The sequence below is a fragment of the Frateuria sp. sgz306004 genome (assembly GCF_057750885.1).
In genome coordinates this window covers 172,363-227,334 of the sequence record NZ_JBYLFE010000007.1, presented here as the reverse complement: position 1 = coordinate 227,334, position 54,972 = coordinate 172,363, and the positions used below count along the sequence as shown (strand labels likewise).

General features: G+C 65.4%; 60 protein-coding genes and 1 tRNA gene (2 of these 61 cut by a window edge). 27 read left to right on the top strand and 34 right to left on the bottom strand.

Annotation, left to right across the window (positions count from 1 at the left end):
• From AC3G2C_RS16260 to AC3G2C_RS16240, 5 genes are all read right to left on the bottom strand, one after another.
• A protein-coding gene (locus AC3G2C_RS16260; protein WP_488385676.1) for a LolA-related protein crosses the window boundary here: on the bottom strand, positions 1 to 105 show its 5' portion. The gene continues 501 nt to the left of window position 1, outside the view; the window shows 105 of its 606 coding nt (coding positions 1-105); the start codon lies at positions 103 to 105; its stop codon lies off the left edge, out of view.
• Positions 71 to 1,024, bottom strand: coding sequence for a lysophospholipid acyltransferase family protein (locus tag AC3G2C_RS16255; RefSeq protein WP_488385675.1), 954 nt, complete (start codon positions 1,022 to 1,024; stop codon positions 71 to 73). The genes AC3G2C_RS16260 and AC3G2C_RS16255 overlap by 35 nt, the downstream gene beginning before the upstream one ends.
• On the bottom strand, positions 1,021 to 1,320 hold the full coding sequence (locus tag AC3G2C_RS16250; RefSeq protein ID WP_488385674.1) for an ApeI family dehydratase: 300 nt from the start codon (positions 1,318 to 1,320) through the stop codon (positions 1,021 to 1,023). The genes AC3G2C_RS16255 and AC3G2C_RS16250 overlap by 4 nt, the downstream gene beginning before the upstream one ends.
• A complete protein-coding gene (locus tag AC3G2C_RS16245; protein ID WP_488385673.1) occupies positions 1,317 to 1,469 on the bottom strand; it encodes a hypothetical protein in 153 nt (50 codons plus the stop codon). The genes AC3G2C_RS16250 and AC3G2C_RS16245 overlap by 4 nt, the downstream gene beginning before the upstream one ends.
• 75 nt (positions 1,470 to 1,544) lie before the next feature.
• A complete protein-coding gene (locus AC3G2C_RS16240) occupies positions 1,545 to 1,814 on the bottom strand; it encodes a phosphopantetheine-binding protein (protein WP_488385672.1) in 270 nt (89 codons plus the stop codon).
• 141 nt (positions 1,815 to 1,955) lie between these two features.
• Between AC3G2C_RS16240 and AC3G2C_RS16235 the strand changes: the two genes are divergently transcribed.
• On the top strand, positions 1,956 to 2,891 hold the full coding sequence (locus AC3G2C_RS16235; protein ID WP_488385671.1) for a chorismate transformation FkbO/Hyg5 family protein: 936 nt from the start codon (positions 1,956 to 1,958) through the stop codon (positions 2,889 to 2,891).
• Positions 2,892 to 2,975: 84 nt separating this feature from the next.
• Here AC3G2C_RS16235 and AC3G2C_RS16230 read toward each other — a convergent pair whose 3' ends face one another.
• From AC3G2C_RS16230 to AC3G2C_RS16160, 15 genes are all read right to left on the bottom strand, one after another.
• Positions 2,976 to 3,776 (bottom strand): DUF4850 domain-containing protein, encoded by an 801-nt coding sequence (locus AC3G2C_RS16230; protein WP_488385670.1) that lies wholly within the window; start codon positions 3,774 to 3,776, stop codon positions 2,976 to 2,978.
• A 115-nt stretch (positions 3,777 to 3,891) separates the two neighbouring features.
• Positions 3,892 to 5,265 (bottom strand): bifunctional UDP-N-acetylglucosamine diphosphorylase/glucosamine-1-phosphate N-acetyltransferase GlmU, encoded by a 1,374-nt coding sequence (gene glmU, locus AC3G2C_RS16225; RefSeq protein WP_488385669.1) that lies wholly within the window; start codon positions 5,263 to 5,265, stop codon positions 3,892 to 3,894.
• A gap of 341 nt (positions 5,266 to 5,606) precedes the next feature.
• Positions 5,607 to 6,113, bottom strand: a complete 507-nt coding sequence (locus AC3G2C_RS16220) for a hypothetical protein (RefSeq protein WP_488385668.1) — start codon at positions 6,111 to 6,113, stop codon at positions 5,607 to 5,609.
• 159 nt (positions 6,114 to 6,272) lie between these two features.
• Positions 6,273 to 6,698: a F0F1 ATP synthase subunit epsilon gene (locus AC3G2C_RS16215; RefSeq protein WP_488385667.1), complete on the bottom strand. Its 426-nt coding sequence runs from the start codon at positions 6,696 to 6,698 to the stop codon at positions 6,273 to 6,275.
• 133 nt (positions 6,699 to 6,831) lie between these two features.
• Positions 6,832 to 8,244: a F0F1 ATP synthase subunit beta gene (gene atpD / locus AC3G2C_RS16210; RefSeq protein WP_109126951.1), complete on the bottom strand. Its 1,413-nt coding sequence runs from the start codon at positions 8,242 to 8,244 to the stop codon at positions 6,832 to 6,834.
• Positions 8,245 to 8,430: 186 nt separating this feature from the next.
• Positions 8,431 to 9,357 carry a F0F1 ATP synthase subunit gamma gene (atpG, locus tag AC3G2C_RS16205; RefSeq protein WP_488385666.1) on the bottom strand — a complete coding sequence of 309 codons (927 nt, stop codon included), beginning with the start codon at positions 9,355 to 9,357 and terminating at the stop codon, positions 8,431 to 8,433.
• Between the two features lie 88 nt (positions 9,358 to 9,445).
• Positions 9,446 to 10,996 carry a F0F1 ATP synthase subunit alpha gene (gene atpA, locus AC3G2C_RS16200; protein ID WP_488385665.1) on the bottom strand — a complete coding sequence of 517 codons (1,551 nt, stop codon included), beginning with the start codon at positions 10,994 to 10,996 and terminating at the stop codon, positions 9,446 to 9,448.
• Between the two features lie 92 nt (positions 10,997 to 11,088).
• A complete protein-coding gene (locus tag AC3G2C_RS16195) occupies positions 11,089 to 11,622 on the bottom strand; it encodes a F0F1 ATP synthase subunit delta (RefSeq protein WP_488385664.1) in 534 nt (177 codons plus the stop codon).
• A gap of 3 nt (positions 11,623 to 11,625) precedes the next feature.
• On the bottom strand, positions 11,626 to 12,096 hold the full coding sequence (locus AC3G2C_RS16190; protein WP_488385663.1) for a F0F1 ATP synthase subunit B: 471 nt from the start codon (positions 12,094 to 12,096) through the stop codon (positions 11,626 to 11,628).
• A gap of 111 nt (positions 12,097 to 12,207) precedes the next feature.
• Positions 12,208 to 12,474, bottom strand: coding sequence for a F0F1 ATP synthase subunit C (gene atpE / locus AC3G2C_RS16185; protein WP_488385662.1), 267 nt, complete (start codon positions 12,472 to 12,474; stop codon positions 12,208 to 12,210).
• A gap of 78 nt (positions 12,475 to 12,552) precedes the next feature.
• Complete coding sequence (atpB, locus tag AC3G2C_RS16180; protein ID WP_488385661.1) at positions 12,553 to 13,386, bottom strand: F0F1 ATP synthase subunit A; 834 nt, start codon at positions 13,384 to 13,386, stop codon at positions 12,553 to 12,555.
• A 3-nt stretch (positions 13,387 to 13,389) separates the two neighbouring features.
• A complete protein-coding gene (locus AC3G2C_RS16175) occupies positions 13,390 to 13,782 on the bottom strand; it encodes a hypothetical protein (protein ID WP_488385660.1) in 393 nt (130 codons plus the stop codon).
• A gap of 216 nt (positions 13,783 to 13,998) precedes the next feature.
• Positions 13,999 to 14,391, bottom strand: coding sequence for a phasin family protein (locus AC3G2C_RS16170; protein WP_488385659.1), 393 nt, complete (start codon positions 14,389 to 14,391; stop codon positions 13,999 to 14,001).
• A gap of 153 nt (positions 14,392 to 14,544) precedes the next feature.
• Entirely contained in the window at positions 14,545 to 14,907 is a 363-nt protein-coding gene (gene queD, locus AC3G2C_RS16165) for a 6-carboxytetrahydropterin synthase QueD (protein ID WP_488385658.1), read from the bottom strand.
• Between the two features lie 135 nt (positions 14,908 to 15,042).
• A tRNA-Met gene (locus AC3G2C_RS16160) sits at positions 15,043 to 15,119 on the bottom strand.
• A gap of 186 nt (positions 15,120 to 15,305) precedes the next feature.
• On the opposite strand from AC3G2C_RS16160, the gene AC3G2C_RS16155 reads away from it, so the two are divergent.
• The 8 genes from AC3G2C_RS16155 (at position 15,306) to ampE (ending at position 20,403) form a co-directional block, all read left to right on the top strand.
• Entirely contained in the window at positions 15,306 to 15,863 is a 558-nt protein-coding gene (locus tag AC3G2C_RS16155) for an RNA pyrophosphohydrolase (protein WP_488385657.1), read from the top strand.
• An 89-nt stretch (positions 15,864 to 15,952) separates the two neighbouring features.
• A complete protein-coding gene (locus tag AC3G2C_RS16150) occupies positions 15,953 to 16,141 on the top strand; it encodes a (2Fe-2S)-binding protein (protein ID WP_488385656.1) in 189 nt (62 codons plus the stop codon).
• 173 nt (positions 16,142 to 16,314) lie between these two features.
• Positions 16,315 to 16,785 carry a bacterioferritin gene (gene bfr, locus AC3G2C_RS16145; RefSeq protein WP_488385655.1) on the top strand — a complete coding sequence of 157 codons (471 nt, stop codon included), beginning with the start codon at positions 16,315 to 16,317 and terminating at the stop codon, positions 16,783 to 16,785.
• Positions 16,786 to 16,879: 94 nt separating this feature from the next.
• A complete protein-coding gene (locus tag AC3G2C_RS16140; RefSeq protein ID WP_488385654.1) occupies positions 16,880 to 17,632 on the top strand; it encodes a DUF6776 family protein in 753 nt (250 codons plus the stop codon).
• Positions 17,619 to 18,038, top strand: coding sequence for a bactofilin family protein (locus AC3G2C_RS16135; RefSeq protein ID WP_488385653.1), 420 nt, complete (start codon positions 17,619 to 17,621; stop codon positions 18,036 to 18,038). The genes AC3G2C_RS16140 and AC3G2C_RS16135 overlap by 14 nt, the downstream gene beginning before the upstream one ends.
• 46 nt (positions 18,039 to 18,084) lie before the next feature.
• On the top strand, positions 18,085 to 18,462 hold the full coding sequence (gene erpA, locus AC3G2C_RS16130; protein ID WP_488385652.1) for an iron-sulfur cluster insertion protein ErpA: 378 nt from the start codon (positions 18,085 to 18,087) through the stop codon (positions 18,460 to 18,462).
• A gap of 13 nt (positions 18,463 to 18,475) precedes the next feature.
• Positions 18,476 to 19,447: an NAD(+) diphosphatase gene (nudC, locus tag AC3G2C_RS16125; RefSeq protein WP_488385651.1), complete on the top strand. Its 972-nt coding sequence runs from the start codon at positions 18,476 to 18,478 to the stop codon at positions 19,445 to 19,447.
• A gap of 86 nt (positions 19,448 to 19,533) precedes the next feature.
• Positions 19,534 to 20,403, top strand: a complete 870-nt coding sequence (ampE, locus tag AC3G2C_RS16120; protein ID WP_488385650.1) for a regulatory signaling modulator protein AmpE — start codon at positions 19,534 to 19,536, stop codon at positions 20,401 to 20,403.
• A gap of 53 nt (positions 20,404 to 20,456) precedes the next feature.
• On the opposite strand, the gene AC3G2C_RS16115 is transcribed toward ampE, so the two are convergent.
• Positions 20,457 to 22,331, bottom strand: coding sequence for an MFS transporter (locus AC3G2C_RS16115; RefSeq protein ID WP_488385649.1), 1,875 nt, complete (start codon positions 22,329 to 22,331; stop codon positions 20,457 to 20,459).
• A gap of 192 nt (positions 22,332 to 22,523) precedes the next feature.
• Here AC3G2C_RS16115 and AC3G2C_RS16110 point away from each other — a divergent pair, with 192 nt between their 5' ends.
• Together AC3G2C_RS16110 and AC3G2C_RS16105 are read left to right on the top strand one after the other, a co-directional pair.
• The gene (locus tag AC3G2C_RS16110) at positions 22,524 to 23,183 is read left to right on the top strand and encodes a dihydrofolate reductase family protein (protein ID WP_488385648.1); all 660 of its coding nucleotides are present in this window, start codon (positions 22,524 to 22,526) and stop codon (positions 23,181 to 23,183) included.
• Positions 23,184 to 23,276: 93 nt separating this feature from the next.
• A complete protein-coding gene (locus tag AC3G2C_RS16105) occupies positions 23,277 to 23,723 on the top strand; it encodes an SRPBCC family protein (protein ID WP_488385647.1) in 447 nt (148 codons plus the stop codon).
• A gap of 66 nt (positions 23,724 to 23,789) precedes the next feature.
• On the opposite strand, the gene purD is transcribed toward AC3G2C_RS16105, so the two are convergent.
• The 6 genes from purD to AC3G2C_RS16075 form a co-directional block, all read right to left on the bottom strand.
• Positions 23,790 to 25,073 carry a phosphoribosylamine--glycine ligase gene (gene purD, locus AC3G2C_RS16100; RefSeq protein ID WP_488385646.1) on the bottom strand — a complete coding sequence of 428 codons (1,284 nt, stop codon included), beginning with the start codon at positions 25,071 to 25,073 and terminating at the stop codon, positions 23,790 to 23,792.
• An 89-nt stretch (positions 25,074 to 25,162) separates the two neighbouring features.
• The gene (locus AC3G2C_RS16095) at positions 25,163 to 26,539 is read right to left on the bottom strand and encodes an AMP-binding protein (RefSeq protein WP_488385645.1); all 1,377 of its coding nucleotides are present in this window, start codon (positions 26,537 to 26,539) and stop codon (positions 25,163 to 25,165) included.
• 226 nt (positions 26,540 to 26,765) lie between these two features.
• Positions 26,766 to 27,338, bottom strand: a complete 573-nt coding sequence (gene tsaC, locus AC3G2C_RS16090; RefSeq protein WP_488385644.1) for an L-threonylcarbamoyladenylate synthase type 1 TsaC — start codon at positions 27,336 to 27,338, stop codon at positions 26,766 to 26,768.
• A complete protein-coding gene (locus AC3G2C_RS16085; RefSeq protein WP_488385643.1) occupies positions 27,339 to 29,861 on the bottom strand; it encodes a DNA topoisomerase I in 2,523 nt (840 codons plus the stop codon).
• A gap of 128 nt (positions 29,862 to 29,989) precedes the next feature.
• Entirely contained in the window at positions 29,990 to 31,114 is a 1,125-nt protein-coding gene (gene dprA / locus AC3G2C_RS16080) for a DNA-processing protein DprA (protein WP_488385642.1), read from the bottom strand.
• Between the two features lie 77 nt (positions 31,115 to 31,191).
• Positions 31,192 to 32,319 (bottom strand): LysM peptidoglycan-binding domain-containing protein, encoded by a 1,128-nt coding sequence (locus tag AC3G2C_RS16075; RefSeq protein WP_488385641.1) that lies wholly within the window; start codon positions 32,317 to 32,319, stop codon positions 31,192 to 31,194.
• Positions 32,320 to 32,506: 187 nt separating this feature from the next.
• On the opposite strand from AC3G2C_RS16075, the gene def reads away from it, so the two are divergent.
• The 6 genes from def (at position 32,507) to AC3G2C_RS16045 (ending at position 39,565) form a co-directional block, all read left to right on the top strand.
• Positions 32,507 to 33,016 (top strand): peptide deformylase, encoded by a 510-nt coding sequence (gene def / locus AC3G2C_RS16070; protein ID WP_488385640.1) that lies wholly within the window; start codon positions 32,507 to 32,509, stop codon positions 33,014 to 33,016.
• Positions 33,013 to 33,933 carry a methionyl-tRNA formyltransferase gene (gene fmt / locus AC3G2C_RS16065; protein WP_488385639.1) on the top strand — a complete coding sequence of 307 codons (921 nt, stop codon included), beginning with the start codon at positions 33,013 to 33,015 and terminating at the stop codon, positions 33,931 to 33,933. The genes def and fmt overlap by 4 nt, the downstream gene beginning before the upstream one ends.
• A gap of 69 nt (positions 33,934 to 34,002) precedes the next feature.
• Complete coding sequence (gene rsmB, locus AC3G2C_RS16060; protein WP_488385638.1) at positions 34,003 to 35,298, top strand: 16S rRNA (cytosine(967)-C(5))-methyltransferase RsmB; 1,296 nt, start codon at positions 34,003 to 34,005, stop codon at positions 35,296 to 35,298.
• 101 nt (positions 35,299 to 35,399) lie between these two features.
• Entirely contained in the window at positions 35,400 to 37,130 is a 1,731-nt protein-coding gene (locus AC3G2C_RS16055) for an ArnT family glycosyltransferase (protein WP_488385637.1), read from the top strand.
• A 152-nt stretch (positions 37,131 to 37,282) separates the two neighbouring features.
• Positions 37,283 to 38,554, top strand: coding sequence for an O-antigen ligase family protein (locus AC3G2C_RS16050; protein ID WP_488385636.1), 1,272 nt, complete (start codon positions 37,283 to 37,285; stop codon positions 38,552 to 38,554).
• A 3-nt stretch (positions 38,555 to 38,557) separates the two neighbouring features.
• A complete protein-coding gene (locus tag AC3G2C_RS16045) occupies positions 38,558 to 39,565 on the top strand; it encodes a glycosyltransferase (RefSeq protein WP_488385635.1) in 1,008 nt (335 codons plus the stop codon).
• Here AC3G2C_RS16045 and AC3G2C_RS16040 read toward each other — a convergent pair.
• The gene (locus AC3G2C_RS16040) at positions 39,544 to 40,398 is read right to left on the bottom strand and encodes a glycosyltransferase family 2 protein (protein ID WP_488385634.1); all 855 of its coding nucleotides are present in this window, start codon (positions 40,396 to 40,398) and stop codon (positions 39,544 to 39,546) included. The genes AC3G2C_RS16045 and AC3G2C_RS16040 overlap by 22 nt on opposite strands.
• Positions 40,395 to 41,240, bottom strand: coding sequence for a glycosyltransferase family 2 protein (locus tag AC3G2C_RS16035; RefSeq protein WP_488385633.1), 846 nt, complete (start codon positions 41,238 to 41,240; stop codon positions 40,395 to 40,397). The genes AC3G2C_RS16040 and AC3G2C_RS16035 overlap by 4 nt, the downstream gene beginning before the upstream one ends.
• Positions 41,241 to 41,361: 121 nt before the next feature.
• On the opposite strand from AC3G2C_RS16035, the gene AC3G2C_RS16030 reads away from it, so the two are divergent.
• From AC3G2C_RS16030 to AC3G2C_RS16015, 4 genes are all read left to right on the top strand, one after another.
• Complete coding sequence (locus tag AC3G2C_RS16030) at positions 41,362 to 42,177, top strand: glycosyltransferase family 2 protein (RefSeq protein ID WP_488385632.1); 816 nt, start codon at positions 41,362 to 41,364, stop codon at positions 42,175 to 42,177.
• Positions 42,174 to 43,208, top strand: a complete 1,035-nt coding sequence (locus AC3G2C_RS16025; protein WP_488385631.1) for a CDP-glycerol glycerophosphotransferase family protein — start codon at positions 42,174 to 42,176, stop codon at positions 43,206 to 43,208. Before AC3G2C_RS16030 ends, AC3G2C_RS16025 begins: the two co-directional genes overlap by 4 nt.
• A gap of 77 nt (positions 43,209 to 43,285) precedes the next feature.
• Positions 43,286 to 44,992, top strand: a complete 1,707-nt coding sequence (locus AC3G2C_RS16020) for an ArnT family glycosyltransferase (protein ID WP_488385630.1) — start codon at positions 43,286 to 43,288, stop codon at positions 44,990 to 44,992.
• Positions 44,989 to 45,315: a tetratricopeptide repeat protein gene (locus tag AC3G2C_RS16015; protein WP_488385629.1), complete on the top strand. Its 327-nt coding sequence runs from the start codon at positions 44,989 to 44,991 to the stop codon at positions 45,313 to 45,315. The genes AC3G2C_RS16020 and AC3G2C_RS16015 overlap by 4 nt, the downstream gene beginning before the upstream one ends.
• Positions 45,316 to 45,397: 82 nt before the next feature.
• Here AC3G2C_RS16015 and AC3G2C_RS16010 read toward each other — a convergent pair whose 3' ends face one another.
• Entirely contained in the window at positions 45,398 to 46,291 is an 894-nt protein-coding gene (locus AC3G2C_RS16010; protein WP_488385628.1) for an LpxL/LpxP family acyltransferase, read from the bottom strand.
• 107 nt (positions 46,292 to 46,398) lie between these two features.
• Between AC3G2C_RS16010 and dtd the strand changes: the two genes are divergently transcribed.
• A complete protein-coding gene (dtd, locus tag AC3G2C_RS16005) occupies positions 46,399 to 46,839 on the top strand; it encodes a D-aminoacyl-tRNA deacylase (RefSeq protein ID WP_488385627.1) in 441 nt (146 codons plus the stop codon).
• Between the two features lie 167 nt (positions 46,840 to 47,006).
• The gene (rpoD, locus tag AC3G2C_RS16000; protein ID WP_488385626.1) at positions 47,007 to 48,857 is read left to right on the top strand and encodes an RNA polymerase sigma factor RpoD; all 1,851 of its coding nucleotides are present in this window, start codon (positions 47,007 to 47,009) and stop codon (positions 48,855 to 48,857) included.
• A gap of 84 nt (positions 48,858 to 48,941) precedes the next feature.
• Here the strand turns inward: rpoD and AC3G2C_RS15995 are convergent, their stop codons facing one another.
• The 4 genes from AC3G2C_RS15995 to ftrA form a co-directional block, all read right to left on the bottom strand.
• Positions 48,942 to 49,313 carry a SnoaL-like domain-containing protein gene (locus AC3G2C_RS15995; protein WP_488385625.1) on the bottom strand — a complete coding sequence of 124 codons (372 nt, stop codon included), beginning with the start codon at positions 49,311 to 49,313 and terminating at the stop codon, positions 48,942 to 48,944.
• A 90-nt stretch (positions 49,314 to 49,403) separates the two neighbouring features.
• Positions 49,404 to 51,008 (bottom strand): S10 family peptidase, encoded by a 1,605-nt coding sequence (locus tag AC3G2C_RS15990; RefSeq protein WP_488385624.1) that lies wholly within the window; start codon positions 51,006 to 51,008, stop codon positions 49,404 to 49,406.
• Between the two features lie 81 nt (positions 51,009 to 51,089).
• Positions 51,090 to 51,953 (bottom strand): EamA/RhaT family transporter, encoded by an 864-nt coding sequence (locus AC3G2C_RS15985; RefSeq protein WP_488385623.1) that lies wholly within the window; start codon positions 51,951 to 51,953, stop codon positions 51,090 to 51,092.
• Between the two features lie 60 nt (positions 51,954 to 52,013).
• Entirely contained in the window at positions 52,014 to 53,003 is a 990-nt protein-coding gene (gene ftrA, locus AC3G2C_RS15980; protein ID WP_488385622.1) for a transcriptional regulator FtrA, read from the bottom strand.
• A gap of 78 nt (positions 53,004 to 53,081) precedes the next feature.
• Here ftrA and AC3G2C_RS15975 point away from each other — a divergent pair, with 78 nt between their 5' ends.
• The 4 genes from AC3G2C_RS15975 to AC3G2C_RS15960 all read left to right on the top strand — a co-directional run.
• The gene (locus AC3G2C_RS15975) at positions 53,082 to 53,477 is read left to right on the top strand and encodes a rhodanese-like domain-containing protein (RefSeq protein WP_488385621.1); all 396 of its coding nucleotides are present in this window, start codon (positions 53,082 to 53,084) and stop codon (positions 53,475 to 53,477) included.
• A 31-nt stretch (positions 53,478 to 53,508) separates the two neighbouring features.
• The gene (locus tag AC3G2C_RS15970; protein WP_488385620.1) at positions 53,509 to 53,958 is read left to right on the top strand and encodes a GNAT family N-acetyltransferase; all 450 of its coding nucleotides are present in this window, start codon (positions 53,509 to 53,511) and stop codon (positions 53,956 to 53,958) included.
• A gap of 8 nt (positions 53,959 to 53,966) precedes the next feature.
• On the top strand, positions 53,967 to 54,311 hold the full coding sequence (locus AC3G2C_RS15965) for a DUF1272 domain-containing protein (protein ID WP_488385619.1): 345 nt from the start codon (positions 53,967 to 53,969) through the stop codon (positions 54,309 to 54,311).
• Positions 54,312 to 54,533: 222 nt separating this feature from the next.
• A protein-coding gene (locus AC3G2C_RS15960) for a diguanylate cyclase domain-containing protein (RefSeq protein ID WP_488385618.1) crosses the window boundary here: on the top strand, positions 54,534 to 54,972 show its start. 1,763 nt of this gene lie beyond the right edge of the window; 439 of the gene's 2,202 nt are visible here — the first part of the coding sequence; the start codon lies at positions 54,534 to 54,536; its stop codon lies beyond the right edge, outside the window.

Genomic DNA, 54,972 nt, shown 5'->3' with positions numbered 1-54,972 from the left:
GGCAAACGCCGTGCGCGCCGGCGCGGGCCGCCCCAGCGAGCTCACCAGTTCACGCGCGGTGGCGGCGTCTTCAGGCGCCGACGCGTTCGCGCACAGCGACAACATCAGGCTGCACAGGAGCCACCACGTCTTGCTGCCAAAAGTCATAGAAGTTGAACCAGTTGAAGGGAGCAACGTGGACGTAGTGTTCCACGCGATGAGCGTAGCGGGCGAGCAGGGCATCCAGGGCTTGTGCGCGTTGATGGCGAGGCACTTCGATCCGGTCGGCAAAGGGCTCGAATATGAGGCGATAGCGATTACCACCCTCGTACAAACCAAAGCAGAGCAACACCGGTACGCGCAACGTATGCGCCAACAACCAGGGACCCACTGGAAACGGCGCAGGTTTGCCCAAAAACGGCGTGCGACGCAGCACTTCGTGCTCGCGACCGCGATCGGCGAGCAAGGCCACCATGGCGCCCTTGGCGCACGCCTCCGCCATGGCCAGCGTGATGGAAGCGCCTCCCTGCGATGCATCGATCACATGCGCACCGATGTCCGGCGCCAACGCCTCAAGCAAACGCGTCATAGCCGGTGTCTTCTGCTTATCGAGCACCACGTGCAGGGGGACGTCCGGACGGCGCGTACTGAGCGCACGCAGCGCCTCGAAACTGCCCTGGTGCGTGCCCAGCAGGAGCACGCCGCGGCCCTGCGCGATGGACGCTTCTAAGGCCTCCAGGCCCTCCACCTGAATGGCAAAATCACACTCGCCCCGCGCCAACAAGAAAATGCGGTCCAGTAACGTGGCAGCGAAGCAGTGGAGGTGTTTCATCACCTCCCAGGTGGACGCGGGCCGGCCCAACGCACGCTCTAGATAATGGCGCGACGCCTGGCGCTCGGGGGCGCGACGCAGGAAGAAATACAGGGTGATCGGGTACAGGCAGACCCGCCCCAGCCTGCGCCCACCATGCAGCGCAATGCTGCGAATCAGCCACAGGGCGAATTCGCCGCCGCCTTCGGGACGACGCTGCCAATGCTCGCTCATGCGGCACCCTCGATCGTGCCGCGCGCGAGCAACTCATCGCCCCGGCGAATATCGAAGCGCACGCGCTCGCGCGCCTCACTCAACACCACGTGCGCCTGCTGCCCGGGCAGCAGCGGGGCCATGAACTTCGCTTCCACCACCCGCACCAACCGCTCGTTGCGCCAGGCGCGCAGGGCTTGTGCCACATGATCGAGCAACAGCACGCCCGGCACCAATGGCGCGCCCGGGAAGTGCCCGGGCAAGCACGGATGATCGGCGGGCACGCACACGACCTGTTCGAACGTGGACGTCGTCACGGGGTCACCGTGTCCTTGCCGTGCATCCGCAGCGGCCAGCGTGCGGCCGTGCCCGACGCTGGCGCGATCAGCACATGGTCGCCCGATCGCAGCAGCAACGGCGGCAGCAAAAAGCGCGGCGTTCTATCGATGGCAGGGGAGTGCAGCATGGTTCAACCTGCGGGCCATTCGTCCAACGGTGGCCGGGATTGGCCACTCGTGGCACTCATCATGCCCGATGCAAGTTAAACGGCGCGGTGCTGTTCGACATGGTCCGACAGCGTGCGCAGGCTAGCGAAGATCTGGCGGTTTTCAGGGTTGTCCGAGCGCAGCTGGAAACCGTAGCGCTTGGATACGGCCAGCGCGATTTCCAGGGCATCGATGGAGTCCAGGCCCAGATCCCCGCCGAACAAGGGGGCATCGGGGTCGATCTGGTCCGCCGTGACCGTCTCCAGGTTGAGACTTTCCACGATCAACGCGGCCAGTTCATGTTGTGCGGTGGTCTGCTCGGCCATGCCTGATTCCGGACGGTTACGTGCGCCTCTCCCCCAGAGGCGGCGGTCAGCGAGTGTAACATAGGCCCCTCGTTTCCCCGGCTGGATCCCATGGTTCAGGGTTGTGAAATCGTCAGGCCCGCACGACCGCGGGCACCCAAGGTGAGCTATCGATCAACCGATCTGGCCGCCGTACTTGCCGAGCCGCAGACGCTGGCCGTGTTTGGTTTTGGCAGCGGGGTGGCCGCCAGCGATGATCCACGCTGGCTTACGGTGCCGCTGGAGAGCTTCGATGCGCCGGCACCCCTGGAGGTCTGGCAGGTGGATGCCTTCGTGAACCATGGGCGCGAGGGCGCCTTGCGCTGGGCCGCTGGCGACGGCTGGCTGTTCGTCGCCATCGAGCTGGACGAGGCCGCTCATGGCGGCCCTCGCGACACCGCAGCAGAGGCCTATCGGTCGTTGTGCGCCTTTCTGCGCGGACAGGCCGCTTGCCACGTGCAGCGCATCTGGAACTACCTGGGTGCGATCAATCAGGGCGAGGGCGATACCGAACGCTACAAGGCATTCTGCGAAGGGCGCGCCGAGGGGATGGGTGGGTTTTTCGCCGAGGGTTTCCCCGCAGCCACAGCCATTGGCCATCACTCCACCGAAAACCGCCTCCAGGTGTACCTGCTAGCTTGCACCGAACCAGGGCGGCGGGTAGAGAACCCCCGTCAGGTGAGCGCCTGGCACTACCCGCGGCAGTACGGCCGCACGCCGCCGAGTTTCGCCCGCGCTATGGCCCTGCCGAGCGAGGACGCACTGGCCATCTCCGGTACGGCTGCCGTGGTGGGTCACGCGTCAGCCCACGACGACGACCTGCTCGCTCAGCTCGAAGAGACGCTGACCAACCTGGAAGCCTTGCTGGCCAGCGCCGGCATGGCGGCCGGGTTCGATACCCAATCGCCGCTCAAGGCTTACGTGCGGCACCCGGCCGATGCGGCCAGCGTGCATGAGTTCCTGCAACGTCGCCTGCCCGGCGTACCGATATTGATGCTGCACGGGGACATCTGCCGGCAGGAGCTGCTGGTGGAGATCGACGGCTGGCGCTACGCCTGAGGGCCTGTTCACGATCTCCGCGCGATCCTTCGAGCCCAGGGGCGGGCTACGTAGCGATCGTCAATAAGCGCTGAGCGCCAAGGTTCAGCCAGACCAGCCTTGCGGCGAGTGGCACGCCGGAAACGCCTGGCGGAATTGGGTAAGGACATACTCCGTCAGGTCGGGCTTGGTTGCTGGCAACGCCGCGTACACGGCGGCAACCGACAGATCGCCCTTTTGGCTGTCCAGTGCATTGATGGGCTCGCTGCTGAGCATGGCCGCCTTGACCGTAAGCGCCGCCGCCCGATACCGAAACAGAACCGTGCAGTCGTCGGGTCGCGATTGCCAGCTCATCACAGGATTGGTCTGGCCCAAATTGGCTGCAGGGCTGCCGGTCATGGCGGCCAGGTGCTCGCCGGCGCCGGGGAGTAACCCATTGGCGGTTTCCAGCATGCAGCCCACGCACGCCGGTATCACCGTATAAGTGAGCCAGCCCGCGGAGGCACCGGCGGGTGCCGCAAAGGTGTACTTCGTGCCGCCATCCACACCGATCGTGGCGCGCTGCACGTGCCAGCCAACGGGTACCGGCATCCAGCCAACGATGTCGCCGTAGAACCATTGCAGCCGATCATGCAGTGCAGCAGGCACATCCATCGGCAAAGGTGGCAGTTTCGCGGGGTCGGGGCGTATCCAATCGCCCAACCCGGAGTTCACGTCCACCACCGAAACGCTTCGATCGCCCAGACGCAGCGAACGCACGGCGTAGTCTTTGCCGATCGTGGATAGGGAATCGGGCGTCGATGGCAACTCGCGCACACCCACTTCGGCGTGCAGCGGCGACAACGCAGCCAAACCCAACAGCACGGGAACCAGACGCAGCAGCCAGTGACGATTGCAGGCACGCATGGAAGACCTCCGGGCGATGACCACAGCAGAGCTTACACGCGGGCGATACACCTGGCTGCGGCATAGAACGTCAGGCGTAGCTGCCACCACCGTTCACTGCGAATGTCGTGGAAAATTACGGCTTCTTGGTCGGGCGCTTCCAGCCACCAAGCGTGAGCTGGCGCGCACGTGCGATGGTGAGTTCGCCTGGCGGCGCATCTTTGCCGATCACCGAGCCCGCGCCAATGGTGGCCTGTGCACCGATGGTCACCGGCGCCACCAAGGCGCTGTTGGAACCGATGAATGCACCATCCTCGATCACGGTGAGGTGCTTGTTCACGCCGTCGTAATTGCAGGTAATGGTGCCGGCACCGATGTTCACGCCGCTGCCAATCACGGTATCGCCGAGATAGCTCAGGTGATTGGCCTTGCTGCCTTCACCGATGCGTGCCTTCTTGGTCTCCACGAAGTTACCCACGTGCACACCCGCCGCCAGCTCGGTACCCGGACGCAGGCGCGCGAAAGGACCCACCGTGCACGGGCCGTGGGTCACCACGCCTTCCAGGTCGCAGTGCGCCTGCACTACGGTGCCGGCGGCCAGGTTTACATCCTTTAGGCGCACGAAGGGCCCAATGCGCACGTCGTCGCCCAAGGTCACCTCGCCCTCGAGCACCACGTCGATATCCAGCTCTACATCCATGCCGGCGCTCACCGTGCCGCGGACGTCAACACGCGCGGGGTCGGCCATGCGCACGCCCTCCAGCACAAGCGCCTTGGTGGCGCGCAGGCGGTACTGCTGTTCCAGTTCGGCGAGCTGCCACGGGTTGTTCGCGCCGGCCGCTTCGTACTCGTCCGCGCATTCCACGCAGGCTGCGGCGCGGTTCTCGCCAGCGGCCATCGCAAAGATATCGGTGAGGTAGTACTCACCTTGCACGTTGTTGCGGTCGAGCTTGGACGTCCATCGCTTGAGCGCCACCGCTTCGGCCGCCACGATGCCGGTATTGATCAGGTTGACCGCACGCTGTGCATCATCGGCGTCTTTCTCTTCCACCACCGCGCGAACGAAGCCGTTGCCGTCGCGCAATACGCGCCCATAGCCGAAGGGATTGGCGACGCGCGTGGCGAGCAGCGCCACCGTGCCTTCGGCGGATACGAGGCGCTGCAGGGTCTGGGCGCGCGTCAGCGGCACGTCGCCGTAAAGCACCAGCACCACGGCGTCGTCCGGCACTTCAAGCAGGGCCTCGCGCACCGCATGGCCCGTTCCCAGGCGTTGCGACTGCAGCACCCAGCGTATGTCCGCGTCACCCTCGAACGCCGCACGCACCTGATCGCCGCAGTGGCCATAGACCAGATGGATGGCCTGGGGCCGTAGCGCGCGGGCCGCCTCCAGCACATGCGCGAGTAGCGGCCGGCCAGCCAGGGGCATCAGCACCTTGGCCTTCTTCGACTTCATGCGCTTGCCTTCGCCGGCGGCGAGGACAATGACGTGCAGGGGGGCGGTGTGGTTCATGGGTCTGCCTGTGTGGAACTCGCGGCGAAGGATAACAGTCGCCGGTGGGCAGCCTTTAGTCATCTGAATGGCTTAGAACCTGCTCGCGGTCTCCGCGTAACCCGCGCTGCGTTGGTGTGCCCGCCAGGGATCAGGGCGTGGGGAAGCGCCTGAGTGGCCGTCAGGTCGAGCCGCGTCCCGCTCTCTGGCGGGCACATCTGCGCAACCCTTCGCGCAGTGTCGGTTTGCACCCTGCTCGGCGTCATCACTCGGTGGTGCACGGACGTACACGCCCTCCTTGTTCCTTGATCTGTGCACAAACCGCTCCCGACACGCGCCACGCGGAGATCGTGACTAGGCCTTTAGGGCTGGCGGCCGGAGGTTATGGGATTCACGTTCGTGACAGGCCGACCATCCTTGCAAGCAAAGCGAAATACATAGTCGAGGCTGAACGGGCGTGCCTCGCTGCTCACCACATGGCTGTTGCCATTGGCATCAGCGGCCCACTGCGTGACGACGAGCGGGTCGAAGATCCATGCCATGGCGGCGGCACGTACCGCTGCCTCGAACTGGCGCCGATTGGCGTCATCGCGTCCGCCGCTCGGGATGCGTACGTCAATGACCCTGCCCTGCGCATCCACGATCAGGTGTGCGCCCACCTCAATGGGCGGCAGGCGTGCCTGCAGCAAGGCGGCCGGATATGCGGGCGCAGGATGTTCGCGCGGCACGGCGCCGCTGGATACCTGCCCGAGGGCCAACTCGTAGTGGGCAAGGTCGCCACGCTCGGCGCGATACGACGTGTCACCCTGGGTTGCGGCACGCCCCGGCGCCGATGGCGGCACACCGGCACAAGCGGCGAGCAGCGACATGCCGACGGCCGCGCTCGCGCACGTGCCTGATAGACACGATGGGCGTCTGGTCCGCATGTCGCCTCACTTCTCCAAATGAGCGACTCAGCATAAACAAAACGCCGGCACGAGGCCGGCGTTCCGTTGCGCTGCCCTGCGCGAAGCAGGGGAGGGCTTGCGTCAGTGCTTGAGCGTCTTGCGCAGACGTTCCAGGGCCTGCAGCTGAGTGATGGCTTCGGCCAGCTTGGCCTGCGCCTCGGCGATTTCCACCGCGTCGGTGCGATTGGCCAGGGCGTCCTCGGCTTCCTGCTTGGCACGCTGGGCTGCCTGCTCGTCCAGGTCGGCGGCGCGGGCGGCCGTATCGGCCAGCACGGTGACTACCTGCGGCTGCACTTCCAGGATGCCACCGGACACCCAGAACTGCTGGCGTTCGCCGTTGCTCAGCACCACGTCCACATGGCCGGGCTTGAGGCGGGTGATCAGCGGCGCATGGCGGGGCGCGATGCCCAGCTCGCCCATCTCGCCGGTGGCGACCACCAGCTGCGCATCGCCCGAAAAGATCTCGGCTTCGGCGCTGACGATGTCGACACGGAGGGTATGACTCATGGTTTTCGCTCGCTTTGCTCGCTCTAGGGAATTGGGAATGGGATGAAAGGGAATCGGAAAGAGCGGCTGCGTGTGAGCGCTGAGCTTTTGCTGTTCCCTATTCCCGATTCACCATTCCCTCAAGAAGGCCGCCTTAGGCTGCCTTCTTCGCACCCATTTCTTCGGCCTTCTTGATCGCTTCGTCGATGCCGCCGACCATGTAGAACGCCTGCTCCGGCAGGTGGTCCACGTCGCCGTCGACGATCATCTTGAAGCCGCGGATGGTTTCCTTCAGCGGCACGTACTTGCCCGGCGAGCCGGTGAACACTTCGGCCACGTGGAACGGCTGCGAGAAGAAGCGCTCGATCTTGCGGGCGCGCGACACGGCCTGCTTGTCGTCTTCCGACAGTTCGTCCATGCCCAGGATCGCGATGATGTCCTTGAGCTCCTTGTAGCGCTGCAGCGTGCCTTGCACGCGGCGGGCCACGTCGTAGTGCTCGGCGCCCACGATGCCCGGATCGAGCTGACGGCTGGTGGAGTCCAGCGGGTCCACGGCCGGGTAGATACCCAGCGAGGCGATGTTACGCGACAGCGTAACGGTCGAATCCAAGTGGGCGAACGTGGTGGCCGGCGACGGATCGGTAAGGTCGTCCGCGGGCACGTACACGGCCTGGATGGAGGTGATCGAACCGGTCTTGGTCGAGGTGATGCGCTCCTGCAGGACGCCCATTTCCTCGGCCAGCGTCGGCTGGTAACCCACGGCGGACGGCATACGGCCAAGCAGCGCGGACACTTCGGTACCGGCCAGCGTGTAGCGGTAGATGTTGTCCACGAACAGCAGCACGTCCTTGCCCTTGCCGTGCTCGTCCTTCTCGTCGCGGAAGTACTCGGCCATGGTCAGGCCGGTCAGCGCCACGCGCAGACGGTTGCCCGGCGGCTCGTTCATCTGGCCGTACACCATGGCCACCTTATCGAGAACGTTGGAGTCCTTCATCTCGTGGTAGAAGTCGTTGCCCTCGCGGGTACGCTCGCCCACGCCAGCGAACACGGACAGACCCGAGTGCGCCTTGGCGATGTTGTTGATGAGCTCCATCATGTTCACGGTCTTGCCCACGCCGGCGCCGCCGAACAGGCCGACCTTGCCGCCCTTGGCGAACGGGCACACCAGATCGATGACCTTGATGCCGGTTTCCAGCAGGTCGTTCGAGGTGGCCTGGTCGGCATAGCTCGGGGCTTCACGGTGAATGACCCAGCTGTCTTCGGCGGCGATCGGGCCGGCTTCGTCGATGGGGCTGCCCAGCACGTCCATGATGCGGCCCAGGGTGGCCTTGCCGACCGGCACCTTGATGCCTTCGCCGGTGTTGCGGGCCACGAGGCCACGCTTCAGGCCGTCGGTGGAACCGAGGGCAATCGTACGGACAATGCCGTCACCCAGCACCTGCTGGACTTCCAGCGTGATGTCGGTGCCGTCGATCTTCAGTGCGTCGTAAACCTGCGGCACCTGATCGCGTGCGAATTCCACGTCGATAACCGCGCCGATGATCTGTACAACTTTGCCCTGACTCATGGATGTGCTCCGGATGGATCTTTTAGGTTCGTTACAAGCGCCGCTAATGCGTCGCTCTAATTAAGAGTGCAACCATGGATGGATGGTTGCTTTTTGACTTCTGGCGATCACGGATGATCGCTTTAATCATTCGCAACCATGGATGGTTGCTTTTTGATCTGCTCTTGCAGGCAGGGATGCCTGCACTTAAACCGCTGCCGCGCCGCCCACGATTTCCGAAATTTCCTGGGTAATCGCGGCCTGACGCGCCTTGTTGTAGATCAGCGTGAGTTCGCCGATCACCTTGTTGGCGTTGTCCGATGCAGCCTTCATGGCGACCATGCGCGCGGCATGCTCGCTGGCGAGGTTCTCCAGCACGCCCTGATACACCACCGACTCGATGTAGCGGCCCAGCACGTGCTCAAGCACCGTGGCCGGATCGGGTTCGTAGATGTAATCCCAGTCGTGCTTCTGCTCAAGCTTGAGGCCGGCCACCGGGAAATCCGGCGAGGTCGGCGCGCCCTCGGCGGCCACCATCTCCTGCGCCACCACCGGCAGCGGCAGCAGCGCGTGAATCGCCGGCTTCTGCGTCATGGTGTTGACGAAGTCATTGTGGGCCAGGAACACGCGATCGAGCTTGCCGTCCGAATAGGCGTCCAGCACGACCTTGATCACGCCGATCAGGCTTTCGAGCTTGGGCTTTTCACCCAGGTGGGTGGCGCTGCCGATCAGATTCACGCCCTTGAGGCGACGGAAGAACTGCACGGCCTTCTGGCCGACCGCCACCACGTCGATCTCGGCGCCCTTGTCCTGCCACTCGCGAATGACCGGCAGGAGGCGACGGAACAGGTTCGAGTTCAGGCCGCCGCACAGGCCGCGGTCGGTGCTGACGACCACGAAACCGACACGCTTGACCGCCTCGCGCTCCTGCAGGAACGGATGGCTGAAGTCGGTGCTGGCCTGCGCCACGTGCGCGATCACCTTGCGCATGGAACGCGCATAGGGACGCGAGGCCTTCATCAGATCCTGCGCCTTGCGGATCTTCGAGGCCGAGACCATTTCGAGCGCGCGCGTCACCTTGCGCATGTTCTGCGTGCTCTTGATCTTGGTTTTGATTTCGCGTCCGCTTGCCACGTTTGCCTCAACCTATTGGGTTAGTGCGATCCCGGCTCTTCACCGGAGTTCGGTACGGCCGTCTGGACGGCCGTACACCCTGTATTGCTTACCAGCTGCCGGTCTTCTTGTACTCGTCGAGCGAGGACTTGAAGGTGGCTTCGATGTCGTTGTTCCAGTCACCGGTGGCGACGATCTTCTTCATCAGCTCGTCGTGGTTCTGGTGCATGAAGGCATGCAGGCCCTTCTCGAACGGCAGCACCTTGTTGACCGGCAGGTCATCGAGGTAGCCCTTCTCGGCGGCGTACACCGACAGCGCCAGTTCGGCGATGGACAGCGGCGCGTACTGCGACTGCTTCATCAGCTCGGTCACGCGCTGGCCGCGGTCCAGCTGGGCGCGGGTGGCCGGGTCGAGGTCCGAAGCGAACTGCGCGAACGCAGCCAGCTCGCGGAACTGTGCCAGGGCCAGCTTCACGCCGCCGGACAGCTTCTTCACGATCTTGGTCTGGGCGGCACCGCCCACGCGCGACACCGAGATACCGGCGTTCACGGCCGGACGGATACCGGCGTTGAACAAGTCGGTTTCCAGGAAGATCTGGCCGTCGGTGATCGAGATCACGTTGGTCGGCACGAAGGCGGACACGTCGCCGGCCTGCGTTTCGATGATCGGCAGCGCAGTCAGCGAACCCGTCTTGCCCTTCACTTCACCGTTGGTGAACTTCTCGACGTACTCGGCGGACACGCGGGCTGCGCGCTCGAGCAGACGCGAGTGGAGATAGAACACGTCGCCCGGGTAGGCTTCGCGGCCCGGCGGGCGCTTCAGCAGCAGCGAGATCTGACGGTAGGCCACGGCCTGCTTGGACAGATCGTCATAAATGATCAGCGCGTCCTGACCGCGGTCGCGGAAGTACTCGCCCATGGCGCAGCCCGAATACGGCGCGATGTACTGCAGCGCGGCCGATTCGGAAGCCGAAGCCACCACCACGATAGTGTTGGCCAGCGCGCCGTTCTCTTCGAGCTTGCGCACCACGTTGGCGATCGACGAGCGCTTCTGGCCGATGGCGACGTAGATGCACTTAATGCCGGAATCTTTCTGGTTGATGATCGCGTCGATGGCCAGCGCGGTCTTGCCGGTCTGACGGTCGCCGATGATCAGCTCGCGCTGGCCACGGCCGATCGGGATCATCGAGTCGACCGACTTGTAGCCGGTCTGCACGGGCTCATCGACCGACTGGCGCCAGATCACGCCCGGCGCGACCTTTTCGATCGGCGAGCTGGTCTTGGCGTTGAGCGGGCCCTTGCCGTCGATGGGGTTACCCAGCGAGTCGACCACGCGACCGAGCAGTTCCGGACCGGTCGGCACTTCGAGAATGCGGCCGGTGGTCTTGGCGGTGTCGCCTTCGCGCAGGTGCTGGTATTCGCCCAGCACCACGGCGCCCACCGAGTCACGCTCGAGGTTCAGCGCCAGTGCGTAGGCATTGCCCGGCAGCTCGATCATTTCGCCCTGCATCACGTCGGCCAGGCCGTGGATGCGCACGATGCCGTCGGACACGCTGATCACGGTGCCTTCGTTGCGTGCTTCGGCGCCGAGCTTGAACTGCTCGATGCGGCTCTTGATCAGTTCGCTGATCTCGGACGGATTCAAGGTGGAGCTGGACATGGGTCGATATCCTGAAATTGGAGCCTTTGTTGAAGAGTCCAGCCATGCGAGGCTGGTTTTTGCTCTTCGCGAATGGACTTCGCGTAAAACCTTTAATGCGTCAGCGCGCGGGTCATGCGCGCCAGACGTCCACGGGCGGAGCCATCGATAACTTCACTACCGGTGTCGATCACCACGCCGCCAAGCAGCGACGCATCGACGCTGGTTTCCAGCTCGATCTCGCGCTTGAAGCGGCGCTTGAGCGACGCCTTGAGCTGTTCGGCCTGCGCGGCATCCAGCGCGAACGCGCTGGTCACCTTGACCAGCAGCTGCGACTCGGAATCGCGCTTGTACTGCTCATACAGCGCGGCGATTTCCGGCAACAAGGCCAGGCGACGATGCGCGGCCAGCTCGCCAAGGAACTTGGCGAACGGCGCGTCGGCGGCCGTGCCCTGCGGCAGGTGCAGCGCTACCAGCTGTTCCGGCTGCACGCGCGGATCGCTGACGAGGTCCACCACGCGGGCGTCCTTGGACACCTCGGCGGCGAACGCCAGCGCCTGCGACCACGCACCCAGAGAACCGGCCGCATGGGCCAGTTCGAAGGCAGCGCGCGCATAGGGGCGGGCGAGGGTGATTGCCTGGGCCATGGATTAGATCTCGGCCACGAGCTGGTCGAGCATGGCCTTGTGGGCCGAGGCGTCGACTTCGCGCTGGACGATCTTCTCCGCGCCCTGCACGGCCAGACGGCCCACCCAGCCGCGCAGCTCTTCACGAGCGCGCTGCTGCATGCTGACGATTTCCTCGGCAGCGGCGGCCTTCAGGCGGTTGGCCTCGTCGGTGGCTTCGGCGCGAGCCTTGTCCACGATCTGGTTAGCCTGGCTCTGGGCGCGCTCGATGATCTCGCTGGCCTGCTGACGGGCCTGCTTGATCTCCAAGGCAACCTTGGCATCGGCGTCCTTGAGCTCGGCGCGCGCCTTTTCGGCGGCGGCCAGGCCGTCGGCAACCTTCTTCTGGCGCTCCTCAATCGCGTGATTGAGCTGCGGCCAGATGAACTTGGTGGTGAACCAGACCAGGATGGCGAAAGAGACCATCTGGCCCAGGAAAGTCAGATTAATATCCATGAGCTTTCCAATTAACTCCCGAACGCGTTTAAGCTGATGTGAAGCCGCGGCGTTGATTCGCCGCGGCAACACTTAACCCGCCCCGATAGGCCTTTCGGCCCGGTCGAATGCTTAGTGCGACAGGACGCTGATCAGCGGGTTCGAGAAGGCGAACAGCAGCGCCACGGCCAGGCCGATAATGAACGCAGCGTCGATCAGACCAGCGAGCAGGAACATGCGACCCTGCAGCAGCGGCACCAGCTCCGGCTGACGAGCAGCGGACTCGAGGAACTTGGAACCCATGATGGCGATACCCAAGCAAGCGCCCAGAGCGCCGAGGCCGATGATGATGCCGATGGCAATGGCGGTCAGGCCCTGCACGTGTGCGATGAGTTCCATGGTGTTCTCCTGTGAATCGATAACGGGTTGGTTAGAACAAGAAAGAAAGGGTGAAGCGAAATCGGAGCGGATCAGAACTTAGTGATGCTCACGCGCGGTCGCGATGTACACGATAGTCAGCATCATGAAAATGAAGGCCTGCAGCAGGATGATCAGAATGTGGAAGATTGCCCATGCGGTGTTGAAGATCACACCCGGCAAGAAGCTGATCCAGCCCGCGAACAGGCCCGCGATCAGCATGAAGACGAGCTCACCGCCGTACATGTTGCCGAACAGTCGCATGGCGAGCGACACCGGCTTAGACAGGTATTCCACGACGTTGAGCAGGAAGTTGAACGGCACCAGGATGGCCACGACCACCGGATTGCTCGCATGGAACGGCGCGGTCATCAGCTCCTTGCCGAAACCCAACGCGCCCTTGGCCTTCATGCCGTGCGCCAGCACGATGAAGAACACGGCGAGGGCCAGGCCGACCGTGGTGTTGATGTCGGCGGTGGGCACCCAGCGGAAGAAGGTGTGATGCATCGCCTCGCTGCCGGCCACGGACTTCACGCCGAAGCTCGGTGCGTCCAGCGGCAGCAAGTCCATCGCATTCAGGAAGGCCACCCACATGAAGATCGACAACGCCAGCGGGGTCACCGTGCGACGGTCGCCGTGAAAGGTGTCCTTCACCTGGGTATCGACGAACTCGACGATCAGCTCGACCAGCGCCTGGCCCTTGGAGGGCACGCCGGAGGTCGCCTTGCGGGCTTTCAGCCAGAACCATAGGCAGAACAGGGCACCCAGCACGAAAGCCACCACGATCGAGTCGAGATGGATCTTCATGAAGGAGCCATCACCCAAGCTCACCGTGTTGTGGTGAAGGTGATGCTGGATGTATTCGGTTAGTCCGCCCTGCGGCTCGCTCGCCATGTCTTAGCCCTTGAATCTGAACGCCAGCAGATTTATTGCGTACGCAGCCACCAGCCCCGTAATGGCGGCTAGCGGCGGCAGCTTCCAATAACCCAAGATCGTGACCAACCCTCCGAAGATCACGATCCACTTCAAGACCACGCCAGACAACACGCGCCACATGGTCATGCCGCCTCCACTCATCCCGGCGAAGGTACGCCACGCCAGAAGCGCGGTACCCAGCGCCACCGAAGCGGCACCCGCAGCAGCCGCCCATGCATCACGGGGGCCCTGCGTCAGGAAGGCGAGGCCTACGATCACCGTCACGGCGAGCTGCAGCAAGATCATGCGCAACGCCAAACGACGACCGGAAGCAAGACTGTTGATCACGTGAAGTTCCCGCGCGGTTTCGCTCAAGGCGGCACCGAACCAGCTGCGGGCCACGGTCCAATCCGAAAAAGTATATCAGCGAGGCATTTACAGCGACAAGCCGCGATGACTGCGACATCTTGTCAAGCCGAGGCGCCATTCACGAAACGAAAGGGTATCGACGGCGCAAGAAAAAGGGGCCGGACATCCGTCCGGCCCCTTGACGCAACTGGGGGGAAGAAGCGCTGCGTCGGTAAAGCGGTGTTACTTAGCGGCAGCAGCCTTCTTGACCGCAGCGACCGGCGCAGCCACGGCATCGTTGGCGGCCTGCTGCTGCTCCTGCACGAGCGCGCTGAGCGACTCGGCGGTCTTCTGGGTCACGGCGATGATTTCCTGCGTGACGGCCACGGCGCGCTCGGCGTTCTCGCGGCTGGCGGAAGCGGCCTTTTCCCAAAGGGTGCGCAGGCCATCGATATCACGCGTTTCGAGAGCACCACTGATGAACTCGGCGGCGGACTCCGACTGCTTTTCGAGCGCCTTGATCTGCAGCTCAGCGACCTTCTCCAGACCCTTGAGGGCCATCGACTGGGCCTTGAACGCGCTTTCGGCCAGCTGCTTGGCGTAGGCAAAAACCTGGTTGTTCAGTTGCTGCGTCATGACTTGGTCCCTCGACGGGAATGGGGGTAGTGGCAGGCACTCTACCAAGTCATTTTGTGCGGTGCAATATATTTTCTTGTGAAGGGATTGCCTGTCATAAAAACTTCAAGAAATCCGACATCTTGCGTCGATACCATGAAATTTTGCGACGCATCAAAAACTGTCACGACTACAACTGGCGCCCGAGGTGCAGGTCTCATGGACAACCACCTTGTCCAGGCCAGGCAGGGCCGGCTGCAGGTGACGGAAAATCCAGCGCGCCAGCATTTCACTGGTGGGGTTTTCCAGGCCCTCTATATCGTTGAGATAGTGATGGTCGAGGCGATCGTAGAGCGGGGCGAAGGCCGCCTTCACGTCGGCGAAATCCATGACCCAGCCGTGATGCGGGTCGGGCTCGCCGGCTACGTGGATCTCAACCCGGAACGAATGGCCGTGCAGGCGCGAGCACTTGTGGCCCGGCGGGACGTTGGGCAGGCGGTGTGCCGCCTCAATGTTGAAGACTTTGAAGATATGCATGATGGCCATTCTACCGCCCGGCGCGTGCGCAACCGTCGACCACCCGCCAAGCGGCAGCAACCAACAAGCGCAGCAGCGCTGGAAACTAAAGGAAACAAGGGAGAAAAACCGGTCGCGCGAGGTATGCGCGACACATGGTGGCTATGGGTGGACTCGAACCACCGACCCCAGCATTATGAGTGCTGTGCTCTAACCGGCTGAGCTACATAGCCTTGGGTGCCGCCCGCCGCGGGGATCAACATGGCGTCGATCAGGCGGGGCGCGGCAGTGTAGTCGCCCTCGCGCCGGGGATCAAGCCCTTGGCTTGCTCACGCCTCACCCGCGTGCTTGAATCGTTTCGCGGGTTCCGGCATCTGCGACAGGCACAGCCTGTAGCCAGGCCGACCCAAGGAGGCGACATGATCGACGTTGATGGCTACCGTCCGAATGTGGGCATTGTGCTGCTGAATGCAGACGGCCAACTGTTCTGGGCGCGCCGCGTCAATCGTGACGGCTGGCAGTTCCCCCAGGGCGGCATGCGCAGCGACGAAACCCCGCTGGAAGCCATGTACCGCGAGTTGGAAGAGGAAACGGGCCTAGCACCTCATCACGTAGAGGTGATCGGCGCCACCCGGGGCTGGCTACGCTATCGCCTGCCCAGCCGCTATGTACGGCACCACCAGCGGCCCACCTGCATTGGTCAGAAACAGGTGTGGTTTCTGCTGCGACTGGTAGGCAGTGAAGACGCCCTGCGCCTGGATGCATGCGAGAAGCCCGAGTTCGATCATTGGCGCTGGGTGGATTTCTGGTACCCGGCCTCGCACGTGGTCAGCTTCAAGCGCCAGGTATACGAGCGCGCCCTTCGTCATTTCGCGCCCCTGGTGGAAGCCTTGCTAAGCGTGCAACTGGGTGAGTTGCCCCAGCACGACCCTAATGATCCGCACGGCCACCAGCGCAAGGGCAAGGCCGCTGCCTGAACGGGCAACTTACGCCGGCACAGGTTACCCGTGATTTCATTTGACAATCATTCGCATTTACGTTTCCATATGCAGCCATGTATATCTGCATGTGCAATGCCGTCACCGACAGCGACATCCGCCGCGCCGCGGCCGATGGTGTCCAGCATTTCAGCGAGCTGCAGGCCCGCACCGGCTGCTCGGACTGCTGCGGCTGCTGCGAACAGGAAGCCCGCGCCACCCTGGACAAAGCCGTGGCGCAACTGCAGATACAGCTTCCCATCGCCGCGATCGCCTGACAGGCGAGCCGCACTTTAGCTATTCCAACGCGCAGCCCAGGCTGCGCGTTTTCGTTTGGGTGAGCCGAATTCGCGCCACCCAACAGGCGCGATGCTCATAGTCATTCTCGTTTCGTCGCCCGCACGGGCAAGCACGTATAGTCGGCCGCTGCAGCTGCTTAAGGAGACTACCCATGAAGGGCGACGCCAAGGTCATCGAGTTCCTCAACAAGGTGCTCTACAACGAGCTCACCGCGATCAACCAGTACTTCCTGCATTACCGCATGTTCAAGGACTGGGGCTATGGCGAACTCGCCGCTCACGAGTACAAGGAATCGATCGAGGAAATGAAGCACGCCGATCACCTGATCGAGCGCATCCTGTTCCTCGATGGCCTGCCGAACCTGCAACACCTGGGCAAGCTGCGCATCGGCGAGAACCCGCTGGAATGCCTGCAGGGCGACCTGGACCTGGAGCTGGCCGCGGTGAAGGACCTGCGCGAAGCCATTGCCTACAGCGAAGGCATCGCCGACTACATCAGCCGCGACCTGTTCAAGACCATCCTCCACGACGAGGAAGAGCACATTGATTGGCTGGAGACCCAGTTCAGCCTTATCAAGGACATCAGCGCCGAACGCTACCTGCAGTCCAAGATCGAAAGCTGAGCCGCGCGGCGCCACCTCATCGAGACGTGGGGCCGTTCCTTGACGCTCTCGCTACGCCGCGGCTATACCTGCGTTTTCACCAGGACGGCCACGCATGGCTTCACGCCCACCACCGCGCTTCGTGGTTCGCTCGCACGACGCCGTCGGCGCACGGCGACGGCTGTGGTGGCTGGGTGCCGCATGGCTGGCCAGCCTGGTGCTCACCGCCGTTATCGTGGCCGCCGTTGTGCGCAACGCCACGCCGGCTGTCAGCGACAAGCGTCAACTTAAGGCGCTGAACAAAGAGAACGACGACCTGCAGCAGCAGGTCGCCAACCTGCAACGCGCCAGTCAAGTGGCTGATATCGCCACCCGCTCGCTGCGCCAGACGCTGACCGAACGCGAGGAAGAGATCAGCGGCCTGCGCGCCGACCTGGGCTTCTACGCGCGGCTTACCGGCGGCGACGCTCAGCGCGAAGGCCTCAAAGTGCAAGAGGTCCGCCTGCAGCCGGTCAGCGGCTCGCACGCCTGGGACTTGGCCCTCAGCCTCACCCAGAACGCCAAGCGCGGCGACGACGTGACCGGCAATGTCACCGTGAGCGTGGAAGGCTTGCGTGGCGACAAAGTGGCCCGCCTTGATTGGCAAGCACTGGGCGATAGCTCCCAGGCCGCTGGTCTGCCGTTTCGCTTCAAGTATTTCCAGCAACTGCACGCCACCATCGTGCTGCCCGCCGATTTTCGCCCCACCCGTCTGGTGATCACCGCCCAACCCGGTGGCGATGACGCCGTGAGCCGTACGGTGGCCTGGAGCGATGCGCTGGCCGGCCAGCTGACCCCGACCCAAGGAGAACAGGATGCTCAACCGTAAGCGCGTCGAGCGCACGCCTAGCAGCCACGACACCAGCCTGATCGCGCGCGGCACTGTCGTCCGCGGCGATATCCGCTTCAGCGGCAACCTGCACCTGGACGGCCGCATCGAGGGCACCGTGCAAGCCGAGGAGGAGGGCGCGGTGTTCACCCTCAGCGAGCACGGTATCGTCGAAGGCGAGATTCGGGTGCCGCACGCCATCATCAATGGCCACGTACTGGGCGACATCCACGCCGCCGACCGCCTGGAGCTGGCCGCCGAGGCACGCATTACAGGTAACGTGCACTACCGCACCATCGAGATTGCCGCTGGCGCCCAGGTCAATGGCCGCATGAGTCACCAGGGCGTGGAGCTCACCCGTGAGCTGCCGGCCAGCCTGGAAGCCGCGGAGGCCCTGCCGGCCTGATCGCGCTATCCTTGCGCACCTGCCGTTTCGCCCCCACCTGAGCATCATGGATACCGTCGTCCCCCTCCCCATCGTCCCCGACTACCGCAGCGCCGGCGCCCCGCTGGTGTTTACCGAGGCTGCCGCCCGCAAGGTGCGCGAGCTGATCGTGGAGGAGGGCAATCCGGAACTGAAGCTGCGCGTGTACATCACCGGCGGCGGCTGCTCGGGCTTCCAGTACGGCTTCACCTTCGATGAAGCCCAGGCCGAAGACGACTACGCGCTGGAGCGCGAAGGCGTGACCCTGCTGGTGGATCCGCTCTCGCTGCAGTACCTCACGGGCGCCGAGATCGATTATTCGGAAAGCCTCAGCGGCTCGCAGTTCGTCATCCGCAACCCCAACGCCAAAACCACTTGCGGCTGCGGCTCCTCCTTCTCCACCTGAGCGCCCTCACGGCATGGAACGCACCCCCTTGCCGCGCCTCAATACCTTCGCGGGACTGAGCCACATCCTCGACCGCAGCGCCGAACGGCGCGACGAGTCGGTATGGGTGAACGAACAGGCCGCCTCCGGCCAGGCGCGTTACCTGCTGTTGGACCCCAAGGGCCAGACCTACCTGCACCCCGAGCGCGATACACTGCGCTGGCTCGATGCGGTGGAACGCGAGCAATGGCTCGGTGAGCTGAAAGCCAGCTTCCTCGGCTTCGCCAACGACCAACCGCACTTTCTGCTGGCGCAGGATGACGACGTACGCGCCAACGAACTGGAAGGCCTGCTCGTTGCCCGTCGCGGCGGCTTGCGTGAAGTGGGCTTGCGCCTGCCTGCAGACGAGGCCGGCTTGTTCGCCTACGGCAAGGGCCTGGCGCACTGGCAGCGCGAAACCCGCTACTGCGCCTATTGCGGCTCGCCGCTGGTGCTGGTGGCTTCGGGTCATCGCGCGCAATGCACCAACGCCGATTGCGGCCGCATGCATTTCCCGCGCACCGATGCCGCCGTGATCGTGATCGTCGAATACCAGGGAGCCTGCCTGCTCGGGCGCCAGGCGGGCTGGCCGCCGGGCCGCTATTCCACCCTCGCAGGCTTTGTGGAACCGGGCGAAGCGCTAGAAGATGCCGTGCGCCGCGAAGTCGCCGAGGAGTCGGGTGTACAGGTGGGCGAGGTCAACTATCACTCCTCCCAGCCCTGGCCGCTGCCGCAATCGCTGATGGTGGGCTTCACTGCCAAGGCGATATCGCCCGACATCCGCCTGCGCGACCACGAGCTGGAAGAAGCGCGCTGGTTCACGCCGCAAGACATCGTCGATGGTCTTGCCGATGGCAGCTTCCTGCCGTCGCTGCCGCTCTCCGTGTCTTATCACCTGCTGGCCCACTGGTTGCGCGAACGCGCGGGGCTGGAGCTGGACGAACTGGTCGCGCAACACCGTCGTTGAGCATCGCCCGTCGATGACGGGCCGCACGCATCAACCGCCACGGAGCTTGGCCTACAATCGCGCCAACGACCGGGAGATTCGTTGTCATGGCTGTCAGCCTGCTTACTGCCCTCATTGCCCTTGGCCTGCTGCATGTGGCGCCGCAACTCGCCCATTGGCGTGGTGACGGCGGTTTCCGCCGCTGGGTGGCGCAACTGGGTGACACCGCCGGCCCCGCCCGCGTCGCCATCACGCTTGGCGTGCCGGTGGTGCTGTGCCTGCTGGTTCTCGGATTGATCGCCTGGCTGCCGGGCAGCGACCTGTTCCGCCTGATCTTCTCACTGGTGGTGTTGCTGTATTGCTTTGGTCCGCATGCGTTCGAAGCCGATCTGGAAGCCATCCTCAAGGCCGCCGACCAACCTTCGCGCGAAGCCGCTGCGCAGGCGCTGTCCGATGACGGTGAACCAGTGAGCTGGAACGCCATCGCGTTGGGCGAGGCCACCGCCTATGCCGCGCTGCGCCGCCGCTTCGGCGTACTGCTTTGGTTCTTCCTGCTCGGCCCCGCCGGCGCTTTGCTCTATCGCCTCGCGCAGACGCTCGGCCGCGACCCCAGCCTGCGCCTGGATGCGCAGGCGCGCAGCGCGGCCCACGCATTCGCCAATGTCGCCGATTGGCTGCCCGCGCAGTTGATGGTGTTCACGCTCGCCCTGGTGGGGCACTGGGATGCCGTCATCGGCGCGTGGAAGCGCTGGCACCAGCAGCAGTCGCCCAACAGCTGGTACGTGGAAGGCCCGGGCTTTCTCGGCGCCGCCGCGCGTGCCGACGTGGAAGTGGATATCGAGGCGGGTGACGGTTACGCGGAAGAACGCAGCGACCCCATCGCCGAGCTGATTCGCCTGCGCAGTACCTTGCTGCGCGCCCTGTTGGGCTGGCTCAGCCTGGTGGCAGTCATGGTGATTGCCGGCTGGATGGCCTGAGCGCCTGCGCCTGATCGCCACCCGGCTTGCCGGGTGACATCAGCATCGCCGCCTTAGGCAAAGTCGCCGCGCAGCTCGCGCACACGGCTCTCCAGCGTCGCCGTGGCCGCCTCCGCGGCGGCGATCGGCGCCCCCGCCACCAACTCCACGCGGGCACGGAAACGTCGCGGCAGGCGCGCGCGATGCAGCATCGAATCGCGCCGGCTCCACACACTGCCCCAGAGACCACGCAGCGCCAGCGGCACCACCGGTACCGGGCGACGCTCCAGGATGTTCGCCACGCCAGCGCGGAAGGGCGCAATGTCGCCATCTCGCGTGAGGCCGCCTTCCGGGAAGATGCACACCAGCTCGCCAGCGGCCAGGGCGGCGTCCACCTCGTCGTAGGCGCGCTGCAGCACGGCCGCGTCCTCCTTGTGCCCGGCGATGGGAATGGCCTTGGCGGTGTGGAACACGAACTTGAGCACCGGGATGTTGAAGATCTTGTAATACATCACGAAGCGCGCGGGCCGCCGCAGGTTCGCCATCAACACCAGCGGGTCCATGAAGCTCACGTGGTTGCACACGAGCAGGGCGGGGCCCTCCTCCGGAATCTGCTCCAGCCCATCCACGCGCACGCGGTACAAGGTGTTCACCAGCACCCAGGTGATGAAGCGCATCAGGAACTCGGGCACCAGGGTAAAGATGTACACCGCCACGGCCACGTTGAGCAGCGCCGCCACCAGGAAGATCTGCACGGCGCTCAACCCCAGCGTCGACAGCGCCAGACCAAAGCCCGAGGCGAGGCATATCCACAATGCGTTGAGGATGTTGTTGCCGGCGATCACGCGCGACAGGTGACTGCGCGCGGTGCGTGCCTGCACATAGGCAAACAGCGGCACCACGTAGAAACCCGCAAACACGCCGATCAAGGTGAGATCCAGCGCAACGCGCCAGTTGCCCGCGCCACGCAGGAAGCCGGCCCAATCCAGGCCGTGCACCGTGGCCAGGCCCGGGTGCGCAAAGTAAAGATCCACACCAAACGCGGTGAGGCCGAATGCGCCCAGGGGCACCAGGCCTACTTCCACGCGGCGCCCCGACATGCGCTCGCACAGCAGCGAACCCACGCCGGTACCCAGCGAGAACAAGGTGAGCACTAGCGTGTTCACCGTGCCATCGCCGCCAAGGTTCATGCGCGTGTAGTTGGGCAACTGCGCCACCAGCACGGTGCCGAAGAACCAGAACCAGGAGATGCCCAGCACCGCGTTGAACACCTTGGGATCGTGCCGGGTGATGCCGAGCACGCGCACGGTTTCAGTCAGCGGATTCCAGTTGAAGGCGAGGTCTGGCGCTGTGGCCGGCGCTGCCGGAATACGGCGGCTGGCGAGATAGCCCAGCACCGCTACCAGGATGGTGGCGCCCGACGCGGCCAGCGGCCCGAAACCGGCGATGAGCATGAGTGAGTTGCCGGCAATCATGCCGATCAGCATGGCCAGCTGCGTACCCATCTCCACCAGGCCGTTGCCGCCCACCAATTCTTCAGGCTTGAGCGTTTGCGGCAGGATGGCGTACTTGATCGGCCCGAAGGTAGTGGAGTGCACACCCATCAGAAACAGCACCACCAGCAACAAGGCCGTGTGATGCGTGTAGAAACCCACCGCGGCCACCACCATGGCAGCGATCTCGAACAGCTTCACGTAGCGGATGATGCGCGACTTTTCGTACTTCTCCGCCAACTGTCCCGCCGTGGCCGAGAACAGGAAGTAGGGTAGGATGAAAAGCGCCGGCGCGAGGTTGGTGTAGAGCGAGACGGTCTTGTCGTCCAACCCCATCTGGAACGCCACCAGCATCACCAGTGCGTTGCGGAAGGCGTTGTCGTTGAAGGCGCCCAATGCCTGCGTCCAGAAGAACGGGGCGAAGCGGCGACTGCCCAACAGATTGAATTGGCTCATGCGCAGCCTTAATCGAAGCTCCGCGCAAGCCTAGCGCGAATCCTGCGGGGCGACACGTCGCCCCAAGCCAGACATCACCCCGGCAACGCGCCAGCGCGTTCACCCACGCCGCGACGCAACCTGCTAGCGTTCGCGCGGAGCCGCCGGCAGCCCGCCGGCGTGCCATGCGAACACGCTTGCGTCGAGGCCACCATGACCCTGCTACGCGTTCATAGCTTCGCCCTGTCGCTGGACGGCTTCGGTGCCGGGCCCGCGCAGGATCTGGATCAACCGCTTGGGCGGCGCGGTCTCGAACTGATGTCGTGGTTTCTAGCCACGCGCGTGTGGCAACGCATGCATGGCCTGGGCGACGAGGGCGAAACCGGCGTGGACAACGCCATGGCCGAGCGCGGCTTTCAGGGCATCGGCGCGTGGATCCTGGGGCGCAACATGTTCGGCCCGGTACGCGGCCCGTGGCCGGATGAAAGCTGGCAGGGCTGGTGGGGTGACGAGCCGCCCTACCACGTGCCGGTGTTCGTGCTGACCCACCACGCCCGTCCGTCGCTGACCATGGCCGGTGGCACCGTGTTCCATTTCGTGACCGACGGCATCCATGCCGCGCTGGCCCGCGCGCGGGAAGCAGCCGGCGGACTCGACGTGCGACTGGGCGGCGGCGTGGCGACGGTGCGCCAATACCTGCAAGCTGGCCTGGTCGACGAACTGCATCTGGCGCAAAGCCCCGTACTGCTGGGCAGTGGCGAAGCGCTGTTCCAGGGCCTGGACTTGCCGGCACTCGGTTATGCCTGTGTCGACAGCGTCGCCGGCGAACGCGCCACGCATTTCACTCTCCGCAAGAACACGCCGCCAGCCTGACATTGCCCTGTCGAAATCACGCGGTGAGGTTCGTCGACTGAATGGGCACGGGGCTAACCCCTGCGCCATCAAGCCTTTCTAGGAGATGCACCGATGACCACCGGCACCGTCAAGCTGCACCGCGTACTGCGCAGCACGCCCGCGAAGATCTATCGCGCCTTTCTCGACGCAGATGCCATGGCCCGCTGGTTGCCGCCGCACGGCTTCACCGGCCGTGTACAGCAACTGGACGCCAAGGTCGGCGGCAGCTATCGCATGTCGTTCACCAACTTCACCAGCGGGCACACGCATGCGTTCGGCGGCACCTATCACGAGCTGGTGCCGCATGAGCGCATCCGCTACAGCGGCCATTTCGACGATGCGAACCTGCCGGGCGAAATGATCACCACGGTCACTCTGAAACCGGTCTCTTGTGGCACCGAGCTCAGCATCGTGCAGGAAGGCATTCCTGCGGTGATTCCCACCGAGCAGTGCTATCTCGGCTGGCAGGAATCGCTGGTGCACCTGGCTCAGCTGGTGGAGCCGGATATTCCTGGCTGAAGCCCGCGCGTGGAGGCGTCGCTCCCGGTGCCATGCACGCGGAAGCGACGAACCCGGCCTGATCGATCAGCGACGATGCAGCGCGCGATGCGCGATATCGCGGCGGCAGAACGCGCCGTCGTAGTGAATCTTGCCGACGGCGGCATAAGCGTTCTCGCGAGCCACCGCGATGTCCTTGCCCAGGGCGCATACGGTGAGCACGCGGCCACCGGCCGTGACGGCGCGCCCCTGCGCGTCCAGCGCCGTGCCGGCGTGGAACACCTTGGTGTCGGGGCCGAAATCGCTGTCCAGGCCGTTGATCACGTCACCGCTGCGCACCTTGCCCGGGTAGCCACCGGCTGCCATCACCACGCCCAGCGAGGGGCGCGCATCCCACTGCGCCTGGGTGTGGTGCAGTTCGCCGTCCAGCGCGGCCTCGATCAGGTCCACCAGGTCGGACTTCAGACGTAGCATGATGGGCTGCGTTTCCGGATCGCCGAAACGCACGTTGAATTCGATGACCTTGGGCGTGCCGCTCTTGTCGATCATCAAGCCGGCGTAGAGGAAGCCGATGAAGGGCGCGCCCTCCATCGCCATGCCGCGCAAGGTAGGTTCGATCACTTCCTTGAGGATGCGCTTTTCCACCTCGGGCGTGACCACCGGCGCGGGCGAGTACGCGCCCATGCCGCCCGTGTTGGGGCCCAGGTCACCTTCGTCACGGCGCTTGTGGTCCTGGCTGCTGGCCATCGGCAGTGCGTGCTGGCCGTCGCTCATCACGATGTAGCTGGCTTCCTCACCATCGAGGAACTCCTCAATCACCACGCGCGCGGAGGCATCGCCAAAGGCGTGCGCACCGAGCATGTCGTGCAGTGCCTGCTCGGCATCGGCCAACGTGAGCGCCACCACCACACCCTTGCCGGCAGCCAGGCCATCGGCCTTGATCACGATGGGCGCACCGTGCTCGCGCACATAGGCCAGTGCAGGTTGAAGCTCGGTGAACACCGCATAGCGCGCGGTGGGAATGTTGTGGCGTAGCAGGAAGTCCTTGGCGAACGCCTTGGAGCCCTCCAGCTGTGCGGCGACCGCGCGCGGACCAAAGCAACGCAGGTTGGCGGCACGGAACTTGTCCACCACGCCGGCCACCAGCGGCACTTCGGGGCCGACCACGGTCAGCGCGATCTTTTCGTCCTTGGCCAGCTTGAGCAGGCCGTCCAGGTCGGTTACCGCCACGTCGGCGTTGCGCACGCCCTTTTCATGCGCGGTGCCAGCGTTGCCGGGGGCCACGATTACTTCGCTTACGCGGGGGGATTGCTTGAGCTTCCACGCCAGCGCGTGTTCGCGCGCGCCGCTGCCGATCACCAGGACTTTCATGCTTGCTCCACTGCAGGGGAATGCGCCGGAGGCTGGCGCAGCCCGTCATTGTAGAGGCAGCCCGCCGGCCGCGCAGCGCGAGGCGGCGATCAGGTGCGGCCATCCAACAAGGCGAGCAGGGCGGCGCGTGGCAGCTTGCCGGTTTCGTTGCGCGGTAGCGCCGCCACCCGCTTGAGCGGACGCGGCAGGAACACCGGGTCTACTGCCTGGCGCAAGGCTTCGAGAATGTCCGCCTCCGACATGGTCGGGGCTACTGCGAGCGCGGCCACCCGCTGTACGCCCAGGCCCTCCGCGCCGTCCAGTTGCAGCATCACGCCATCCTCAACGCCAGGGATAGCCAGCAGGCGCCGCGTCAGGTCCCCCAGGGAGGCACGCTTGCCGGCAATGTCGAGCAGGTCCGCATGGCGGCCACACAGGCGAAAGCGGCGCCCTTCGTCCTGTAACGCAACCAGGTCGGCCAGGGTAATGGGCTCATCCAGCTGCGGTGCGCGGACCTGGGTGCCGTCCGGCTGCGGATGCAGCTCCACGCCTTGGTACAACGTCCATGGCTCGTCGGCGGCAGCACGGCGGCTGGCCACCACGCAGGTTTCGGTGGAGCCGAACACTTCGAGCAACGGTGCGTGGAAGGCGGCCTCGGCGGCCTGCGCCAGCTCCGGAGACAACGGTGCGGTCGCCGACACCATGGCGGCGATCGGCGGCAGCGTGATCCCCGACTCGATCAACGCACGCAGGTGCACCGGCGTGCTGACCAGCACGCGTGGCGCCGGCACCTGGGCCAGCGCGGCGGCGACATCCGCAGGAAAGAAAGGCCGACCCGCATGCACCGCCACCTCGTCGAGCAGCGGCAGCAGCACGGACATCTCCATGCCGTACATGTGCTGCGGCGGCACCGTGGCGACCACCTGAAAGCCGCGCCCCACGCGAGCGTGCAGCATGCGCAGGTTGCCGGCGTTGCTGGCGTGGAAACTGCCCCAGCTCTTGGCGTTGCCCTTGGGCACGCCAGTAGAGCCGGAGGTGTAACCGATGGCCACGATCTGGTCGGCCGGCAACCGCGGCACCGGGCCCGCCTCCGCCACCTCCGGCACATGGAGCAAGGCGGGAAGGTGGCGAAAGTGCGGGGGTGCGAGCTCCGGCTGGGATTCACCGACCGCGTAGGCGCCCGGGTGGGCGGCCATCACCTCGGCCACGGCTTGGGGCGCGCGCGAAGAGGGCAGCAGGTTGGCCTGCCCGCGCAGGGCGATGGCGCAGAAGGCAACCAGGAAGGCGTAGCGGTCCTCGCACAGGTTCACGGCGCAGGACGCGGGCGGCAACTGCTCGGCCACGGCCTGCACGTGCGCGAGGAAGCGCGCCGCGCTCACTGGCTCGTCGCGGCGCCACACCAGGGTGCGTTGCAGGTCGCCAGCCGCCAGCAAGGGCAGCTCGAGGCCGGCTTGTTGCTGCAGGAAGTTGTCGAAAACGCTGGCCAAAAAGCTCTCCACAGATACGCTGCACCGGTCGCCGGCCGGCCGTGCCGGTTCGACGTGCGGACATGGGAAACGGTGTTCCGCGAGGCCCCATCCTCACGGCAGCCACTGAATCGGCCCCTACCGGGGCCGCATGGCGTGTGGAAGCCGTTCATCCAACTCCTCCCCTGAGGTGGGCGCCAGGCTTCGGCGCATCCCGTGCGGCCAACCGCGCCGCCGAGGGACTCGCTCAGGCGCGGATGATAGCGCCCGAAAGCACGTCACGGATGACGGAGGGCCGCTCCTGGTCACCCAGGGGGGCGTCCAGCAGGCCATCCAGCGCCGCCCCGAAATATGCCTGCACGGTGTCTGCAGAGCGCGCTGAGGGCTCACCGTGGGGGTTGGCACTGGTGGACACCAGCGCGCCGCCAAAGGCGTTGCAAAGGGCCGCTGCCGGCGCATGCGCAGTAATGCGCAGCGCAATGCCGGCATGCGCACCAGCCACCCACGCGGGAACCTGCGACGAGCGCGGGAAGATCCAGGTGTTGGGGCCGGGCCAGCTGGCCTTGACCGCCGCCAAAGCCTCGGCGGGTACGGCCGCCAGGTCGATATAGCGCTCCACCTGGGCGAAGTCGGCGGCGATCAGCAGCACGCCCTGGGTGGGTGGGCGCTGCTTGAGCGCGAACAGCCGCTCGAAGGCGACCGGATCATGCGGATCGCAACCCAGGCCGAACACGGCCTCGGTGGGATAGGCCAGCACGCCGCCCCGTTTGAGCAGGGCGGCGGCGGCATCGAGCTGGGCGAGGGTGAAACGCTCGCTCACTTAGGCGTCGGCCTTGGGCTTCTTGGCCGCAGCCTTCTTGGTGGCGGCCTTCTTAGTCGCCGCGCTCTTGGTCGCGGTTTTCTTGGCCGTCGCCTTCTTGGCTGGGGTCTTCTTGGCCGCCGTCTTGGTCGTGGCGGTCTTGCTCGCGGCAGCCTTCTTGGCGGCAGGCTTCTTCTCGGTCGCCGCCTTCTTGGCCGCGGCCTTCTTGAACGCGCCACGCCCCTTCTTGGCCGGCGCCGCCGCCAGCAACTCCACGCACTGCGCCTCGGTCAGTTCCTTGGGGTCCTGATCCTTGGGTATGCGCGCGTTCTTGTCACCGTCGGTGATGTATGGGCCAAAGCGGCCGTTGAGCACCTGCACGCCGTTGCCGAAGTCCTTGATGATGCGGTTGGCGATCATCTCCAGCTTTTCCTGCACGATCTGCAGGGCGCGCGGCAGCTCGATGGTGTACGGGTCGTCCTCTGCCTTGAGCGAGGCATAGGTGCTGCCCTGCTTCACGAACGGCCCGAAGCGGCCCACGCCCACCGACACCTCGTCGCCGTTCTCGGCGGTGCCGAGCTTGCGCGGCAGCTTGAACAGCTCCAGCGCATCTTCCAGCGTGATGGTGTGCATGCTCTGGCCCGGACGCAGGCTGGCAAATTGCAGTTTTTCGTCCGTGTCCTTGTCGCCGATCTGCGCGTATGGCCCGTAGCGACCCAGGCGCACCGACACCGGCTTGCCGCTCTTGGGATCGCTGCCCAGCTCGCGCGCGCCCGTGGCTTCGCTGCGATCGACCGATTCGGTTTTCTCTTCCACCTGCTGCTTGAAGGGCACCCAGAAGCGCTCCATCAGCGGCACCCAGGCTTCCTCACCGCGGCTCACCGCATCCAGCTCGTCTTCGAGCTTGGCGGTGAAGTCGTAGTCCACGTAGCGGGTGAAGTGCTGGGTAAGGAACTTGCTCACCGCGCGGCCCACGTCGGTGGGCTTGAAGCGGCGGCTGTCCAGGAACACGTATTCGCGGTTGAGCAGCACCTGGATGATGCTGGCGTAGGTCGACGGGCGACCGATGCCGTGCTCTTCCAGCGCCTTCACCAGGCTCGCTTCGGAGTAGCGCGGCGGCGGCTCGGTGAAGTGCTGGTCGGCGGAAATATCCTGCAGCGCCACGCGCTCACCCACGTCGAGCTTGGGCAGGCGGCGGCCCTCGTCGTCGTCCTCGGCGGTTTTCTGGTCGCGGCCTTCCTCGTACACGGCGAGGAAGCCCGGATCGACCACCGTGGTGCCGGTGGAACGGAACGCCGCGTCGCCGCCCTTGACGTGCGGCACGTTGAAATCCACCGACACCGTGTTCATGGTCGCGTGGATCATCTGGCAGGCGACGGTACGCTTCCAGATCAGTTCGTAAAGCTTGCGCTGCTCGTCGTTGAGGAACGAGGCGACTTCGCGCGGCGTGCGCATGGCCGAGGTCGGGCGAACGGCCTCGTGCGCTTCCTGCGCGTTCTTGGACTTGGACTTGTAGACCTGCGCGTGGTCCGGCAACGCTTTGTTGCCGTAGTCGCGCGCGATCAGCTGGCGCAGCTCGACCACGGCGTCTTCGGACAGCGCCACGGAGTCGGTACGCATGTAGGTGATCAGGCCGACGTTACCTTCAGTGCCCAGCGAAACGCCTTCGTACAGGCCCTGCGCCACCTTCATGGTACGGCTGGTGGAGAAGCCGAGCTTGCGCGCCGCTTCCTGCTGCAACGTGGAGGTGGTGAACGGCGGCGCCGGACGGCGCTTGCGTTCCTTACTGCTGACGTCGCTGACAGTGAGGTGGCCGTGCGCGGCCTCCTTCAGCGCATGGCGGGCGGCCAGCGCATCGTGTTCGTTGGTGAGGTCGAACTGCTCGAACTTCTTGCCGTTGAGCTTGGTGAGGCGCGCCGAGAAGTCGCCTTCCGGATGGCGCAGCGCGGCCTCGATGGTCCAGTACTCGCGGGCGACGAAAGCTTCGATCTCTTCCTCGCGCTCCACGATCATGCGCAAGGCGGGCGACTGCACGCGGCCGGCGGACAGGCCGCGCTGCACCTTGCGCCAGAGCACCGGCGACAGGTTGAAGCCCACCAGGTAATCCAGCGCGCGACGCGCCTGCTGCGCATCCACCATGTCCAGCGACAGCTGGCGCGGACTGGCCACAGCCGCCTTGATGGCCTTGGGCGTGATCTCGGAGAACACCACACGGTGCAGCTGCTTGCCGCTGGTGAGGCCGCGCTCCTTGAGGATCTCGCTGATGTGCCAGGAAATGGCTTCACCTTCGCGATCCAAGTCGGTCGCGAGGTAGATGTCGTCGGCCACCTTGGCCGCCTTGGCGATGGCGTCGACGTGCTTCTCGTTGCGATCGATCACCTCGTAGGCCATGGCGAAGCCGTGGTCGGGGTCGACCGCGCCCTCCTTGGGCTTGAGGTCACGCACGTGACCGTACGACGCCAGGACCTGAAAGTCCTTGCCGAGGTATTTGTTGATCGTCTTGGCCTTGGCCGGCGACTCGACGATAAGCAGGTTTTTTGCCATGAAGCTTGTTATCCGCCATCTATGGCCGCGCCCCGTTGGGCCTGGCCGCTATATATCTAGTTAAAGGCATGGCGGCTCAACGCCGTCAAGCTCGACCATGTGAAACCGCGTCTCAGGTCGACTTTGGCCTAGGGCTGCAGACGCTGATAACGGTTGCCGGGCAAGGCCTCGACCCTGCCCGCCAGCTCCAGCATGAGCAAGGCCGGAGCCAAGGCGGCCACCGTCTGACCCGCGGCCACCGCCAGCTCGTCCAAGGTCATCCAGCGGTCGCCCAGAAGATCCAGCAAAGCCAGAGCCGCAGGCTCGATATCGGCGCCCAGGGAGCCGGCTGGAGCGACCGGGGCCGCAAGCCGGCAAGCCAGCTCACGCCCCAGCGCAAGAGCCGCTGGCGTCAGTACCTCCACGATTTCGCTGGCGGTTTCCACCAGCCGGGCGCCATCGCGAATGAGACGATGACACCCTTGCGCGAGCGGATTATGAATGGAACCGGGCAAGGCGAACACCTCGCGGCCAGATTCGGCCGCCAGGCGCGCGGTGATCAGGGAGCCCGATTGCAGTCCAGCCTCGATCACCAGGGTGCCCAGCGCCAGCCCCGCCAGCAGCCGGTTGCGGCGGGGGAAATGGTCCGCCCGGGCCGCCGTGCCCGGCGGAAACTCGCTCACCATCGCCCCCTGCGCGGCAATGCGGCGGGCCAGTTCGTGGTGTTTGCGGGGATAGACCCGGTCCGGCCCGGTACCAATCACGGCCACCGTGGGGAAGCCCGCTTCCATTACGGCCCGATGGGCCGCCCCGTCGATACCGTCGGCCATGCCGCTGGCAATGACGAAACCGGCCTGGCCCAGGGCCAGGGCAAACGCCCGTGCGTGAGCGCAACCGCCCAGGCTGGCCGCGCGGGCGCCCACGATGGCGAGCTGCGGGTGCAGTAGCAGGCTGGCGTCGCCCACCACGAACAAGGCCGCTGGCGGCTGCTGGATAGCCTCCAGCAGGGGCGGAAAGTCCTCGTCGGTGTACAGCAGCAGCCGATGATCCTGGGCATGCAGCCATTCCAGGTCGGCGGCGATGCGCGCCTCATCGGGTCGTCGCATCCAGTCGCGCGCGGCGGCTGGCAAGCGCATAGACCCGGCACACAGGGCCGCCCAGCCGGCATCGGCATCGCCGTCGTGCGAGTTCAGCAGCTCACGCAACCCGGCCGGCCCCAGGCCAGGAGTTCGTAGCAGGCACATCCAGGAGCGGTAGCGCGTGGTGTCGCTCATGCCCCAAGCCTAGGCGTTGCTCCAACGAAAACGGCGCGGTAGAGACCGCGCCGTCGTGTCGTCAGGTACCGCTGGATTTACTCAGGCAGTTCGAGCTTGTCGTGCTTATGCACTGGACGCAGGCCGTCCATGATCAAGCCGTAGCTCACCCGGTCGAAGGTGCGGAACACCATCACGTGGCCGACGAACTCCTGCGGCAAGGTGACCCGCTTGGAGGTGCCGCGATCCCAGCTGTTGCTGGCCACGTCGTCGGGAATGGTCTCGCCCGGCTGGAAGATGGAGTAGGTCTGGCCGTTCTCCACGCCATCCTGCGAGCCGATGTTGAGCGCGACCACCTGCAGGCGACCGACCGCGTCGTAGGCGTCGGCAAACGCGATCACGCGCGCATTGCCCGGCACCGACTTGGGCGCATGCGGGTAGTAGTAGGCGTCGTAGGGCTTGTCGTCGATCGGCAGGAAGCGGTCGCCCTTGCGGATCTCCATGGTGGAGTCGAGCAGGAGCAGGGTGGTCGGGTCGCCGGTGCGCAGCACTTCGGCGGTGCCAATCACGGTGACCTCGGTGCCGATGTCTTCACCGTAGCCATAGTGGCCGTCGTTGCGGGTTTCTTCCTTCCACGGCGTGCGCGTCATCGACACGTCGCTGTCGAGCGGATGCGCGACCAGGTCGGCGCCATTGTCGCGCCCGGCCTTGCCGTTGAAGTTGCGGAAGGTCTGGGTGGGACGAACGATCGCAAAGCGCTGGCCAGGCTCGGCCTGCAGGTTGCGGGCGTAGACATTGCGGCCCACGGTGCCGCGCAGGTCGGCCTCCTCGAAGCCCACTACGTAGGGCAGCGACTTGACCTGCTTGGTGTCGAGCACGCGCATTTCCTTGAGGAAGATGCGCAGCGCCGACAACGGAACGGCCGGAACCGGCTCACCCTCGGCGCGCACGCGCGGCTGCAGCCCCAGGCGCGGACCATTGATGAAGGAAAGATTGAGCACGTCACCCGGATAGATCAGGTGCGGGTTCTGCACCTGCGGGTTGGCCTGCCAGATTTCTGGCCAGAGCCAGGGCTTGGACAGGAAACGAGCCGAGATCGCCCAGAGCGTGTCGCCCTTGCGCACCGTATAGGTATCGGGGTGATCGGCCCGCAATTGCGCGCCCGCAGCATAGACAGCCACTGTGACCAGCATGCCGGCCAGCAGCCCAATGGACTTTCTGATCATAAACGGGAATCCCCCATCCCCCGACGCTCGGGCGAGTGTAACCGAACCACTTGTTCACGCAACCAGCCACAGTTGGCAAAACGGCATGCCAGACGGGGGCTTGGCGGCGTACAATAAGGCCTATTCTAGATCGCGCCCGGGCTTGGTTTTCACCGATTCGCCCGCAGTTTGGCGCTGAGGTAAAGCCATGTCCGTTCTGACCATTCTCGAATTTCCCGACCCCCGCCTGCGCACCAAGGCCGAGCCTGTGCGCGTGTTCGATGCCGAACTCAAGCAGTTTGTGGCCGACATGTTCGAAACCATGTATGCCGCCAACGGCGTGGGGCTGGCCGCCACCCAGGTGAACGTACACCAGCAGGTGCTGGTGGCGGACATGAGCGACGAGCGCAACGAGCCGCTGGCGCTGATCAACGCCCAGATCATCGAAAAGGACGGCGCCCAGGTATACCAGGAAGGCTGCCTGTCCTTCCCCGGCATCTACGCCGACGTGACGCGTGCGCTCAAGGTTAAGGTGAAGGCCCACGACGTGGACGGCAACGAAGTCGTGCGCGAATTCGAGGGCCCGCTCGCCGTGTGCATCCAGCACGAGATGGATCACCTGGCCGGCAAGGTGTTCGTCGACTACCTGTCGCCACTCAAGCGCTCCATGCTGCTCAAGCGCCTGGACAAGCAACGCAAACAGGCAGCCAGCGCTTGAAGCTCCGCGTCGTTTTCGCGGGCACCCCCGAATTCTCCGTCCCCTGCCTGCAAGCCTGCCGCGCGAGCGGCGCCGAGGTAGTGGCCGTCTACACGCAGCCGGACCGGCCCGCCGGTCGCGGCCGCAAGCTCACCCCCAGCCCGGTGAAGCAGGCCGCGCTTGAGGCTGGCATTGCCGTGGAACAGCCCGAGTCGCTGAAATCGCCGGAAGCGCGCGCGGCACTGACGGCGTATGCGCCCGACCTGATGGTGGTGGTGGCCTATGGCCTGATCCTGCCGCGCAAGGTGTTGGCGACCCCGCGCCTGGGCTGCTGGAACGTGCACGCCAGCCTGCTGCCGCGCTGGCGCGGCGCCGCGCCGATCCAGCGCGCCATTCTCGCGGGCGATGCCGAGAGCGGCGTCGACCTGATGCAGATGGAAGCGGGCCTGGACACCGGCCCCGTGCTGCTGGAGCGACGCACGCCGATCAGCCCCGAGGACACCGGCGGCTCGCTGCACGATCGCCTGTCTGCGCTGGGTGCCGAGGTGCTGGCCGAAGGCCTGGCGCGCGTGATGGCCGGTGAAACCCTCGCCGCCCGCACGCAGCCGGACGAAGGCGTCATCTACGCGCACAAGCTGGACAAGGCCGAAGCGCGACTCGACTTCAGCCGCCCTGCGGAAGAACTGGCGCGCAAGGTGCGCGCCTTCGATCCGTGGCCGGTAGCGGAAGGCGAGGTGGGTGGCGAGATGTTGCGCATCTGGGCCGCCCACGCGGTGCCCGCGCCCGGCGATGCCGCCCCCGGAAGCCTTCTGGGCATGAGCCGCGATGGCCTCGACGTGGCCTGTGGCGAAGGCGCCCTGCGCATCACCGCCCTGCAGCGTGCCGGCGGCAAGCGCATCAGCGCCGCCGATTACGTCAACGCCCTCAAAGCCAGGTAAATCGCGGGTCGCGCCAAAGACGGCGCCGTCACCCACCCGCGATCCGCTCCCCTCTACGATGGCCCGCCCATGAACGACACCCGCGCCCTTGCTGCCCAAGCCCTCGCCGAAGTCGCCCTGCGCGGCGCGTCGTTGCGCGACGCCATGGAACGTTACGCGCCACGCCTTCCCGACGCACGCGACCGCGCGCTGCTGATGGCCTTGCTTAGCGATGGCGCGCGCTGGTGGCTGCGATTCGACCCTGCGCTCGATCGCCTGCTGGAGAAGCCACTGCGCCAGAAGGAGCCGGCCATCCACGCCCTGCTGGTGCTGGGCCTGGTGCAACTGGAGATTCTGCAGTTGCCCGATTACGCCGCCGTGGCGGCCACCGTGCAGGCGGCACGCGCGCTGCAACGACCGCGACTGGCCGGCTTGGTCAATGCCGTACTGCGGCGCTGGCAGCGCGAGCGCGAGGGCCTGCTGGTCGCGCTCGACGCCAAGCCCCAGACCCGTCACGCGCACCCGGCCTGGCTGGCCAAGTCTCTGGCACGCGACTGGCCCGCGCAGGCCGACGCCGTCATGGCCGCCGACAACCGCGAGCCACCCCTGATGTTGCGGGTGAATCATCGACGCGCCCAGCGGGACGACTTGATCGAACGCCTGCGCGCCGGTGGCTACGAGGCGTCGCCCCACCCCTGGCTGGGCGACGCCATCGTGTTGCCGCACAGCAGCGACGTGACCCGCATGCCGGGCTTTGCCGCAGGCGAGTTTGCCGTCCAGGACGGCGCGGCCCAGATCGCCGCCGACCTGGCTCAGGTGCACGATGGCCTGCGCGTGCTCGATGCCTGTGCGGCGCCGGGTGGCAAGGCGTGCCACTTGCTCGAGCGCGCCCATCTCGACCTCACCGCGCTGGAGTTCGACGCCAAGCGTGCCCAGCGCATCAGCCAGAACCTGGAGCGCCTGGGCCTGCAGGCAAACCTGGTGATCGGCGATGCCGGCGAGCCCGCCCGCTGGTGGGATGGCAAGCCATTTGATCGCATCCTCATCGATGCGCCGTGTTCGGCCACCGGCGTGTTGCGCCGCCGCCCCGACGTGCGCCTGCACCGCCGCGAAAGCGACATCGCCCCGCTGGTGGCGCAGCAGCGTCGCATCCTTACCGCCTTGTGGCCGTTGCTGGCGCCGGGCGGACGCCTGCTCTACATCACCTGCTCGCTGCTGCGCGCGGAGAACGACGAAGTGGTCGATGAGTGGTTGGCCACGCAGCCCGATGCCCGCGCGCTGCCGCTGGACCTACCGGCCGGCCGGGCGGCAGTTGTGGGCTGGCAAGTGTTGCCCGGCGATGGTGACCTGGACGGCATGTACTATGCCGTCCTTGAAAAGGCCTGACGCCCTGCGCGCGTAGGCGCCACCGAGGTGGTCCGAGTGCGGGGGGCGCGCGGACCGTGAACATTCTTTGCGATGCGGCCCTGCCGCCCCGGAAACCACGCATGCTTGCAGCCGCTCCCGCCACCACCCAGGAACGACGCCGTTTCTGGCTACTGATGCTCATCGCCCTGGTGGTAATCGGCGCCGGCATGGGTCTGCGCGACCCGTGGCCCTCGGACGAACCTCGCTTCGCCCTGGCCGCCAAGCAAATGGTGGAGAGCGGCGAATGGCTGTTCCCGCATCGCGGCAGCGAGTTGTATTCGGACAAGCCGCCCATGCTGTTCTGGCTGGAGGCCGCCAGCTATCTGCTGGTGGGTAGCTGGCGCATCGCCTTCCTGCTGCCTTCGCTGCTCTCTGCGTTGGCCTGTCTGGCGCTGGTCTACGACCTGGGTCGTCGCCTGTGGAACCGACAGGTCGGCCTGTATGCGGCCTCGGCACTCCTGATCACCTTCCAGTTCATCTACCAGACCAAACGGGCACAGATTGATCCGCTGGTGCTGGGCTACATCACCGCCGCCAACTGGGGCTTGTTGGTTCATCTACTGAAGGGACCGAACTGGCGGGCGTACTGGTTCGGCTGTTTCTGCGCGGGCCTGGGCGTCATTACCAAGGGCGTTGGCGTGCTGGCGCTGCTGTTGTTGCTGCCTTACGTCGTGGCTCTGTATGGCCAATGGCATGGCGTCAGCCGACCGGGGCCGGGCAGTTGGTGGCGCTGGTTGCTGGGCCTGGTGGCGCTTGGCGTAGCGATGGCGCTGTGGCTGGTGCCGATGTTGCTGAGCGCCAAAGCACATGCCCATGACCCCGCCTATGCCGCCTACGTCAACGACATCCTGTTCCACCAGACCGCCGGCCGCTACAGCAAATCGTGGGATCACCACCATCCGGTGTACTACTACGTGCCCATCGTGTTGTTCACCTGGCTGCCGCTGTCGCTGACCTACCCGGGCACGCTGCCGCGTTGGTGGCGTGCTCTCAAGGCCAAGGATGCGCGCATCCTGCTGCCGCTTGGCTGGATCGTGCTGCTGCTGGTGTTCTTCTCCGTCCCCAAGGGCAAGCGCGACGTCTACATCATGCCGGCGCTGCCGATGCTGGCGCTGATCACTGCCCCGTATCTGGAAGAGCTACTGACCAAGCGTTGGCTGCGCGTCGCCGGGCTCGCCTTCATCGGCGTGATGGGCGGCGCCATGCTGGCCGTGGGTGGCGCGGCGCTGCTGGCCCATCCCAAGTTCGCCAGCGAGTTCGCCACCGCGCGAGGTTTCGAAGATGGCGGCCATGCGCTGTGGCTGATGTTCGTCACCATTGGCGCCATCCAGTTGGCGCTGATCGCCGCCCTGCGCGTGCGACGTGCCGTTGCGGCAGTGGCGGGCGGCATGGCCGCCATGTGGCTGGTGTGGAGCCTGTGGGCCTACCCCATTCTCAACAATTCCAGCTCGTCGGCAGGGTTGATGGCCGAAGTGCGCGAGCGACTCGCCCCTGGCGACCAGTTGGGTATGGTCGCCTGGAAGGAGCAGAACCTCTTGATGCTCGACCGGCCCGCGGTGGATTTCGGCTTCACTCGCCCATGGCACGACCAGTACGCCGCCGCCGTCGCCTGGCAGGCGCAAGATCCGGCGCATCGCTGGCTGTTCGCGCTCGACCCGGTGATGGCCCAGTGTGTGGACCGCAACAAGGCGATCAGCTTGGGGCATGCCAACCGCCGCGAGTGGTGGTTGTTCAAGGCCGATGCGGTGGTGCCGGGTTGCCTGCCGGATGAGACCGTGGATCGCGTACCAGCCAATAGCCCGGATGACTAAGGGCTCTATTCGGGCTAGATGAACGGCGCTTCAGACATTCGACCTAACCGTCAGATCATGCGATGCGCTTGCCTTATGCTCTCGCCGGCCGTCCCCTCCTGGAGGCAACATGCCCCGCTGGCCGTGAAAAGAATCCTTGAATGACTGGTTCGATGTCCGACGTCCCTAACAAGTCAGGCAATTACAGCGACTGGATCGTCGCCGCCCTGTTGTCCGCCCTGCCGTTCTGCTTTACCACTCCGTACGAGTCCAAGACCGTGCTGGTGGGGGCGGCGTTCCTGTGGGGCATCGCTACCCTGATCACCCGCGCAGACACACGACGCACCTATCGCGCGGTAGGTTTGATCGTGGGTGTATTCCTGCTTCACCTGGTGATCAACCTGGTCAATATCCGGCTGCACCACCTGAGCTGGAAACAGGCTGACTTGCCATCGCAGATCCTGTTGTTCGTCGTCGTCGGCGCCTTGTTCGCGCGCCCCTGGAAGGAGCACCTGTTCTGGGCGGTAGTGAGTGCGACCCTGCTCCTGCTCGGCGGCGCGAGCTTGTGGCAGCACTACTTGCAAGGTATCGAGCGTCCTTACGGCCTCAACGGTAAGGATTGGGGCTCGATCGAGTACGCCATGGTGATGCTGGCGATGGCGCTGTTCGCCGTGATCCAGCTCATGCGTCGCACGGCTGCCGCTCCGCTGCGGCTGTTTCATGGCGTGGCTGCGACGGTGGGCTTTTACGGCGCCGTACTCACCCAGAGCCGAGGGCCATTGTTGGCCTTTGCCGTGGCGTTGGTGTTGGTGCTCTCGCTGCACTTCCGCCGCCACCGCACGTGGTCCCTCACAGCGGGTGCCGTGGCCGCCACGCTGTTAATCATCGGTGGCGGCTCGCTGTCACTCAACGACAAGATCCGCGAACGCTTTCTGGAAGTGCATGCCGAGGTGGTCACCTATAGCCCCCGTAGTGCCACCGGTGCGGTGCGGGAGCGATTGGAGATGTGGCGTACAGCTTGGCGCGCCTTCCAGGAGCATCCGTGGAGCGGCGTGGGAGTGAACCAGTTCGGCAACTACTCCCAGGCCCAGGTGGCCTTGGGCAAGGCCAACGAAAGCATTGCCAAGTACCAGCACCCGCATAGCGAGTATCTGGAAGCACTGTCTACGCTGGGCATCGCCGGCGGCATCACCATCGTTCTGATCTTCGTACTGCCGCTGGTGTTTTTCCTGCGTCGCAGTAACGACGACCACGAGCAGATCGCGACCCAGGCCAGCGCAGGCGCGGCGATCGTCTTGCTCTATGCTTTGTGCGCCCTGACCGATAACGTGTTCTATCGCCCCATGCCGCAGTCCATCTATATGTTCTTCGTGCTTGGGCTGATGTTGAGCATCGCCTACCGGCAGTCCGGCCGCATCGACGCTTCCCTGCCCGGCGCGCGGTAGTACATGGCAGCCATCCACCTGCTTGTATGGGACAACCAGCGTGGATTGAGCCATGACCTGCGCCTGGTCCAGGACGCCCTGCTCGCGCAGGGCCACGACGTGCACGTCACGCGGCTGGGACCTCGTTGGCAGGACGGAAGGTGGCGTGCTGTGGGACAGCGACTGCGTCTGTGGTGGCGCTGGGCATGCTCCCTGGGACGCTCACCGCACCGCTATGACGCCAACATTGCCCTTGAGACAGTTCGCCCTCGCTTTTTCGGGCTGGCGCGACGCAACTTGATCATCCCTAACCCCGAGTGGTTCCCACCCGGGAGCCAGCGCTTCCTGCAACGCTATGACGCGGTGCTTACCAAGACCGCCATCAGCGCCCACCTGTTCGCGCCCATCGCAAAACGTGTTGTGCCAATCGGTTTCACCAGCTGCGATCGGCTGGACGCCAACGTTGCCAAGCACGATGGCTTTCTTCATGTGGCCGGCGCCAGCACCATGAAGGGCACCGAACGTTTGCTCGACGTATGGCGTCGCCACCCGGAGTGGCCCGTACTCACCGTGCTCCAGTCACCCGAGGCGGCTGACCCGGCGCGAGCGGTCGTAGCACCGAATATCCGCCATCGCATCGAGCATCTGTCGAGCGAGACGTTACGCACGCTACAGAACAGCCACGCGTTCCATCTGTGCCTATCTGAAACGGAAGGCTGGGGCCACTACATCGTCGAGGCCATGAGTTGCCGCGCCGTCGTGATCACCTGCGATGCACCACCCATGAACGAACTGGTCACTTCCGAGCGCGGCATGCTGGTGGCTGCTTCGCCAGGCGGCCATAGCCAGTTGGCCACCCGTTACGCCTTCGATACCGAGGACTTGGAGCGCCTTGTCGCCCAGGCCGTGGCCATGCCCTTGGATCAACGCAAGCAATTGGGCGACAACGCCCGCGCCTGGTTCCTGAAAGTGCAGGGCACGTTCCCCGCACGGCTTGGCGAGGCGATCGATCAGCTCTTGCGCGAGGACTGACCTTCGGTCAGCGCCTGCGGCGCCTGGGTGAATTCGGCCAGGTGCTGATCAAGCCCCAAGGCGCAGCGCACCGCGCGCGTGGCGCGCGTAGCGTCCACCACGGCGTCGTTGGGGTTGTCCAGGCGATCGTGCTTGCGTGAACGATGGAACAGATGCCAGGCGAGGGCACTGAAGCGCACGTCGCGTCGCTGCAGGCCGGCATGCAGGCCGCGAATGGCCAGCTCCAGGTCTTCGCGCCCCCAGCCGGTCATGGCCTCATTGAAGCCATTGATGCGAACCAGGTCCTCGCGCCAGAACGCCATGTTGCAGCTCTTGATGCCCTTGGTGCGCTGGGACGGCTTGGCGTAGAGCCCGGCCAGCCAGGGCAGGCGCAAGGTGTGGCGGCGACGCTCGATGCCCGGCGTGAAAAAGCCCACCTCGGTCTCGCCCTCATCCATCAGGCGCTGCGAATTGCCTTCATCCAGCAATACCCGCGAGCCCTGGATGAAACAGCCGGCGCGGGCAAAGCGGCAATGATCGGCGATGAAGTGCCGCTCGGCCACCATGTCGCCGTCGAGCAGCACGATGTAATCGCCACGCGCGGCGGCAATGCCGCGATTGCGCGCCCGACTCATGCGCGCACCGTCGTCGGGCTGCCACACATGCACCAGGCGACAGGGGTAATCCACCGCCAGTCGCTCAAGCAACGCACGCGTATCGGGGCGTGAGCCATCGTCGGTCACGATGACTTCGTAGGGCAGTTCGCTCTGGCGAGCCAGCGCCTTGAGCACCAGCTCAAGCGCGGAGGGCCAGTTGTAGGTGATGACAACGACACTGATGCGCACGGCGCTCATGCTCCCTGCCGGTGCGCGGGGCGCAGATCATCCGGGCGCTGGGCGAATGTCGCCAGGTGTCCATCGATGCCACGCTCGCAACGCACCACCTTGTTGGCCAGGGTGGCCTCGAAGCGTGCCTCGCCGGGATTCTCGCTGCCCAGGTTGCCACGCGAGGCATGATGCAGATGCGCCGCAATCGCGCAGAACTTGAGGCTGTAACGGGTAAGGCCGTAGTGCAGGCAACGTGCCGCCAGCTCGGTGTCCTCGTAACCCCAGCCGACCATAGCCTCATCGAAGCCGTTCACCGCGAGCAGATCCTTGCGCCAGTACGACTGGTTGCAGCTCATGATGGTGGTGAGGTCGTGACGCGGACGCGCTTTCCAGCGCGCCAGCAACGGCATGCGCAACGCCTTGCTGCGACGATCCAGGCCCAGCGACCACGGCCCGATGTCCAACCGGCCAGCCTCGATCAGGTGGCGGGTGCGCGCTTCGTCGAGCAGCACACGCCCGCCCTGCAGGAACGCCTGCGGCTTGGCGAAAGCCACATGGTCCTGCAGGAAGGCCGATTGCGGCACCATGTCGCCGTCGAGCAGCACCACATAGTCGCCCGCCGCCGCCGCGATGCCACGATTGCGTGCGCGCGCCGCGCGAAAGCCTTCATGCGGCTGCCAGACATAACGCAGCGGCACGGGAAAATGCTCGGCCACGCGCTGGACGGTCGCCAAGGTTTCCGGCCCGGAGCCATCGTCGGTCACGATCACTTCCCACGGCCAGGGACAGTGCTGGCGTGCGAGCGAACGCAGCGCCAGTTCCAGCGCCTGCGGCCATTCGTGAGTGAGTACGACTACGGAAAGAAGCATGGCTGCCTGTTGCGCCGGGTAAGCCCGCCAACAATAGCCGCAGCCACCTGAAGACGCCATTTCGCCGCGCGACACCAGCGCCGCCGGCGGCCCACGGCATGACTTGGGATACCATGCGCGGATGCGTACCTACCCCCTTACCCTCGTGGTCATCACCTACAACGAGGCGAAGAGCATTGCCCGATGCCTGGACAGCGTGCCGTTCGCCGCCGAGAAGCTGGTGATCGACAGCGGCAGCACCGACGACACCGTGGCCATCGCCCAGGCCCATGGCGCCCGCGTGGTGCATCAGTCGTGGCTTGGGTTCGGCCCTCAACGCAACTTCGCCACGACCCAATGCAGCCACGAATGGATCCTGGCGCTGGACGCGGACGAATACCTCACCCCGGCGCTGGCTGCCGAGCTGGAGCAGGGGCTGCCAGCGTTGATGGCAAGCGACACATGCGCGGCCTTCCTGCGTCGCGCGACCATCTACATGGGCGCGCCGATGCGCTGGTACCTGCCGGCCATGGGCGAGAAGATGGCGCGTCTGTTCCATCGCGACCGCGCCCGCTGGACCGATGCGCGCGTGCACGAATCGCTGCGCTTTGACGGGCCCTCGGTCACGCTCAAGGCGCCGTTTAATCACGAGAACAACCCCAGCCTGCCCGAGAAGCAGATCAAGGTGCTGCGCTACGCGGAGCTCAAGTGCCGCGACTGGCTGGACAAGGGCAAACCCGTGCGCATGTGGCAAACGCCGTTCGTGTACCTATTGGCCTTCGTCAAGGACTACCTGTTCCGGCTGGCCTTCCTGGACGGCTGGCGCGGCTTCGCCATCGCGCAAACCGCCGCCACGTATGCCGCCTACAAGCGCATGCGCTACTACGAGATGCGGCACAACCCCGCCTCCGTGCAAAGCGCGGCCGATGCCCTGACCCGCCACGGAATCGATCGATGAGCAAGCAGCATTACCTTCTCTACGGCTCCGAGCGCTACGCGCTGGCCATCCTGCGCCCCATCCAGGAAGCCATCCGCGCCCGCGGTGACGAGGCCGCCTGGTTCTTCGACGGCCCGGGCGCCGAGGATCTGGTCAAGGGCGAGCGCCTGCTCACCGTGCAGGAGGTACGCGCATGGAAACCGCGCGCCGTCATCACCTCCAGCAACGCCGTGCCGCACTTCTTCCCGGGCGTGAAAGTGGAAACCTTCCACGGCTTCGACGCTGGCAAGCCGCGCCATATCTACGTGCGTGGCTTCTTCGACCTGTACTGCACCACTGGACCGCGCGATACCGCCAAGTTCAAGGAAATCGCCGATCGCGTGGGCCACTTCGCCGTGATGGAAACGGGCTTCCCCAAGCTCGATCCCTTCATGAAGGAAATCCACGGTCCGCTGCCGCCGGTGCGCCAGCCGCCCGTGATCCTTTACCACTCGACTTTTTCGCCGTCGTGGAGCGCCGCCGAAACGCTGTACGAAGAGGTCAAGCGGCTCTCGCGCGATGGCCGCTGGCGCTGGATCGTCACCTTCCACCCGAAGATGAATCCGGAAACCACGGCCAAGTACAAGGCGTTGCAGAACGAGTACCTCACGTTCGCCGAAAACGACAACATTCTGGAGTTGTTCCCCCAGGTGGACATGATGTGCTCGGACACATCCTCGGCGCTCAACGAGTTCCTGCTCACCGGCAAACCAGTGGTGACGTTCAAGAACCGTCGCCCCGGGCCACAGTTGATCGACATCGACGAGGCCTCGCAGTTCGAACCCGCCATCGAGCGCGCGCTGGCCCGGCCACCCGAGCTGATGCAAGCCATTCGCGAATACGGCGATGCCATCCACCCCTACCGGGACGGCCACTCGAGCGAACGCATCCTGCAGGCCATCGACGCCTTCATTGCCGCCGGCGGCCGCAACCGACGCCGCAAACCCTGGAATCTTTGGCGAAAACTCAAGCTGCGTCGGCGCATCGGCTACTGGGGCCCGGCCGGCTGGTAAGCCCGCTGCGCCACAGGCCAACGTGGACAGGGCCCGGCTCGGGCTAGAATTGGCCCACCGCACCAAGAAGACTGCCCGTGGCATCCAGCAGCTATAGCCGCTCCGAACACCTGCGCTCCCTCTGGCCCTGGCTCCCGCTATGGGTCGCGGCGGCCTTGCTGGCGATCTTTTCGCACGGCCCCATGCCGCTGTATTCCACCCGCACGCTCGCCGTGGCGTGGGAAATGTGGAACCACCACCAGTGGCTGGTGCCGCACATCAATGGCCAGCCCTACAGCGAAAAAGTACCGCTGCTGTTCTGGCTGATCCACGCGGGCTGGCTGGTGTTCGGCGTAAGCGACGTGTGGCCACGCATGCTGGAAGTGATCTTCGGCGGCGCGGAACTGGTACTGCTCTCGCTGCTCGCGCAGCGCCTCTTTCCGCAGCGGCCGTGGGTAGCCAAGGGCGCACCGTGGATGCTGCTGGCGCTGAGCTACGCCTTCCTGTTCGGCTTGCAGATCATGTACGAGGTGCTGCTGGCCGTATGGGTGCTGGCGGCGCTGCTTGCGCTTACTCCGCGCCGCGATCGTGCCGAACCACGCTGGTTGCTGTTTGGGGTGTGCGTGGGTCTGGGCCTGCTCACCAAGGGCCCGGTGATGTTCCTGCACGTGGCTTTCCCGTGGCTGCTCGGCCCGCTTTGGAGCGATTGGGCCCGGGACAACCGAGCGCGCTGGTACGGGCGCGGCGTGCTGTCCCTGTTGCTGGGCGGCGCGATGCTGCTGGCGTGGGCGCTGCCCGCCGGCTTCGCTGGCGGCGAGGCCTATCGCCAGCGCCTGTTCTTTACCCAGACTGCCGGCCGCGTGGTGGATGCATTCGACCATGCCCGTCCGTTCTGGTGGTACTTGCCGATGATCCCGGCGCTGCTGTTCCCATTCAGTGGCTGGCCGCGCGCCTGGGCCGCGCTGATCACGCTGCGCCGCCCGTTCGATGCCGGCTTGCGCTTTGCCCTGTGCTGGGTGCTGCCGGTGATGCTGGCGTTCTCCTTCATCAGCGGCAAGCAGCTGTATTACCCGCTGCCCGAGTATGCGGGCGCCGCCCTGCTGATCGCCGGTGCGGTGGCCGTGCTGCGCGAGCGCCGTCCGACCCTGGCCAATACGCCATGGCTGGGCACGTGGCCGCTGGGCATCGGCGGCATCCTGTTTGGCGTGTTCCTGTTCGTGCTGCCGGTGCTGGTGGCGCACAACGACCTGCACGGCGAATGGTTCGACAACACGCAGCGCTATAGCCGCTACTTCAGCGTGGTGTTCGTGCTGCTGGGCGCGCTGCTGTTGCTTCGCGGTCGCGGCGAACTGCGCCGGCTGGCCTTCGCCGGCCTGGTGGGCACGCTGGCGCTCAACACCTTGTTCACCCTCACCATGTGGCCGAACTTCGACCTGCGCCCCTCGGCACGACTGCTGAGCGCCGCCGATGCGGAGGGCCGCGCGATCGGCTATCTGGGCAACTACGAAGGCCAGTTCCATTTCGAGGGTCGCCTGACGCATCCGCTGGAACGCCTGGCCGAAGGCGACTCCCTGCAGGAGTTCGCGCGCCTGCATCCCGACGGCCTGATCGTCGCGCGCCCGGAGAAGCTCCAATCCACCGACCTGCGCTACCCGCTGCTGGTGCAGCCGTTCCGCTCCACCTGGGTGGTGATCTGGCCAGCCAAGTCGCTGGCCGAATTGCGCGCCGGGCGTGTGCCGGCGGAACCGCCGCACCCGACCCGGGTGTATCAGGTGGACGAGTGGCGCTTCCGCGCCCTGCAATGAACGACGCCCTGATTGCCAACCTGCGCGCCCAATGCGGCGGCCCCCGCGATGGCGCATTGCTGCGCTTTTCGCTGGGCAATGCGCTGCTCGCCGCGGGCGATCCGGCTGGCGCGGCGCAGGAACTGCGCCAGGCAGTGGCCTTCGATGCGGGCTATTCCGCCGCGTGGAAGCTGCTGGGCAAGGCCTGCCTGACGCTGGAAGACCAGGCCGGCGCGGCCGACGCCTGGCGGCATGGCATCGCCGCCGCGCAGGCGCGCGGCGACAAGCAGGCGGAAAAGGAGATGACCGTGTTCCTGCGCCGACTGGAGCGACCGGCGCCCTGAGCGCCCGTTCACGATGACCGTGTGGCCCGCGCCGGCCGCGAAGGGTTATGCAGAGGTCGCCAACAGGCTCCGAGCAACGCGCTCAGTGATTCTCGGTGTCGTACGGGCTCGGACGATCGTCCGCCGTGTAGCGCTTGTAATGCCACTGGTACTGCGCGAATGCCAACTCCACGCAGCGCTCCACGCCCTGGTTGAGCGCACGGCAGGCCACGGCGAGATCCGCCTCGGCCAGGGCTTCCGGCGCCGGCAGCAGATGGATGCGATAGCCGGCCCCGTGCGGCAGTCGCTCGGCGAAGGCAAACAACACCGTCGCGCCCGTGCGGGCCGCCAGCCGCGGCAACAGCACCATGGTCAACGCATCGCGACCGAAGAAAGGCGCGAACTCGCCTTCGCCGGCACGCGGCTTCTGGTCGGGCAGGATGCCCACCGTGCCGCCCGCCGCCAGCCGCTTGTACAGCGTGCGCACGCCCGCGCCCTCGGCGCGCACCTGCTCGGGCGCCAGCGCCCCACGAACCTTGCGCAGCAGCGTTTCCACCGCGGCGATGCGCGGCGGGCGATACAGGATCGCCATCGGCGTCTTGCGGCACAGCCAGTAGTTGAGCAGCTCCCAGCAACCCAGGTGCGGGGCGGCGATGATCACGCCCTTGCCGGATGCCAGGGCGGCGTCGAACAGCGCTTCGCCGCGCACTTCGCGCACCAGGTCCAGCGCACGCTCGGGATCGTTGCCCCAGATCTTGGCGATCTCCAGCGCCGACTTGCCGCTCTCGGCCATGGTCTCGCGCAGCAGGGCGGCGTGAGCAGCCTCGTCCAGGCCCGGGCGCACAATGCGCAGGTTGACCGAGGTGAAGTGCGCGGTGCGGCTGCGCCGCCATAGCGACAAGCGGCCAATGCCGGCGCCGATGCCATGCAGCGTGCGCAGCGGCAGTTTGCCGACCAGGCGCAGCAGCAGGTAGATGAGGGTGATGTCGAATCGCATGAGCCGCGCAGTGTAACCGCCCGCGTGGCACCAGCGCGCTAGGCCTCCGTGGCACCCACCGCAGCCACGCCCTAAGCTTGGGCGCCCTCGCCACTGCCTTGGTCCCCATGATTGCCCTGATCCAGCGCGTCCTATCCGCTCGCGTCGATGTCGAACACGAAACCGTCGGCCAGATCGGCCCGGGCCTGCTGGCCCTGGTGGGCGTGCAACCGGGGGATGACGAGGCCCGTACACGCCGCCTGCTTGAGCGCCTGCTGGGCTATCGCGTCTTCGCCGATGACCAGGGCCGCATGAACCGCTCCCTCGCCGACACCGGTGGCGAGCTGTTGCTGGTAAGCCAGTTCACCCTGGCCGCCGACACCCGCTCGGGCATGCGCCCCAGCTTCACCAGCGCAGCCAGCCCGGAAGAGGGGCGCCGCTGGTTCGATCGCCTGGTGGAACTTGCCCGCGCGGCGCACCCCAGGGTGGAAATCGGCCGCTTCGGCGCCCATATGCAGGTACATCTGGTCAACGACGGCCCGGTCACCTTCTGGCTGGAAACGCCCTGAGCCGCGCAGACAAGCGCGCGCCGAGTATTCCCACAGAAAAATCGACCGAAGATGGCGATTTGGCGCGATTTTTGCGTAGCGACCATCCCCATTTTTCTTCCTTGAAAACTGGTCAAAAAAGCACCACATCGGTATACTGATCGGTTCCGGCACAAGCGGCGGTAGGTATGAACAACAAAGCTCCCGAGCAACAGTCTGAAATCAAGGCGCTCATCTCCAAGGGTCTGGAGCAGGGCTACCTGACCTACGCCGAAATCAACGACCACCTGCCCGACGACATCGTCGATCCGGAGCAGATCGAAGACATCATGGCGGTGCTCAAGGGCGTCGGCATCGAGGTGCACGACGCTGCACCGGACGCCGACCCGCTCTCCGACACCGCCGCTGGCAGCACCACCGACGACGAGGCCGCCGCTGAAGAAGCCGTGGCCCTGCTGTCGGCCGTGGACTCCGAAGTGGGCCGCACCACCGACCCCGTGCGCATGTACATGCGCGAGATGGGCACGGTCGAGCTGCTGACCCGCGAGGGCGAAATCGCCATCGCCAAGCGCATCGAGGAAGGCCTGGGCCAGGTGCAGACCGCACTCGCCACCTTCCCGCTCACCATCGAGCTGTTGCTTGAAGAGTACGACCAGCACCTGGACGGCAAGCGCCGCCTCAGCGAAGTGCTGGCCGGTTTCGCCGACCTGGAAGAAGCGGCTGACGCCGCTCAGGCCCTGGCCGAAGAAGAAGTCGCCGACTCCGACGATGAAGTGGAAGAAGACGAAGACGATTCCGTGGACGAGGATGCCGGCCCGGCCGGTCCCGACCCGGAAGAGGTCAAGCGTCGCATGGAGCTGCTGCGCGACTACTACAGCAAGTTCCAGAAGTCGGCCGCCAAGGCCACCGACATCAACGACAAGAAGGTCACCAAGCTGCGTGACCAGATGGCAGAGGAGTTCCTCAAGCTCAAGCTGCCGTCCGCGCTGATCGACGGCTTCGTGCGCAAGCTGCGCGAGGTGGTGAACGACATCCGTCATCACGAGCGCGTGCTGATGGACATCTTCGTCAAGCACGTGAAGATGCCCAAGGCCGAGTTCCTCAAGACGTTCCCCAGCAACGAGGGCAACCTCGAGTGGGCGAACGAGCTGGGCCGCAAGCGCCAGAAGTGGTCGCCGAACATCAAGCCGCACAAGGAAGCGATCGACGCCGAGCAGGAAAAGCTCGCCTCCATCGAACGCAAGCTGTTCCTGCCGCTGACCGACATCAAGGAAATCAACCGTACGATGTCGATCGGCGAGGCCAAGGCCCGCCGCGCCAAGAAGGAAATGGTCGAGGCGAACCTGCGCCTGGTTATCTCCATCGCCAAGAAGTACACCAACCGCGGCCTGCAGTTCCTGGACCTCATCCAGGAAGGCAACATCGGCCTGATGAAGGCCGTGGACAAGTTCGAATACCGCCGCGGCTACAAGTTCTCCACGTACGCCACGTGGTGGATCCGCCAGGCCATTACCCGCTCGATCGCCGACCAGGCGCGCACCATTCGTATTCCGGTGCACATGATCGAGACGATCAACAAGTTGAACCGCATTTCCCGCCAGATGCTTCAGCAGTTCGGCCGCGAGCCGACGCCGGAGGAGCTGGCCAAGGAAATGGACATGCCTGAGGACAAGATCCGCAAGGTGCTGAAGATCGCGAAGGAACCGATCTCGATGGAAACCCCCATCGGCGACGACGAGGATTCGCATCTGGGTGACTTCATCGAGGACACCAACGCGTCCTCGCCGGTCGAGTCGGCCACCGAAACGGGCCTGATGGAAACCGTGCGCGACGTGCTGGCCGGCCTCACCCCGAGGGAAGCCAAGGTGCTGCGCATGCGCTTCGGCATCGATATGAACACCGACCACACGCTGGAAGAAGTGGGCAAGCAGTTCGACGTGACGCGCGAGCGCATCCGTCAGATCGAGGCCAAGGCGCTGCGCAAGCTGCGTCACCCGAGCCGTTCGGAACAGCTGCGTTCGTTCCTCGACATCGACTGATCAAATCGAGCATCACGCTGGTGCAAGTACAGGGAGCCCCGCGAAAGCGGGGCTTTTTGTTGCCTGCGTAAAGGCCGGGGCAGCTCAGCCTGCGTCGTAGAAGAACTGCTCCAGCACGATCTTGTCGTCCTTCACGTGGTACACGCAGACCTCGCTCATGAGGACGCGACCGTGCTCTTTCATGGTCACGTCCAGGCTCATCACCACGCTAAACCAATTGCCAGCCACGAGCGGATCGCTCACCTCCACACCGTGCAGCTCCGCCACGCCGGCCTGGAAGCGCTTGCCCTTTTCCAGGATGGCCTCCAGCCCACTCACGTTGCCGAGGGGACCGTTGGCCATGGCCGCCGGCTCGACGCTTATCGCGTCGCGCGCGTACAGCTCGTGCTGGGCTTCTTCGAAACGACCGTGGCGACACATGGCCACCAGGCGCTTGGCGATACTTTCAGTACTCATGGGCGCGCTCCGCTGGAGGGAGCCGGAGCGTAACGCCGCCTCAGCCACGCGAGCGTGAAGGCGCGGGCATGCCCGCGCCTACGCCATCACTCAGTGCTTGCCGACGTTGTCGGTATCCTCGATGAAGCGCGCCACGTTGTCGTGCAATGCCTTCAACGACGCTTCGTGCGCATACACCATGTGTCCCGACGGATACCACGCGTAGGAGATGTTCTGTTGCAGGTTTGCCGGAATCGGCATGTGGTGCATTTCGTAATCAGCGGCGAAGTAGGGCGTGGCCAGATCGTAATAACCGCCATGCAGCGACACGCGCATGTTCGGGTTGGTCTTCATCGCCGTGGCCAGGTCAGGCATCACGTTGGTTGACTGTTGCAGAGCCTCGGTTGCGCCGGGTGCCTTGTGCGCGAAATCCCAGTGATCGATGTCGGCGAACAGACGATAGGTGCGGCCCTCACCGAACTTGAGCTGGCGGCGCACATAGTCGTTGAAGGCCGCCACGTAGGCAGAGCTGATGGCGGAGGACTGCGGATCGTAGTCCGCGCTCTTGCTCAGCGGGTCCAGCGACGGGCCGGAGAAGCGCGAATCGAGTCGGCCCGTGGTGATATCGCCATCGGCCTGCAGTTCGTGCTCGAACATGCCGCCGTCCACGCGCAGATTGGCCTTGAGCAGGTAGGCCACCGGCAGGCCGGTGTACTGGTGCAGCTTTTCGGCGACGGCTTGCTTGCGCGCGTTGTCCAGTCGCGCACCGGCCATCAACGCCGAGGCGTAATCGGTGAGTGCGTACTGTTCCACCTCGTGCAGAAACGGCTCCAGCGCCGCCGGCTGCTGCGGCAGCTTGTGGTGGTAGAACGCGGTGGCGGCAAAGGTCGGCAGGCCCACCACGTAGGGCAGGTCCACGCCCGGGTTGTTGCCTGCGCCGTCGATGCTCGTGTCGAAATTGAGAATCTGCGAGAGCAGGATCACACCGTTGAGGTCGACGCTGTCCTCGTTGGTCAGAATGTTCGATACCACCGCCGAACGCGTAGTGCCGTAGCTCTCGCCGAACAGGTACTTGGGCGAATTCCAACGGTTGTACTTGGAGAGGAACTGGGTGATGAACTGCGCGAACGCGTGGCCGTCGCCATCCACGCTGTAGTACTGCTTTTTGCGCTCCTTCATCTGATCGTCGCGCTTGCCCTTGTCGGCATCGTCGGCGAGCAGGCGGCTGAAGCCGGCGCCTGGCGCATCGATGAATACCAGGTCCGAGGCATCGAGCAGGCTGTAGTCGTTGTTGATCAGCCCGTACGGCGCCGCGGGCGTGTGCGAGTCGTCGCTGGTCACCACGCGCTTGGGCCCGAATGCGCCCATGTGCAGCCACACCGTGGCCGAACCCGGGCCGCCGTTGTAGATGAAGGTAATGGGCCGCTTGCCGGCTTCCACGCCCTTCTTGAAGTACGCGGTGTAGAACATGCTTACCTGCGACTCGGCCTCCTTGTCGCCGGTGCCGTGCAATACCAGGGTACCCGCCACCGCTTTGTAGTCGATGCTTTTGCCTTCCACCTTCACCGAACCGGAGGATTCGGACGCCTGCGGCTGCAGCAAGGCCGCATCGGGCTTGTCTTCGGGCTTGGATGCCTTGGTGTCCTTGTCGGCCGCGTGGACGGCCGGGCCGAGCAGTAGCGAGGCAAGCGCGACGGCGAGGGGGAGCTTACGCATGGACGAAAACCTCTGGGGAAGCGCGGGGCGCGAAGACGCCAGCTTAGGCAGCAGCTTCCATGGCTTTACATACGCCAGAAGTCACGCCTGCCCCCAGGCGATCAGGCCGATGGCCGCCACCGCCAGTACCAAGCCCAGCGCATTCAGGCGGCTGAGCCGCTCACGGAAGGCCAGCGTGCCCACCAGCGCGCCCAACGCCACCACGCCCAGGTTCATGCTGGCGAAGACCAGCGACGGATGATCGGGCAGCGCCTGGTGGCCGCGCACGTAGAACACGATGTTGCCGAAGTTGGCCAGTCCGATCAGCAGACCGGCTACCGCATCGCGCAGGGTAAAGAAGGTGCGGTCATGCCAGCGACGCCACAACAGCAACGCCACCGACACCAGCAGGGCCAACGCGAACATCGCCTGCAGAGAAGCCGCGAAGGGCGTGCCGGCCTGCGCCACGCGCTTGAACAGGATGTCGATAGCGCCGAAACCGCCGAACACCAGCAGCGGCCACAGCCAGGCGCGCGGCCCGGCGTCCACGCCGCGCGGCTCCACCCGCCACACCATGCACAGCAGCGCCGACAGGCCCAGGGCGAGGCCGGCACCCTTTTGCGCATTCAGACTTTCGCCGAACCACAGGAACGCTGCAAGAAGCGAGATCAACAGCGAGAGCCGCTGCGCAGCGTCGGTGCGCACGATGCCGACGCTGCGCACCGACGCCGCCAGGGCCAGGAAGATCAACGGCAGCAACACGCCCAGGCCCACGAAGCCCAGCCACGGCGCCTGCGCGCTGCGCAACACCGCCAGGCTTGGGTGGAATACCCACGCGGTCATCGCGCTGGTCACCACGTAATTCCATGCGATGGCCTGGCCGATATCCACCTCCAGGCGGCGCGCCAGCTTGAGCAGCACGGAAACCAACACGCTGCAGGCAACGCTCATCAACACATAGATCATGGAGGGTCCTTGGGAAAGATCGAGCCGCCGCCATCGTGCCGCGCGGGTACGACACGGGCGTTAACCCTGGTGCGCAAAGCGTTCGCGATAGCGCGCCGGGCTGAGCTTCAGATGATGGCGGAAGTGGTGGCGCAACGTATCCGCACTGCCGAAGCCGCACAACTGCGCCACGCGCTCCATGTCCAGCTCGCTGCCCTCCAGCAGCTCGCGCGCGCGACCCAGGCGCTCGCGCGTGAGCCATTGCTTGGGCGAGCATCCGGTGGCCTCCTCGAAGCGACGCAGCAAGGTGCGCTCGCTCATGCGCGCGCGATCCGCCAGCTCCCGCAGCGCCAGTGGCTGGTCCATATGGCGACGCATCCAATCCAGCAGCTTGCCAAGGGTGGCGCCCTGCGGCGGCAGGGGCGACTGGATGAACTGCGCCTGCCCGCCATCGCGATGCGCGGGCACCACCGCGCGGCGTGCCACGCTGTTGGCCGCCTCCGGACCAAAGTCGCGGCGAATCACGTGCAGGGAAAGGTCCAGCGCCGCCGCGCTACCGGCCGAGGTCAACAAGCGCCCCTCGTCCACGTAGAGCACGTCCGGCTCGATCCGGATGGCGGGGTAGCGCTCGGCCAAGGCCTGGGCGTAACGCCAGTGCGTGGTGGCGCGACAACCATCCAACAGGCCAGTGGCCGCCAACACGAACACGCCCGAGCAATAGGAGATCAAACGTGCACCGCGTGCATGGGCTTCGCGGAGCGCGGCCAACAGTGCCTGCGGTGGCTCGGTATCCACGCCGCGCCAGCCGGGCACGATCACCGTGCCCGCCTGCGCCAACCGCTCCAGGCCGCCCTCGGCCTGCACCAGCATGCCGCCTGCCGCGCGCATCGGGCCGTCGTCCACTGCACAGAGGCCAAAGCGGTACCACTCGGGTAGCTCCGGCCGCGCCAAGCCGAACATTTCCACTGCAATGCCGAACTCAAAGGTGCACAGCCCGTCGTACACCAACGCGATCACGTCGCGGTTGGCCGGCCCTGAACGGCGGTGGATGCGTTTTGGCGATTTATTCATGATGCTTGTCATTCTTGCCAATGTCGGCCCGGCGTGCCAGTGCCGATACTGGCTCCCGTCTTCAACGCGGAGCCGATCATGAGCAGTGTGGTGCAACGTTTTCCCGCCGCGGCCAGCGCCCAGGCGCTGGCGCACTTCCAGGCCCGCCTGGGTTTCGAAACCGACTGCGCCGACGTGCACTACGCGACCCAGCACGAAACCGCGGATTTCGTGCTGCTGGATGTACGCACTCCCGCGCACTACGCCGAAGGGCACGTGCCGGGCGCGCAAAACATGCCCACGCGCACCATCAGCGAACAACGCCTTGCGGATTTTCCGACCGACACCTTGTTCGTGGTCTATTGCGCGGGCCCGCACTGCAACGGCGCCAACAAGGCCGCGCTGAAACTCGCTCAGCTCGGGCGCCCGGTGAAGGAGATGATCGGCGGCATCACCGGCTGGCTCGACGAGGGTTTTGCGCTTGCCCAGCCTTGATGCACCGGCCCCGAATGCGCATGACCCGGCAGTGACGATCCGACGCGCAGGCACCGCCGATGTCGCCGTACTGCATGCGCTGGGCGCCGAACACGCCGCCTACGAACAACTGGTGCACCGCGCGGAAGCCGCCGCACTGGCGGCGGCGCTTGCGGGCGAATCGCCCACGCTGCGCGCATGGCTCGCCTGGGTGGGCAACGATGCCGTGGGCTATGCCAGCGTCACCCGCGACTACTCCACGCTCCATGGTGCGTTCTTCCTGCATATGGACTGCCTCTACGTGCGCGCCGCCTGGCGCAAGCGAGCCATCGGTCATCAACTGTGGCGCACCGTCATCGACGCCGCGCCAGCGCTGGGTTGCGCCATCGTCGAATGGCAAACCCCGAACTGGAACGAGGGTGCCGCGCGCTTCTATCGCCGCCTGGGCGCCGACGAATCAATCAAGCGTCGCTACCGTTTGGTGCTGCCCGCGTCGCCATGAACGCGCACATGCCATGCGATCATCACGCACCCCACGAGGCCGAAACCATGCTGGAACTGCGCCCCACCTGCGAACACTGTGACAAGGCCCTGCCGCCCGCCTCGGGCGAAGCGATGATCTGCTCTTTCGAGTGCACGTTCTGCCGCGACTGCGTGGACTTGTTGGCCAATGTCTGCCCCAACTGCGGCGGCGGCTTCGCGCCGCGCCCGGTGCGCCCGGCGCACGACTGGCGAGGCGGCAACGCCTTGCCGCGCCATCCAGCCAGCACGCAGGTGGTGCACCACCCCGTAGACCTTCGCGCGCACGCGACACTGGTGGCGAAGATCGACGGCTTGTCGCCTGCCGAGCGCTGAGCTGCGCCCTTTTTGCACCCAGCTCGTCGTCACCACTCGGTTGTGTACGGACGTACACGCCCTCGTTCTTCCTTGATCTGCCTGCAAACCGATCCCGGCACGGGCCACGCGGAGATCGTGAACAGGCTCTTGAACATTTCGCCCGACGACACCTCTTTGACATGCCTCCGCCTAAAGATGGCGAGGCAGGCGTGTGCCTGCGGGCCACCCCAGGAACGAGGCATGTACGAACAGGAAGCGAGAGTTCGCGAGTCGCTATCGCTGCTGGCGAGCATGGGCGGCCTGTTCGTGGTGGTGCTCTTGACCGTGGTGTTCTCACTGTCGCTCGGCCTGCACTTTGGCGGCGTGGTGCCGATCTGGATTCCCGGCGGCATTGTGGTCGGGGTGACCCTGATGGCGCGCTCGCGCGATTGGCTCGCGCTGTTCCTCGCAGCCTTCCTGGCCTACGTCGCTGGCGAAGCCATCACCTATGAGGGTGCTCCCGGAAATCACCTGCCGATGGCGCTCGCCTTCAGCGTGGCCGACATGCTGGACATCCTGGTGGTGGTCGCCATCGTAAGGCGCTGGTTTCCCAACTTGGCCGAGGCGCCGCATTTATTGCATTACCGACAGCTCGGCCGGGTAGGTTTCATCGCCGCCGTGATCGGCTGCGCCGCCTGCG

Coding starts and splice junctions, on each gene's coding strand:
- AC3G2C_RS16255 (WP_488385675.1), bottom strand. CDS start 1,024: ATGAGCGAGCATTGGCAGCGTCGTCCCGAAGGCGGCGGCGAATTCGCC.
- AC3G2C_RS16245 (WP_488385673.1), bottom strand. CDS start 1,469: ATGCTGCACTCCCCTGCCATCGATAGAACGCCGCGCTTTTTGCTGCCG.
- AC3G2C_RS16240 (WP_488385672.1), bottom strand. CDS start 1,814: ATGGCCGAGCAGACCACCGCACAACATGAACTGGCCGCGTTGATCGTG.
- AC3G2C_RS16230 (WP_488385670.1), bottom strand. CDS start 3,776: ATGCGTGCCTGCAATCGTCACTGGCTGCTGCGTCTGGTTCCCGTGCTG.
- glmU (WP_488385669.1), bottom strand. CDS start 5,265: ATGAACCACACCGCCCCCCTGCACGTCATTGTCCTCGCCGCCGGCGAA.
- AC3G2C_RS16220 (WP_488385668.1), bottom strand. CDS start 6,113: ATGTCGCTGCTCGCCGCTTGTGCCGGTGTGCCGCCATCGGCGCCGGGG.
- AC3G2C_RS16215 (WP_488385667.1), bottom strand. CDS start 6,698: ATGAGTCATACCCTCCGTGTCGACATCGTCAGCGCCGAAGCCGAGATC.
- atpD (WP_109126951.1), bottom strand. CDS start 8,244: ATGAGTCAGGGCAAAGTTGTACAGATCATCGGCGCGGTTATCGACGTG.
- atpA (WP_488385665.1), bottom strand. CDS start 10,996: ATGTCCAGCTCCACCTTGAATCCGTCCGAGATCAGCGAACTGATCAAG.
- AC3G2C_RS16195 (WP_488385664.1), bottom strand. CDS start 11,622: ATGGCCCAGGCAATCACCCTCGCCCGCCCCTATGCGCGCGCTGCCTTC.
- AC3G2C_RS16190 (WP_488385663.1), bottom strand. CDS start 12,096: ATGGATATTAATCTGACTTTCCTGGGCCAGATGGTCTCTTTCGCCATC.
- atpE (WP_488385662.1), bottom strand. CDS start 12,474: ATGGAACTCATCGCACACGTGCAGGGCCTGACCGCCATTGCCATCGGC.
- atpB (WP_488385661.1), bottom strand. CDS start 13,386: ATGGCGAGCGAGCCGCAGGGCGGACTAACCGAATACATCCAGCATCAC.
- AC3G2C_RS16170 (WP_488385659.1), bottom strand. CDS start 14,391: ATGACGCAGCAACTGAACAACCAGGTTTTTGCCTACGCCAAGCAGCTG.
- queD (WP_488385658.1), bottom strand. CDS start 14,907: ATGCATATCTTCAAAGTCTTCAACATTGAGGCGGCACACCGCCTGCCC.
- AC3G2C_RS16155 (WP_488385657.1), top strand. CDS start 15,306: ATGATCGACGTTGATGGCTACCGTCCGAATGTGGGCATTGTGCTGCTG.
- AC3G2C_RS16150 (WP_488385656.1), top strand. CDS start 15,953: ATGTGCAATGCCGTCACCGACAGCGACATCCGCCGCGCCGCGGCCGAT.
- bfr (WP_488385655.1), top strand. CDS start 16,315: ATGAAGGGCGACGCCAAGGTCATCGAGTTCCTCAACAAGGTGCTCTAC.
- AC3G2C_RS16140 (WP_488385654.1), top strand. CDS start 16,880: ATGGCTTCACGCCCACCACCGCGCTTCGTGGTTCGCTCGCACGACGCC.
- AC3G2C_RS16135 (WP_488385653.1), top strand. CDS start 17,619: ATGCTCAACCGTAAGCGCGTCGAGCGCACGCCTAGCAGCCACGACACC.
- erpA (WP_488385652.1), top strand. CDS start 18,085: ATGGATACCGTCGTCCCCCTCCCCATCGTCCCCGACTACCGCAGCGCC.
- nudC (WP_488385651.1), top strand. CDS start 18,476: ATGGAACGCACCCCCTTGCCGCGCCTCAATACCTTCGCGGGACTGAGC.
- ampE (WP_488385650.1), top strand. CDS start 19,534: ATGGCTGTCAGCCTGCTTACTGCCCTCATTGCCCTTGGCCTGCTGCAT.
- AC3G2C_RS16115 (WP_488385649.1), bottom strand. CDS start 22,331: ATGAGCCAATTCAATCTGTTGGGCAGTCGCCGCTTCGCCCCGTTCTTC.
- AC3G2C_RS16110 (WP_488385648.1), top strand. CDS start 22,524: ATGACCCTGCTACGCGTTCATAGCTTCGCCCTGTCGCTGGACGGCTTC.
- AC3G2C_RS16105 (WP_488385647.1), top strand. CDS start 23,277: ATGACCACCGGCACCGTCAAGCTGCACCGCGTACTGCGCAGCACGCCC.
- purD (WP_488385646.1), bottom strand. CDS start 25,073: ATGAAAGTCCTGGTGATCGGCAGCGGCGCGCGCGAACACGCGCTGGCG.
- AC3G2C_RS16085 (WP_488385643.1), bottom strand. CDS start 29,861: ATGGCAAAAAACCTGCTTATCGTCGAGTCGCCGGCCAAGGCCAAGACG.
- dprA (WP_488385642.1), bottom strand. CDS start 31,114: ATGAGCGACACCACGCGCTACCGCTCCTGGATGTGCCTGCTACGAACT.
- AC3G2C_RS16075 (WP_488385641.1), bottom strand. CDS start 32,319: ATGATCAGAAAGTCCATTGGGCTGCTGGCCGGCATGCTGGTCACAGTG.
- def (WP_488385640.1), top strand. CDS start 32,507: ATGTCCGTTCTGACCATTCTCGAATTTCCCGACCCCCGCCTGCGCACC.
- rsmB (WP_488385638.1), top strand. CDS start 34,003: ATGAACGACACCCGCGCCCTTGCTGCCCAAGCCCTCGCCGAAGTCGCC.
- AC3G2C_RS16055 (WP_488385637.1), top strand. CDS start 35,400: ATGCTTGCAGCCGCTCCCGCCACCACCCAGGAACGACGCCGTTTCTGG.
- AC3G2C_RS16050 (WP_488385636.1), top strand. CDS start 37,283: ATGTCCGACGTCCCTAACAAGTCAGGCAATTACAGCGACTGGATCGTC.
- AC3G2C_RS16045 (WP_488385635.1), top strand. CDS start 38,558: ATGGCAGCCATCCACCTGCTTGTATGGGACAACCAGCGTGGATTGAGC.
- AC3G2C_RS16040 (WP_488385634.1), bottom strand. CDS start 40,398: ATGAGCGCCGTGCGCATCAGTGTCGTTGTCATCACCTACAACTGGCCC.
- AC3G2C_RS16035 (WP_488385633.1), bottom strand. CDS start 41,240: ATGCTTCTTTCCGTAGTCGTACTCACTCACGAATGGCCGCAGGCGCTG.
- AC3G2C_RS16030 (WP_488385632.1), top strand. CDS start 41,362: ATGCGTACCTACCCCCTTACCCTCGTGGTCATCACCTACAACGAGGCG.
- AC3G2C_RS16025 (WP_488385631.1), top strand. CDS start 42,174: ATGAGCAAGCAGCATTACCTTCTCTACGGCTCCGAGCGCTACGCGCTG.
- AC3G2C_RS16015 (WP_488385629.1), top strand. CDS start 44,989: ATGAACGACGCCCTGATTGCCAACCTGCGCGCCCAATGCGGCGGCCCC.
- AC3G2C_RS16010 (WP_488385628.1), bottom strand. CDS start 46,291: ATGCGATTCGACATCACCCTCATCTACCTGCTGCTGCGCCTGGTCGGC.
- dtd (WP_488385627.1), top strand. CDS start 46,399: ATGATTGCCCTGATCCAGCGCGTCCTATCCGCTCGCGTCGATGTCGAA.
- rpoD (WP_488385626.1), top strand. CDS start 47,007: ATGAACAACAAAGCTCCCGAGCAACAGTCTGAAATCAAGGCGCTCATC.
- AC3G2C_RS15995 (WP_488385625.1), bottom strand. CDS start 49,313: ATGAGTACTGAAAGTATCGCCAAGCGCCTGGTGGCCATGTGTCGCCAC.
- AC3G2C_RS15990 (WP_488385624.1), bottom strand. CDS start 51,008: ATGCGTAAGCTCCCCCTCGCCGTCGCGCTTGCCTCGCTACTGCTCGGC.
- AC3G2C_RS15985 (WP_488385623.1), bottom strand. CDS start 51,953: ATGATCTATGTGTTGATGAGCGTTGCCTGCAGCGTGTTGGTTTCCGTG.
- ftrA (WP_488385622.1), bottom strand. CDS start 53,003: ATGAATAAATCGCCAAAACGCATCCACCGCCGTTCAGGGCCGGCCAAC.
- AC3G2C_RS15975 (WP_488385621.1), top strand. CDS start 53,082: ATGAGCAGTGTGGTGCAACGTTTTCCCGCCGCGGCCAGCGCCCAGGCG.
- AC3G2C_RS15965 (WP_488385619.1), top strand. CDS start 53,967: ATGCCATGCGATCATCACGCACCCCACGAGGCCGAAACCATGCTGGAA.